General features: G+C 60.9%; 54 protein-coding genes (2 of these 54 only partly in view). 33 read left to right on the forward strand and 21 right to left on the reverse strand.

All coding sequences use genetic code 11. The features are described 5' to 3' along the window. From AB1462_RS07815 to AB1462_RS07830, 4 genes are all read right to left on the reverse strand, one after another. Positions 1-1,044, reverse strand: partial view of an MFS transporter gene (locus tag AB1462_RS07815; protein ID WP_315337691.1) — the 5' portion only. The gene continues 249 nt to the left of window position 1, outside the view; the window shows 1,044 of its 1,293 coding nt (coding positions 1-1,044); the start codon lies at positions 1,042-1,044; its stop codon lies beyond the left edge, outside the window. Positions 1,045-1,111: 67 nt separating this feature from the next. Then, complete coding sequence (locus AB1462_RS07820) at positions 1,112-2,143, reverse strand: Zn-dependent oxidoreductase (RefSeq protein WP_367246530.1); 1,032 nt, start codon at positions 2,141-2,143, stop codon at positions 1,112-1,114. Between the two features lie 66 nt (positions 2,144-2,209). Then, on the reverse strand, positions 2,210-3,421 hold the full coding sequence (gene manD / locus AB1462_RS07825; protein WP_315337689.1) for a D-mannonate dehydratase ManD: 1,212 nt from the start codon (positions 3,419-3,421) through the stop codon (positions 2,210-2,212). 4 nt (positions 3,422-3,425) lie between these two features. Beyond that, positions 3,426-4,427 (reverse strand): sugar kinase, encoded by a 1,002-nt coding sequence (locus AB1462_RS07830; protein WP_367246532.1) that lies wholly within the window; start codon positions 4,425-4,427, stop codon positions 3,426-3,428. A gap of 150 nt (positions 4,428-4,577) precedes the next feature. On the opposite strand from AB1462_RS07830, the gene kdgR reads away from it, so the two are divergent. Beyond that, positions 4,578-5,369, forward strand: coding sequence for a DNA-binding transcriptional regulator KdgR (gene kdgR, locus AB1462_RS07835; RefSeq protein WP_315337687.1), 792 nt, complete (start codon positions 4,578-4,580; stop codon positions 5,367-5,369). 54 nt (positions 5,370-5,423) lie between these two features. Here the strand turns inward: kdgR and AB1462_RS07840 are convergent, their stop codons facing one another. From AB1462_RS07840 to AB1462_RS07850, 3 genes are all read right to left on the reverse strand, one after another. After that, positions 5,424-6,959 (reverse strand): amidase, encoded by a 1,536-nt coding sequence (locus tag AB1462_RS07840; protein ID WP_367246534.1) that lies wholly within the window; start codon positions 6,957-6,959, stop codon positions 5,424-5,426. A 213-nt stretch (positions 6,960-7,172) separates the two neighbouring features. Beyond that, a complete protein-coding gene (locus AB1462_RS07845; RefSeq protein WP_090404594.1) occupies positions 7,173-7,805 on the reverse strand; it encodes an ANTAR domain-containing response regulator in 633 nt (210 codons plus the stop codon). Then, complete coding sequence (locus tag AB1462_RS07850; RefSeq protein ID WP_090404597.1) at positions 7,802-8,950, reverse strand: transporter substrate-binding domain-containing protein; 1,149 nt, start codon at positions 8,948-8,950, stop codon at positions 7,802-7,804. Before AB1462_RS07850 ends, AB1462_RS07845 begins: the two co-directional genes overlap by 4 nt. 653 nt (positions 8,951-9,603) lie before the next feature. On the opposite strand from AB1462_RS07850, the gene urtA reads away from it, so the two are divergent. The 16 genes from urtA to AB1462_RS07930 all read left to right on the forward strand — a co-directional run bounded on the left by urtA (position 9,604) and on the right by AB1462_RS07930 (position 24,410). After that, on the forward strand, positions 9,604-10,785 hold the full coding sequence (gene urtA, locus AB1462_RS07855) for an urea ABC transporter substrate-binding protein (protein WP_259194073.1): 1,182 nt from the start codon (positions 9,604-9,606) through the stop codon (positions 10,783-10,785). Between the two features lie 79 nt (positions 10,786-10,864). Continuing rightward, a complete protein-coding gene (gene urtB, locus AB1462_RS07860) occupies positions 10,865-11,767 on the forward strand; it encodes an urea ABC transporter permease subunit UrtB (RefSeq protein ID WP_090404603.1) in 903 nt (300 codons plus the stop codon). Between the two features lies 1 nt (position 11,768). Beyond that, entirely contained in the window at positions 11,769-12,917 is a 1,149-nt protein-coding gene (gene urtC / locus AB1462_RS07865; RefSeq protein WP_367246537.1) for an urea ABC transporter permease subunit UrtC, read from the forward strand. Beyond that, positions 12,914-13,651, forward strand: coding sequence for an urea ABC transporter ATP-binding protein UrtD (gene urtD, locus AB1462_RS07870; protein WP_090404609.1), 738 nt, complete (start codon positions 12,914-12,916; stop codon positions 13,649-13,651). The genes urtC and urtD overlap by 4 nt, the downstream gene beginning before the upstream one ends. A 2-nt stretch (positions 13,652-13,653) precedes the next feature. Beyond that, a complete protein-coding gene (gene urtE, locus AB1462_RS07875; protein ID WP_090404613.1) occupies positions 13,654-14,343 on the forward strand; it encodes an urea ABC transporter ATP-binding subunit UrtE in 690 nt (229 codons plus the stop codon). Between the two features lie 23 nt (positions 14,344-14,366). Further along, positions 14,367-14,807 carry an urease accessory protein UreE gene (gene ureE / locus AB1462_RS07880; protein WP_065947803.1) on the forward strand — a complete coding sequence of 147 codons (441 nt, stop codon included), beginning with the start codon at positions 14,367-14,369 and terminating at the stop codon, positions 14,805-14,807. Next, a complete protein-coding gene (locus AB1462_RS07885) occupies positions 14,804-15,559 on the forward strand; it encodes an urease accessory UreF family protein (RefSeq protein ID WP_323146692.1) in 756 nt (251 codons plus the stop codon). Before ureE ends, AB1462_RS07885 begins: the two co-directional genes overlap by 4 nt. A 45-nt stretch (positions 15,560-15,604) precedes the next feature. Next, on the forward strand, positions 15,605-16,300 hold the full coding sequence (locus AB1462_RS07890) for an urease subunit beta (RefSeq protein WP_065926078.1): 696 nt from the start codon (positions 15,605-15,607) through the stop codon (positions 16,298-16,300). Between the two features lie 3 nt (positions 16,301-16,303). Continuing rightward, entirely contained in the window at positions 16,304-18,016 is a 1,713-nt protein-coding gene (ureC, locus tag AB1462_RS07895; protein WP_367246540.1) for an urease subunit alpha, read from the forward strand. A gap of 26 nt (positions 18,017-18,042) precedes the next feature. Further along, entirely contained in the window at positions 18,043-18,696 is a 654-nt protein-coding gene (gene ureG, locus AB1462_RS07900; RefSeq protein WP_027603381.1) for an urease accessory protein UreG, read from the forward strand. Then, positions 18,693-19,571 carry an urease accessory protein UreD gene (locus AB1462_RS07905; RefSeq protein WP_367246542.1) on the forward strand — a complete coding sequence of 293 codons (879 nt, stop codon included), beginning with the start codon at positions 18,693-18,695 and terminating at the stop codon, positions 19,569-19,571. The genes ureG and AB1462_RS07905 overlap by 4 nt, the downstream gene beginning before the upstream one ends. 297 nt (positions 19,572-19,868) lie before the next feature. Next, positions 19,869-20,378, forward strand: coding sequence for a TRAP transporter small permease (locus AB1462_RS07910; protein WP_259194079.1), 510 nt, complete (start codon positions 19,869-19,871; stop codon positions 20,376-20,378). Continuing rightward, positions 20,378-21,661: a TRAP transporter large permease subunit gene (locus AB1462_RS07915; RefSeq protein ID WP_259194080.1), complete on the forward strand. Its 1,284-nt coding sequence runs from the start codon at positions 20,378-20,380 to the stop codon at positions 21,659-21,661. The genes AB1462_RS07910 and AB1462_RS07915 overlap by 1 nt, the downstream gene beginning before the upstream one ends. A 27-nt stretch (positions 21,662-21,688) precedes the next feature. After that, positions 21,689-22,687 carry a TRAP transporter substrate-binding protein gene (locus tag AB1462_RS07920; RefSeq protein ID WP_259194082.1) on the forward strand — a complete coding sequence of 333 codons (999 nt, stop codon included), beginning with the start codon at positions 21,689-21,691 and terminating at the stop codon, positions 22,685-22,687. A gap of 80 nt (positions 22,688-22,767) precedes the next feature. Next, positions 22,768-23,571 (forward strand): carbon-nitrogen hydrolase family protein, encoded by an 804-nt coding sequence (locus tag AB1462_RS07925; RefSeq protein ID WP_259194083.1) that lies wholly within the window; start codon positions 22,768-22,770, stop codon positions 23,569-23,571. Positions 23,572-23,609: 38 nt separating this feature from the next. Continuing rightward, positions 23,610-24,410: an HpcH/HpaI aldolase/citrate lyase family protein gene (locus AB1462_RS07930; protein WP_367246545.1), complete on the forward strand. Its 801-nt coding sequence runs from the start codon at positions 23,610-23,612 to the stop codon at positions 24,408-24,410. Positions 24,411-24,499: 89 nt separating this feature from the next. On the opposite strand, the gene AB1462_RS07935 is transcribed toward AB1462_RS07930, so the two are convergent. Next, a complete protein-coding gene (locus AB1462_RS07935) occupies positions 24,500-25,399 on the reverse strand; it encodes a LysR family transcriptional regulator (RefSeq protein ID WP_259194085.1) in 900 nt (299 codons plus the stop codon). A gap of 112 nt (positions 25,400-25,511) precedes the next feature. Between AB1462_RS07935 and AB1462_RS07940 the strand changes: the two genes are divergently transcribed. The 4 genes from AB1462_RS07940 to AB1462_RS07955 all read left to right on the forward strand — a co-directional run bounded on the left by AB1462_RS07940 (position 25,512) and on the right by AB1462_RS07955 (position 29,274). Then, positions 25,512-26,183, forward strand: coding sequence for an RraA family protein (locus AB1462_RS07940; RefSeq protein ID WP_259194086.1), 672 nt, complete (start codon positions 25,512-25,514; stop codon positions 26,181-26,183). 74 nt (positions 26,184-26,257) lie between these two features. After that, on the forward strand, positions 26,258-27,313 hold the full coding sequence (locus AB1462_RS07945; protein ID WP_367246546.1) for a TRAP transporter substrate-binding protein: 1,056 nt from the start codon (positions 26,258-26,260) through the stop codon (positions 27,311-27,313). 62 nt (positions 27,314-27,375) lie between these two features. After that, positions 27,376-27,993, forward strand: a complete 618-nt coding sequence (locus AB1462_RS07950; RefSeq protein ID WP_367246547.1) for a TRAP transporter small permease subunit — start codon at positions 27,376-27,378, stop codon at positions 27,991-27,993. After that, positions 27,994-29,274, forward strand: coding sequence for a TRAP transporter large permease (locus tag AB1462_RS07955; RefSeq protein ID WP_259194089.1), 1,281 nt, complete (start codon positions 27,994-27,996; stop codon positions 29,272-29,274). It begins immediately after the preceding gene. Between the two features lie 43 nt (positions 29,275-29,317). Here the strand turns inward: AB1462_RS07955 and glcC are convergent, their stop codons facing one another. Continuing rightward, positions 29,318-30,085 carry a transcriptional regulator GlcC gene (glcC, locus tag AB1462_RS07960; RefSeq protein ID WP_090404630.1) on the reverse strand — a complete coding sequence of 256 codons (768 nt, stop codon included), beginning with the start codon at positions 30,083-30,085 and terminating at the stop codon, positions 29,318-29,320. A 232-nt stretch (positions 30,086-30,317) separates the two neighbouring features. Between glcC and glcD the strand changes: the two genes are divergently transcribed. Genes glcD through AB1462_RS07980 form a run of 4 tightly spaced genes read left to right on the forward strand, consistent with a single transcriptional unit; the run spans position 30,318 to position 34,524 of the window. Beyond that, the gene (glcD, locus tag AB1462_RS07965; RefSeq protein ID WP_259194090.1) at positions 30,318-31,817 is read left to right on the forward strand and encodes a glycolate oxidase subunit GlcD; all 1,500 of its coding nucleotides are present in this window, start codon (positions 30,318-30,320) and stop codon (positions 31,815-31,817) included. Beyond that, positions 31,817-32,881: a glycolate oxidase subunit GlcE gene (glcE, locus tag AB1462_RS07970; RefSeq protein ID WP_090404636.1), complete on the forward strand. Its 1,065-nt coding sequence runs from the start codon at positions 31,817-31,819 to the stop codon at positions 32,879-32,881. The genes glcD and glcE overlap by 1 nt, the downstream gene beginning before the upstream one ends. Positions 32,882-32,884: 3 nt before the next feature. Then, a complete protein-coding gene (gene glcF, locus AB1462_RS07975; RefSeq protein WP_367246548.1) occupies positions 32,885-34,126 on the forward strand; it encodes a glycolate oxidase subunit GlcF in 1,242 nt (413 codons plus the stop codon). Beyond that, positions 34,123-34,524, forward strand: a complete 402-nt coding sequence (locus AB1462_RS07980) for a heme-binding protein (RefSeq protein WP_259194092.1) — start codon at positions 34,123-34,125, stop codon at positions 34,522-34,524. Before glcF ends, AB1462_RS07980 begins: the two co-directional genes overlap by 4 nt. 246 nt (positions 34,525-34,770) lie before the next feature. On the opposite strand, the gene AB1462_RS07985 is transcribed toward AB1462_RS07980, so the two are convergent. From AB1462_RS07985 to AB1462_RS08000, 4 genes are read right to left on the reverse strand one after another with little or no spacing between them, the layout of a single operon-like run. Next, complete coding sequence (locus AB1462_RS07985) at positions 34,771-37,143, reverse strand: hypothetical protein (protein WP_367246549.1); 2,373 nt, start codon at positions 37,141-37,143, stop codon at positions 34,771-34,773. A gap of 51 nt (positions 37,144-37,194) precedes the next feature. Further along, positions 37,195-37,944 (reverse strand): ABC transporter permease, encoded by a 750-nt coding sequence (locus AB1462_RS07990; RefSeq protein ID WP_090404650.1) that lies wholly within the window; start codon positions 37,942-37,944, stop codon positions 37,195-37,197. 13 nt (positions 37,945-37,957) lie between these two features. After that, positions 37,958-38,959: an ABC transporter substrate-binding protein gene (locus AB1462_RS07995; protein WP_259194095.1), complete on the reverse strand. Its 1,002-nt coding sequence runs from the start codon at positions 38,957-38,959 to the stop codon at positions 37,958-37,960. After that, positions 38,956-39,795 (reverse strand): ABC transporter ATP-binding protein, encoded by an 840-nt coding sequence (locus tag AB1462_RS08000; RefSeq protein WP_367246550.1) that lies wholly within the window; start codon positions 39,793-39,795, stop codon positions 38,956-38,958. The genes AB1462_RS07995 and AB1462_RS08000 overlap by 4 nt, the downstream gene beginning before the upstream one ends. 136 nt (positions 39,796-39,931) lie before the next feature. Between AB1462_RS08000 and AB1462_RS08005 the strand changes: the two genes are divergently transcribed. Further along, positions 39,932-40,675: a GntR family transcriptional regulator gene (locus AB1462_RS08005; RefSeq protein WP_259194097.1), complete on the forward strand. Its 744-nt coding sequence runs from the start codon at positions 39,932-39,934 to the stop codon at positions 40,673-40,675. Between the two features lie 26 nt (positions 40,676-40,701). On the opposite strand, the gene AB1462_RS08010 is transcribed toward AB1462_RS08005, so the two are convergent. From AB1462_RS08010 to AB1462_RS08020, 3 genes are all read right to left on the reverse strand, one after another. Next, a complete protein-coding gene (locus tag AB1462_RS08010) occupies positions 40,702-42,510 on the reverse strand; it encodes an ABC transporter ATP-binding protein (protein WP_090404662.1) in 1,809 nt (602 codons plus the stop codon). Positions 42,511-42,863: 353 nt separating this feature from the next. Further along, complete coding sequence (locus AB1462_RS08015; RefSeq protein WP_367246551.1) at positions 42,864-44,429, reverse strand: diguanylate cyclase; 1,566 nt, start codon at positions 44,427-44,429, stop codon at positions 42,864-42,866. Between the two features lie 164 nt (positions 44,430-44,593). After that, positions 44,594-45,529: a helix-turn-helix domain-containing protein gene (locus AB1462_RS08020; protein ID WP_090404668.1), complete on the reverse strand. Its 936-nt coding sequence runs from the start codon at positions 45,527-45,529 to the stop codon at positions 44,594-44,596. Between the two features lie 253 nt (positions 45,530-45,782). On the opposite strand from AB1462_RS08020, the gene AB1462_RS08025 reads away from it, so the two are divergent. The 7 genes from AB1462_RS08025 (at position 45,783) to AB1462_RS08055 (ending at position 53,763) form a co-directional block, all read left to right on the forward strand. Continuing rightward, positions 45,783-46,841, forward strand: a complete 1,059-nt coding sequence (locus AB1462_RS08025) for a phenylacetaldoxime dehydratase family protein (RefSeq protein ID WP_367246552.1) — start codon at positions 45,783-45,785, stop codon at positions 46,839-46,841. 90 nt (positions 46,842-46,931) lie between these two features. Beyond that, a complete protein-coding gene (locus AB1462_RS08030; protein ID WP_367246553.1) occupies positions 46,932-47,801 on the forward strand; it encodes a transporter in 870 nt (289 codons plus the stop codon). Positions 47,802-47,985: 184 nt separating this feature from the next. Then, positions 47,986-49,500, forward strand: a complete 1,515-nt coding sequence (locus AB1462_RS08035; RefSeq protein WP_367246554.1) for an amidase — start codon at positions 47,986-47,988, stop codon at positions 49,498-49,500. Between the two features lie 84 nt (positions 49,501-49,584). Then, entirely contained in the window at positions 49,585-50,169 is a 585-nt protein-coding gene (gene nthA, locus AB1462_RS08040) for a nitrile hydratase subunit alpha (protein ID WP_367246555.1), read from the forward strand. A 40-nt stretch (positions 50,170-50,209) separates the two neighbouring features. Beyond that, entirely contained in the window at positions 50,210-50,872 is a 663-nt protein-coding gene (nthB, locus tag AB1462_RS08045; RefSeq protein ID WP_090404682.1) for a nitrile hydratase subunit beta, read from the forward strand. Beyond that, entirely contained in the window at positions 50,869-52,107 is a 1,239-nt protein-coding gene (locus AB1462_RS08050) for a GTP-binding protein (RefSeq protein ID WP_090404684.1), read from the forward strand. The genes nthB and AB1462_RS08050 overlap by 4 nt, the downstream gene beginning before the upstream one ends. 15 nt (positions 52,108-52,122) lie before the next feature. After that, complete coding sequence (locus tag AB1462_RS08055) at positions 52,123-53,763, forward strand: AMP-binding protein (RefSeq protein WP_090404687.1); 1,641 nt, start codon at positions 52,123-52,125, stop codon at positions 53,761-53,763. 22 nt (positions 53,764-53,785) lie between these two features. Here the strand turns inward: AB1462_RS08055 and AB1462_RS08060 are convergent, their stop codons facing one another. From AB1462_RS08060 to AB1462_RS08080, 5 genes are all read right to left on the reverse strand, one after another. Beyond that, positions 53,786-54,856, reverse strand: coding sequence for a chemotaxis response regulator protein-glutamate methylesterase (locus AB1462_RS08060; RefSeq protein WP_090404690.1), 1,071 nt, complete (start codon positions 54,854-54,856; stop codon positions 53,786-53,788). Between the two features lie 32 nt (positions 54,857-54,888). Beyond that, positions 54,889-55,374 (reverse strand): chemotaxis protein CheD, encoded by a 486-nt coding sequence (locus AB1462_RS08065; RefSeq protein WP_090404693.1) that lies wholly within the window; start codon positions 55,372-55,374, stop codon positions 54,889-54,891. Beyond that, positions 55,367-56,170 carry a protein-glutamate O-methyltransferase CheR gene (locus tag AB1462_RS08070; RefSeq protein ID WP_259194099.1) on the reverse strand — a complete coding sequence of 268 codons (804 nt, stop codon included), beginning with the start codon at positions 56,168-56,170 and terminating at the stop codon, positions 55,367-55,369. Before AB1462_RS08070 ends, AB1462_RS08065 begins: the two co-directional genes overlap by 8 nt. A gap of 21 nt (positions 56,171-56,191) precedes the next feature. Beyond that, positions 56,192-56,716 carry a chemotaxis protein CheW gene (locus AB1462_RS08075; protein ID WP_090404698.1) on the reverse strand — a complete coding sequence of 175 codons (525 nt, stop codon included), beginning with the start codon at positions 56,714-56,716 and terminating at the stop codon, positions 56,192-56,194. A 130-nt stretch (positions 56,717-56,846) separates the two neighbouring features. After that, a protein-coding gene (locus tag AB1462_RS08080; RefSeq protein ID WP_090404701.1) for a chemotaxis protein CheW crosses the window boundary here: on the reverse strand, positions 56,847-57,069 show its 3' end. The gene runs 290 nt beyond the window's last position; 223 of the gene's 513 nt are visible here — the last part of the coding sequence; its start codon lies beyond the right edge, outside the window; it ends in the stop codon at positions 56,847-56,849.

The raw sequence follows: 57,069 nt of genomic DNA on the forward strand, positions 1-57,069 counted from the left end.
GGCAGGCACCGTGTCCTGAATGATCGCCCAGTAGATGGCACCGGTGAGATAAAGGAAGAACACGGCCAAGGCGACGAGGATGACCGCCGGATACAGGGTTTTGACCACTCCGGCACAGGCGATGCACGCGGCACAGAACAACAGGCACGTCACCAGCACCACCTTACGGGAGAACATCATCCGCCCGGTTTTCTTGAACACGAAGTCGGAAATGAAACCGCCCAGGGCCAGGCCGAGGAAGCCCAGGACCCAGGGGATGACCGTGGCAATGCTCATGTCCTTGACGTTGAGGCCGTGGGCCATGGTCAGGTAACTGGGGAACCAGGTCAGGAAGAAGAACAGCGTGTAGTTATAAGAAAAGAACGCCAGGGACGTGAACAGCACCGTGGGCTGCTTGAGGTAGTACCGTAGCGGGAACACCGGCTGCGCCGCCAGCTCGCTTTGGCCCTCGGCCCGCACAATATCCTCGGCGCCCTCGCCTTCAGGCCGTTCCTTGACGAATTTGTACCACACCGCCGCCCAGACCAGGCCGATCACCATGATGATAATGAACGACATCTTCCAGCCGTAGGTGACGGCAATGAAGCCCACCACCGGCCCGGAAATCGCCCCACCCAGCGGCGTGCCGGACATCGACGTGCCAATCGCCCGCGCCCTGCGCTTGGGGGTGTACCAGTTGTTGATCATCTTGCTCGTCGTGACACTCAGTGGCCCCTCCCCCATCCCGAACAGGATGCGGATCAGCACCAGCGAGGCGAAGCCGATCGTCAGTACCGTGAGACCGCTGAACAGCGACCACAGCACCATCGCCAGCAGCAGCGTGGTTTTCGCGCCGTAGCGGTCGGCAGCCCAACCGCCGACAAAGTTGAACACGGCATAACCGACAAAAAAACTACTGAAGATCATGCCCATCTCACCCGTCGAAAGACCGTAGTCTTTCTGGATGAACGGGGCCGCAACGGACAATGCCGAGCGATCCAGGTAGTTGATGACGCCTGCCAGGAACAGCATGATGATGATTAATGTGCGACCTTGACCAAACATTGGAACCTCCCGCTTCTTGTGTTTATTCGGTGAGGGTGCCCGCAGGGGCACGCGTATCTACGGACAGCTATTGATGCGCGCCGCACAGTTCCACGAGGACCTTGCGGGTTTGTTCGGGATGGTTTTCGATCATATCGATGGCCCCCGGCATGTCGTCGAAGCTGACGCGGTGGCTGATCAGTTCCCGCACCTGCAATTTGCCGCTGGCGATCAGCTCGATCACCTTTGGAAACTTGCGATTGTTCAGGCGCGATCCCACCAGCGTCAGTTCTTTCTTGATCATTTCCAGTTGCACCAGGTCGCTCGGCACGGTGTTGAAACCCAGCAGGCCGATACGCCCGGCAGGCGAGGCCAGGCGCACCATTTGCGGCATCAACGCCGGAATGCAGGCCGCATCGACGATCAGCGGCACGCCTTCGCCCTGGGTCAATTCACGCATCGTTGCTTCGACATCGACGTCCTTGCCATTGAGGGTGCGGCTGGCCCCGAGTGCCCTTGCCGCCTCCAGACGTGTATCGAGAACGTCGGTCACGGTGATATCGGTCATCCCCAGCGCACGCGCCATTTGCACCAGCGTCAGGCCAATCACGCCCGCGCCGTAGATCAACAGGCTGTCGCCCGGTTCGGGCTGCATGCGGTCCAGCACGTTAAGGGCGATGGTGTACGGTTCCACCAGCGCCGCATGGCTCAGGGACATCGAGTCCGGCAAGTGGTGGGCATTGTCTGCGGGGACACAGACTTGCTCGCTGAATCCACCGTCGCGGTGTACACCAATCACTTGCAGCCGCGTGCAGACGTTCGGTCGGTTGATTCGGCAGGGATAACAGGTGCCACAGCTGATGACCGGGTCAATGCACACGCGGTCGCCGACCTTAAGGTTCTCGACCCCCTCGCCCACTTCCCGTACCACGCCCGAGAACTCATGGCCGGTCACTCGCGGAAACCGCACAAACGCGTTTTGCCCGTGGATGATGTGCATGTCCGAGCCACAGATACCGGCGTAGGCGACGTCAACCTTGACTTCGCCAGGCGCTACTTGGGGCATCTCGACTTGCGCCAGGCCGTATTCAAAAGGGGCTCTTACTTGAAAAGCTTTCATCGGGTAACTCCTGACAGGGCGGATGGCACTCTGTGTTCTGTCGTTATCAATCAGTCGAAGCAGCGCTTACCAGTGCCAGAGCGTGCCGTCTTCCAGGCGATTGACCGGCAGGCTGGCGCGCTTGTAGGGGTATTTCGCCGCCAGGTGCTCGTCGATGTCCACGCCATGCCCCGGCGTCTCGCCGGGGGTGAAATGGCCATCTTCAAAGCGATAGGCGTGGGGAAACACTTCATCGATACGTTCGTCATGGGGCATGTGTTCCTGGATGCCGAAATTGGGCACCCAGGTGTCGAAATGCAGCGCCGCGCCCATGCACACAGGCGACAGGTCGGTGGCCCCATGGAAGCCGGTGCGTACCTGATAGAGCGCTGCAAAGTCGGCAATGCGGCGCACATGGGTGATGCCCCCGGCGTGCACCAGGGTGGCGCGGATGTAGTCGATCAACTGCTCCTGGATCAACTCGCGGCAGTCGTGAATGGAGTTGAACACTTCACCCACCGCCAACGGTGTCGTGGTGTGCTGGCGGATCAGGCGGAAGGCGGCCTGATTCTCGGCCGGGGTGCAGTCCTCCAGCCAGAACAGGTTGAAGGGTTCCACCGCTTTGCCAAGGCGCCCCGCTTCAATGGGCGTAAGGCGATGGTGCACGTCGTGCAGGATGTGCAAGTCATCGCCAAAACGCTCGCGAACGGCGGCAAACAGCTTGGGCACATGGTTCAGGTATTTGGCGGTGTCCCACACATGCTCGGCGGGCAGGTCACTGTCGGCCGGCTCATAACGCTCGCCGCTACGCTTGGCCACGCCATAGGTGGTGGCGATACCGGGAATCCCGCATTGCACGCGCACCGCCTTGTAACCCAGCTCGACATGCCGGGCGACTTCGTCCAGGCAACCTTCGATGTCCTTGCCCGTGGCATGCCCGTAGACCATCACGCGCTCGCGGCTTTTGCCACCGAGCAACTGGTACAACGGCATTTGTGCCGCCTTGGCCTTGATGTCCCACAGGGCGATGTCCACGGCCGCAATCGCGGTCATGGTCACCGGGCCACGGCGCCAGTAGGCGCCGCGATAGAGGTACTGCCAGATGTCCTCGATACGCTGGGCATCGCGACCGATCAAGGCGGGCAACACGTGCTCTTCAAGGTAGGCGACCACCGCCATTTCCCGACCGTTCAAGGTCGCATCGCCGATGCCGTAGATGCCGGAATCCGTGACGATCTTCAAGGTGATCAGGTTACGACCCGGGCAAGTCACAATGACGCGGGCTTCAATGATTTTCATAAAGTCAGGCCTCTACTGCAGAAGAATATGAAGGCATGTCCAGGCTGGGCATGGCCGCGCCAGGGATCAGCGCCCCGCGATGCTGGACGACCTGAGCCGCCAGGCGATGGCCCCAACGTGCTGCCAATGGTGGATCACCGCCTTGCAGGCGACACGACAGATACGCCGCGCTGAAGGAGTCGCCCGCCGCCGTGGTGTCGACGACGTGCTGCACCTGTTCGGCGGGCACGTCGAAACGACCGGTGGCGCACTGGATCAAGCAGGAGGCCACGCCCCGCTTAACCGCGACCTCACCTACGCCAAAACCTGCATAGGCGTGGAACAACGCCTCGGTATCGGCATACCCAAACAGCGCGGCGTCGTCCTCCCAGGTAATCAGCGCCAGGTCCGTGAGGCGCAACATGTCGCCATACGCCTGGCGCGCAGCTTGGACGTCGGGCCAAAGATGGGGACGGTAGTTGTTGTCGAAGACGATTCGCGCGCCGGCTTCGCGGGCCAGGCGCAAGGCGTGCATCAAGCGCGTTCGGCCGCTGGCGGTGAGAATCGCCAGGCTGATGCCACTCAGGTAGATGCAGTCGTAATCCGCAAGGGCCTGCAATGCGGCGCCTGCTTCAGGGCCATCGAACATGCGCCGCGCGGCCGCTTCGCCACGCCAATAGAGAAAGCGTCGTTCGCCTTGGGGGTCGGTCTGGATGAAGTACAAGCCCGGCAGGGCATCCTCGATTACGCGCACATATTGGTCGCCGAGGCCTTCGTCGCGCCACGACTGACGCATGGCGTCACTGAAGCTATCGGCGCCGATGGCGGTGATGTAGTCCGCGCAAATCCGCCCGGAGGGGGTCACTCGAGAGAGATACACCGCTGCATTGAGTGTGTCGCCGCCGAACGTCTGGCTGATCCCTGAAAAAGGGTCGCCACGCATCTCGATCATGCACTCGCCCACCAACGCCACTTTGAGCACTGGAGATGACGGGGTTCGCCCGTACTGCTCTGGTTCTACGTTCATCACTACGCGCCTTATTATTTTTAAAACGGCGTTTCATTTTAAATCATGAACCCGAGTTTAATCAGATTTCCTACATCGTCAAGAGAAATGAAACAGCGTTTTGATTCGCCAGCGTATATCCTTGGGTTTTCCGTTCCCGTTGGAGCCTTCATGGACAACAGCACCCTTCAGAACAATGAACTGGTCTCCGCCGTCGGTCGGACGATGGCCATCCTCGAAGCCCTGGCCTTGCATCCCGAGGAAAGTGGCGTGTCGGAAATCGCGCAGCAACTGGACATGTCCAAAAGCACGGTTTACCGGTTTCTACAGTCACTCAAGGCCCGTGGTTATGTGGTGCAAGATGCCGAGGACCGCTATCGGCTCAGCGTCCGGCTGTTTGAACTGGGTGCACAAGCCCTGCCCCACCTGGACATCGTCCGCGAGGCGGAACCGGGTATGCGACGCATCAACGAACTGACCGCCGAGACCGTGCATCTGGGCATTCTCGACGAAGGCAGCATCGTCTACGTGCACAAGATCGACTCCAAATACAACCTGCGCATGTACTCGCGCATTGGCCGACGTGCGCCGCTGTATTGCACCGGTATCGGCAAGGTATTGATGGCCTGGCTGGAGCAACCCGAGCTGATCGCTCATTTGCAGGAAGAAAGTTTCGAGCGCCGCACCGCCAACACCTTGACCAGCATCGAGGCCTATCTGCAAGAACTGGAAGTGGTACGCGCCCAGGGCTATGCCGAAGACCATGAAGAGTTCGAAGACAATATGCGCTGCCTGGCCGCACCGATCCGCGACCGTTTCGGCCACGTGATAGCAGGCATGAGCGTGTCCTTCCCCTGCTTTCGTTTTCGCGAAGAACTCAAGCAGGATTACGTTAACCGGCTGATGGAAGCCACCCAGCAGATTTCCAGGCAACTGGGCTGGCAGGCAAAATCGCTCGGGTAATCGAGCCCCAGTCGCCAGCGAACGTATTCGCCAGCGCCTGGGCAGGCAAACTATTTACAGCGCCGGAGGTTTAGGAAATGCGCCACGGGCGTGTTCGTAGGCCTGGGCAACGCGCAGTGCGAGGGCATCCTGGAAGCGCGGAGCAACGATCATCATGGCGACCGGCAAGCCGTCCGCAAGCCCCGCCGGGATCGACGTCGCGGGGTGCCCCGTGAGGTCAAACGGCGCGGTATTGGCGAGCATGTCCAGTGCACTGTGCACGTACTCCTCGACGGGCGCATCCGCGGCGGTCAACGGCGTGGCTACGAAAGGCATGGTGGGCATCACCAACACGTCAAAATCCTTGAATGCCTCGTCGTACTGGCGCGTCAGTTCCGGTATCAGCATCCGTGCCTTGGCGTAGTAGGCGCCATGCAGGTTTTTCAGGCTGTAGTGACCGGTCAACGCGACCGCTTGCACGCTGCTGGACAACGCATCGGCGTGTTCGCGGCGTTTTTCGCCGAAGTAACTCATGATGTCCGGATCGTAATAACCGTCGACGTTCATGCCGTAACCATTGCCCTGCAACATCTGGTACGCGGCGCCGTCAGTGGCAATCACGTTCCACAGATCCAGCGCCACGCCAGTGTGCCACGGAGCACTCGCTTCGCCGACGCTGGCGCCCAGGCTTTCAAGCTGGGCGACCGCCGCCTTGACCAGTGCATCCACCTGCGGCTCAGACATCCCAGGGATCGCAAACCCCTCTCGCAGCACGCCGATTCTCAAGCCGGCAACGCCCTGGTCCAGCGTCGCGAGGCAGTTGACCGCAGGCGGACTCTTCTGCCGGGAATCAAGCCCATCGGCCCCAGCAATGACGTCGAGCATCGCTGCCACATCGCGCACGTTATTGGCCATCGGGCCCACATGGTCGATGGTTCGCTCAATCGGAAACGCCCCGGTGTAAGGCACAAGGCCGTAAGTCGGTTTGTGCCCTACGATGCCGCTCCAGGCCGACGGCATGCGGATTGAACCGCCCTGATCGCCGCCGATGGCCATGTCGACTTGACCTAGCGCCACCAGCACCGCGCTGCCGCTGGACGAGCCGCCGCCATTGCGCGTCAGGTCCCAGGGGTTTTTAACCGGGCCGCTGGCGGAGGTAAAACTTGCCCCGGAGAAACACAAGTCTTCACACACCGACTTGCCCACCACCGTGGCCCCGGCCGCCAGCAAGCGCTTGACCACCGTGGCGTCTTCGGACGGGATATAACCGTCCAGGCTCAATGAGCCGTTAGCCATGGGCACGCCAGCCACCGACACGTTGTCCTTGATGACCACCGTCTTGCCCGCCAGCGGGCCTTGCGCCGCGCCGGCGATACGGGTTTTCACGTACCAGGCGCCGTGCAGGTTGTCGGCCTCGGCGGCTTTGTTGTATTCGCGTTCAGGCGCTTGTTGCGCGACGTTGGCCGCGTACAGCGCATCGATGGCTTCGTAGGAATTCAACGTTTCATCGGCCAGGTTGAGGAAGGCCTCCATCTGGCTATCTGTCAGGTGATAACCGTGGTCTTCGGCGGCAATCAGAAAGTCGGCTTTGCTGGGGCGTTTTACGGACATGGTGTTCTCCAAATGACGTTAAGAACCACCCGATATCGGGCGATCATTGACTCAAGCCGCCCGTGCCCACTGCACAGGTTACGGCTCGCTCCGGAGGACTCCATTGTCCACGCCGGTCGCCACGCGGTGATCCATACCTGCCAAGTGAGGCGTATGGCAAACGTCCACGCAGAAGAGGATCAAGCCCTCACAAGCTTGATGCTCAAAGGCTGTTCAGGAACAGGCTTGTCGGAATAACTCATGGGCCTTGACCAGCGCTTCGGCGATTTTTTCCACCGGTTCGCGCTTGGCCATGGCTTGATCTCGCAAGGCGTTGTAGGCATCGGTCTCCGACATGCCCTTGGTTTCGATAAGGATTATTTTCGCCTGCTGCACGGTGCGCATGACCGCCATGCGCCCTTCCAGGCGCTTGACGTGCCGTTCCCGTTCGCGGGCCTTGCGTGACTGACTCAGCGTGATCGCCAAAGCGGTCAGCAACCCGAACGACTTCACGGGCGAAGGAATGACAGAGCAAGCGTTCAACTGCACCAATGCCTCGACGATGATTGGGTTCTCATAGGCAATCACCGGAATGATCGGCGGCGTGCTCGCATGCAGCAGCCATGGCGTGTTGGTCGACAGGCTTTCCGGCGACACCGCCAACACGATCACGTCCGCCTCGGCGCTCAAGCGCTCCGGGATCGGCCATTGCACACGCACCTGACAACCGATGCGCTGCAACTGCTCGATCAGGTTGCGTCCATCCTCGTCATCCGGGTGCATCACCAATACGCTGACGTCGCGCAGGTCCTTGATGCCTGTCGCGCTGTCGTTGCGCAGGCGTTTCTTGGCGGCGCGCAAGGTCATGGACGTCTCCCCACCGAGCCGGACCACTCATTGAAATTGGGTGCAATGGCATATGGGTCAGGCTTGAGTGCCGTCTGGCTCTCGTAAAGGATGTCGAATTGGCCCTCGACGTTGGCCCGGCCAATCCGCGAAAACAGGTACGTGTGGTGATTGTTGGCATCGACCCGAATGCGTCCTTGTGGCGCTTCGAATTCCAGCCCGCGCATGGCCTGCAGCACATCCTCCACTTGCGTGCTGCCAGCTCGAACGATCGCCTTGGCCAGCAAGTGCACCTGAAAGTACGCCGCCTCCCAGCAACGGTCAGTGACCTGGTGTTGACCAAACAGCTCGCGGTATTGGGCGATGCATTGGCGGTTGGTCGGCGTGTCCACCGACTGAAAATACGTAGCCGCCGAAATATGCCCTGCGCCCAGGTGAACCCCCATTTGCTGAATGTCGGTTTCACTGGTCGTCAGGCTGGCAATCGGCATCACCGAGGGGTCAAAGCCCGCGTCGGCGTAAGCCTGGTACAAATGCCCCATGGTTTCGCCGACGACCGTCGAGAAAATAAACGAGGGCTTGAGCTCCCTGGCCTTGACCATCAGCTTGGCAAAATCTTCCGGACGCGCGTTTTTCAGCGGCAGGTAATACTCGCCCAGCTTGGTGCCGCCACGCTCGTACAACAGGTCGCTCATCAAGCGATTGGTTTCGTACGGGTAGACATATTCGGAACCGATCATCAACACGCGATTGCCAAAGTTGTCGAGCATGTAATTGCCCAGCGGCAAGGCATTGTGATTCGGTGTGGCGCCGGTGTAGATGATATTGCGCGAGTACTCGAAACCTTCGTAATACACCGGGTACAGCAACAGCGCGTCGTAGCGCTCGACAATCGGCAGTGCCGCCTTGCGTGCAGCCGAGGTGTAGCAACCAAAGAAAAACCGCAAGTGTTCTTCGCGGATCAGCGATTCGATGTGCATGGCGTACAGTGCGGGCGTTGAATCGGGGTTGCGGGTAATCAACTGCAGCGGGCGACCATCGACCCCGCCTGCCGCATTGATCTGCGCAATTGCGAACTGCGCGCCGCGCATCGTCGAGCCCTCGGCAGCCGCCGTGACACCGGTATCGGAAAACAGACCGCCTATGCGGATCGACTGGTCAACCATGCCTATAAACCTTGTTCAACGTGAGAAAAGACACCCGCTCGTGGAGGGATGGGGGTCTGGAGGCCTGCGCAAAAAATGATTGAGCGAGACGCCGTGTAACGCAACGGCTGCTCTCAGGCGGGTTGTGCCTGGGGCTGGCGCGACAACACTGTCAGGGCCAGTCATGCGAGGGGCCTTCCACACCTGCCGAGGATGGGCGTGTGACAAGGGACCCTGCGAGGGTGTTGCCTGTCGCTCATGCAGATAGTGGGCCACACGCAATGGGCAACTGCACGCGTGGCGCCGGCCGGTTTCAATCCTTGCCTTGGAGCCAACCCATGCCCCTCACACGCTCACGGTATTGGTGCATTTATCCTGCATTCGCGCCAAAGCAGCGCAGGCCAGCGACACACGGCAATAGATGCAGGCGTCACTCGCACGCCCCTTCAACTGCCCGGAAAACGCCCTAGTCGCAATTGGCACTGCCCTTGCTATAACTCTCCTGAGACATCGCGCCAGCTGTTTGCCCTACGCCCCCTTGGCAAGTAGGGAAGCACCTCGCGTACGACTGGATCGGACACAGCTGTCCCGCCAGATTCGGCACAAGAAGCCTGATTTCCCGACTATTGGTTTAGCCGGGATGTCGGGCTTTTTTTATTCCTGGAGAGAAGTGAATGCACAACGACAAACGCCGTTTGATCAAGCATGCCCTGTTGCTGGGCGCCTTCAGCCTGTTGCCGTTTTCCCTGGTCAGCCAGGTGCAGGCAGCAGAGACCGTGAAGGTCGGCATCATCCACTCGCTGACCGGCACCATGGCCATCAGTGAGGCCTCGGTGGTGGATGCGGAAAAACTCGCCATCGACGAAATCAACGCCAGCGGTGGCGTGCTCGGCAAGACCATCGATCCGATCGTCGAGGACGGTGCCAGCGATTGGCCGACCTTCGCCGAAAAGGCGCGCAAGCTGTTGGAAAACGATCACGTCGTCGCCACGTTCGGCGCCTTCACCTCGGCGTCGCGTAAAGCCGTGTTGCCGGTGTTCGAACGCAACAAGGCGTTGCTGTATTACCCGACGTTCTATGAAGGCCTGGAAAAATCCCCGGCCATCATCTACACCGGCGCCGAAGCCTCGCAGCAAACCCTGGCAGCCGTCAGCTGGTTGATGGCCAACAAAGGCAAGACCGTCTACCTGGTGGGCTCGGACTACATCTGGCCACGCACCACCAACAAGCTGGCGCGAGCGTCGGTGACCAAGCAGGGTGGGGCCATCGTGGGTGAGGATTACCTGCCCCTGGGCAATATCGAGTTCTCCTCGGTGATCAACAAAATCAAGGCCGCCAAGCCCGACATCGTGCTGTCGACCATCGTCGGTGGCTCAAACGTGGCGTTCTACAAACAGCTCAAGGCCGCCGGCATCGACAGCAGCAACCAGACGCTGATGGCGCTGGCCGTCACCGAGGAAGAAGTCACCGGCATCGGCGCCGAAAACCTCACCGGATTTCTCACCTGCATGAGCTACTTCCAGAGCCTGAAAAACCCGGTCAACGAGAAATTCGTCGCCGCCTTCAAGGCCCGCTATGGCGAGAAGCGCGTGGTCGGCGACCCGATGGCTGCTGCCTACACCGCCGTGTACCTGTGGAAGAAAGCCGTGGAAAAAGCCGGCAGTTTTGACGTCCCGGCCGTGATCGCCGCGTCCTCGGAGCTGACCCTCGACGCGCCGGAAGGCGAGGTCAAAGTCCACAAGGACAACCACCACCTGTGGAAGCGCGCGCGCATCGGCACCCTCAACGCCCAGGGCCAGGTTGACGTGATCTACGAGTCCGCGCCCATCGAACCCAACCCTTTCCCGAAACTGTGATGCAGGGTCGGGCGCGATCTGACTCGCGCCCTCTCCCGCCCACGCGGTCCGCCAACGTGCAGCGACAGGTAGCGACGCAATGACTTTCGATATTTTGGTGATGCAGGTCTTCAGCGGGTTCTCGCTGTTCTCGGTGTTGGTGCTGATGGCCCTGGGGCTGACCATCGTGTTTGGCCTGATGGGCGTAATCAACATGGCCCACGGCGAGTTGATGGCGATGGGGTCGTACATGACCTACGTCACGTCCGTGGTGTTTGCGCGCTACTTCCCCGACTACATGGGCTGGTATTTCGTGATCGGCATCGGCGTGGCCTTCGTCGTGACCTTCGCGTTTGGTTTCCTGCTCGAGCGCTGCTTTATTCGCTTCATGTACAACCGCCCGCTCGACACGCTCCTGGCGACCTGGGGCCTGTCGCTGGTGCTGCAGCAGGTGTTTCGCCAGGTCTTCGGCCCCAAGGAAGTCAGCGTGCCCACGGTGCAATGGCTGCAAGGCGCGTGGAAGATCAGCGAAGGCCTGGAACTGCCGCTCAATCGGATTTTCATCATCGGCCTGACACTGGTGATCGCCGGCGCCGTGTTTGTGTTTTTGTACCGCAGCCGCTGGGGTTTGCGCATTCGCGCGGTCACCCAGAACCGCGCCATGGCCGGGGCGGCCGGCATTAACACCGCCCGTGTCGATGCGGTCACGTTTGCCCTGGGCTGCGGGCTGGCCGGGATCGCCGGCAGCTCGTTCACCATGCTGGCCTCGACCGGCCCGGTGAGCGGCCAGCAGTACTTGGTCGATACCTTCATCGTCGTGGTGTTTGGCGGGGTGGAGAGTTTGCTGGGCACCTTCTTGTCGGCCTTCGCCATCGGCCAGACGCAGATTTCGCTGGAATACCTCACCACCGGTTCCATGGCCAAAGCCATCACGCTGCTGGTGGTGATCGTGCTGCTGTTCTTCCGCCCCAACGGCTTGTTCGCCGCGAAAGTGAGACGCTGAGATGAACGACATGACTGAGACGCCCCCCACTCGCTCCAACACCTCGACGCCGACCACCCGCCGGCTGCGCGCCGGGTTGCTGCCATTGCTCGAGCGCCACAGCCTGATCTGGCTGTCGCTGCTGTTGCTGGTGATATTGCCCCTGAGCCTGGGCGACTTTCGCCTGGGCCTGGCCGGCAAATACCTGAGCCTGGCATTCTGCGCCGTGGGCATGGTGATGATCTGGGGGTACGGCGGGATACTCAGCCTGGGTCAGGGCATCTTCTTTGGCCTTGGCAGCTACATGATGGCGATGTATCTGAAACTGGAAGCCACGGCCACCGACGAAGCCGCGAGCGCGCTCGCCGCCTTCTACGGCTCGGCGTTGCCGGACTTCATGATCTGGAACAGCGTCGACGCACTGCCCTGGTGGTGGAAGCCTTTCGAGTCAGCGACATTCACCTTTGCGGCGATCCTCATCCTCCCGGCATTGCTCGCATTTGTGTTCAGCTACGCGTACTTCAAGAAGCGCGTAGGCGGCGTGTACTTCTCGATCATCACCCTGTCGTTGGCAGCGATCATGTCAATCATGATCATCGGCCAGCAAGGCTACACCGGCGGGGTCAACGGCCTGACCGACTTTAAGACCGCCTTTGGCCTGAGCCTGCAAACGCCTCAGACGCCCTGGATTCTGTACCTGATCACCAGCCTGCTGCTGCTGGGCTGCGTGGCATTGTGCGGGTTCATCCTGCGCAGCCGGCTGGGCAAAGTGGTGGTGGCGATCCGTGACCGTGAGGACCGCGTACGGTTTTCCGGCTACAACACGGCGCTGTTCAAAGCGTTCATCTTTGCCGTGGCGGCGCTGATCTCGGCGCTCGGCGGGGTGATGTTCACCCTGCAGGTCGGCCTCGCGTCGCCGTCGCTGGTAGGCATCATCCCCTCGACCGAAATCGTCATTTACGCAGCCCTCGGCGGGCGTCTGTCGCTGGTCGGTGCGGTGTACGGCACGTTGTTGATTGGCGTGGCCAAAACCTACCTGTCGGAAAATTTCGTCAACTTCTGGCAGTACTTCATCGGTTTCCTGTTCATGGGCGTGGTGCTGTTCTTGCCGACCGGGCTGGCCGGCTTGCTGCAACGCCTTGGCCACAACAACCAGGAGGTGCAGTCATGAGCGGGATGTTGCTGAGTGTCGAAGACCTCACGGTGTCGTTCGACGGATTCAAGGCAGTCGACAGCCTTAATTTCTATGTCGAAGAAAACCAGGTGCACGTGGTGATCGGTCCTAACGGCGCGGGCAAGACCACCCTGCTTGACATGATCTGCGGCAAAACCCGCCCGAGCGCCGGCAGCATCCGTTTCAAGGACCTGCAACTGGCCAACATGATCGAGTACCAGATCACCCGCGCGGGCGTTGGGCGCAAGTTCCAGAACCCTTCGGTGTATGAAGACCTCACCGTGCGCGAGAACCTCGACATCTCATCGCCGGGCAAACGCGGCATTTTCAACTGCCTGTTCGCCCGTAAAGACCCGGCCCTGCAAGCAGAAATCGAGCAGACCGCCGAGATGATTTTCCTGCAGGACCAACTGGGGCGCAAAGCCGGGCTGTTGTCCCACGGGCAAAAGCAGTGGCTGGAGATCGGCATGCTGCTGATGCAGCGCCCGGAACTGTTACTGCTGGACGAGCCGGTGGCCGGCATGAGTGCAGGCGAGCGGGAAAAGACCGCCGGCCTGCTCAAGCGCATCGCCAAGGGCCGCGCCATGGTGATCATCGAGCACGACATGGAGTTCGTGAAGTCAGTGGCTGACAAAGTCACCGTCCTGCACCAGGGCAAGACCCTGGCCTACGGCTCGATGGATCAGGTGCAAAACGATCCTCGCGTCATCGACGTCTACCTGGGGCACTGAGCATGCTGAGCGTCAATAACCTGAACGTGTATTACGGCGACAGCCATGTGCTGCGCAACCTCGACCTGACCCTCGCACCGGCCGAATCCCTGGCGATCATGGGTCGCAACGGCATGGGCAAGACCACCCTGCTCAGAAGCCTGGTGGGCATGCTGCCGGCGCGTAGCGGCAGCATCACGCTGGCGGGCCGGGAACTCACCGCCAGCAAGAGCTATGAGCGGGTCGCCGCCGGGGTGGGCTTCGTGCCGCAGGGGCGGATGATTTTTCCGTACCTGACGGTGGAGGAAAACATCCTCACGGGCATGCAAGGCGCCCCCGCCGCGCCGATTCCCGACTACATCTACGAGTACTTTCCGGTGCTGTTCGAAATGCGTCGACGCAAGGGCGGCAACCTCTCCGGCGGCCAGCAACAACAGCTGGCGATTGCCCGCGCGCTGGTCTCCAACCCCAAAGTGTTGATCCTGGATGAGCCGACCGAGGGCATTCAGCCGTCGATCATCAAGGACATCGCCCGGGCCCTGAACCTGCTGAAAAAAGAACGGGGATTTTCGCTGATCGTCTCCGAACAGGTGCTGTCGTTTGCGATGGCGGTGGCCGACCGTTACCTGATCATCGAGAAAGGCGAGTTCGTGCACAGCGAGGTCCGCGAAACCGTCGACCGCGAGCGCATCCTGCGCTACCTGACCATCTGAAACCGGACCTGGGAGCACACACCATGTTGATCCTCGACCGTATTCTGGGCCAGGCCAGCGACCCTGCCCTCGCCGACCGTTTGCATGACCTCAGCCACGCAGGCCTGGTCGAAACCCTCAGCCTGTCGGCCAGCGACATTCAGCGTCATCGCCTGCGCCTGGCCAGTGATCGCGGCACCGACTGTGCGATTCGGCTGGAGCGCCATCAGCAGCTGCGTAACGGCTCGGTGCTGATGCTCGACGGTCAGCGCGCCATCGTCGTGCACATGCAGGACGTGCACTTTCTCGACCTGCAACCGCGGGACGCTGCCGCCGCGCTGGAGCTGGGGTATTTCGCCGGCAACATGCACTGGGCCGTGCGCTTTGCAGGCACTGCGTTACGGATCCCGCTGAATGGCCCGGAGGCCGACTACCTCGAGCGTCTGGCGCCGCTGCTCGCGGACGGCCGGGTGCTGCGCCTATGAACGCCGCACCGGCCGAGTTGCGCAGCAGCCTGTTGGCACTGCAACAGGCCGACAGTTTTTTCCCTGGTGGTGCGGTTGCCTGGTCATGGGGCCTGGAAACGCTGGTGGCCGATGCGCGCCTGGGGCAGAACGCCGCGATGACCGACCCCGTCCCTGTCAGGCGCCGTCAGCGCGGCCTGCAGAATGATCGCAGCGTTCAGGTGCGGGCCTTCGTCGAAGGTCAATTGCGCCATCGCTGGAACAGTTTTGACCGGGTGTTTTTATGCGCCGCCTGGCATGCAGCGGCTGACCTCGCCACCCTGATGGACCTGGACAGTCACATCGAGGCCCTGACCCTGGCCGAGGAACTGCGCCAAGGCTCACGTCGCGTCGGCCAATCGTTGCTGGGCGTGCATGTCGCGCTCGGTACCCCCGGCGCTGCCGCTTACCAGCAACACGTGCTCGCCCGGGCAACGCCGGGGCATTTGCCGGTGTTGCAAGGGCTGCTGTGGCAACAACTCGGCATGCAACTCGAGCACTGCCAACTCGCCGCCGCCCATGGGCTGTGCACCGGATTGGTCAGTGCCGCTGTGCGCCTGGGCGTAATGGGGCATGTGGATGCGCAGCGGGTGCTCACCGACATCCAGCCCTTGCTGCTGCAACTGCTGGCTCAGGCGCCACTCACCCTCGACGACGCCAGCGGCTTCACACCCATGGCCGAGATCGCCGTGATGCGGCACGAAACCCAGGACCTCCGTCTTTTCGCCAATTGAGGTGGCGGGCACGAAAACGCCTGCTGCCGACACAGGAGCTTGAACATGCTGCTGACGCCCACCGAACTTGAGCGGCTGACGCTATACACCGCCGCCGAACTTGCGCGCAAACGCCGCACCAAAGGGCTGCGCCTGAACTTTCCGGAAGCCTCGGCGCTGATTGCCGATGAAATCCTCGAAGGCGCCCGTGAGGGTCGCAGCGTGGCCGAGCTGATCGGTTTCGGCTCGACACTCCTCAACACTGACGACGTCATGCCCGGCGTGGCCGATCTGCTGCCGGTGCTGCAGGTGGAAGGTACGTTCCCCGATGGCACCAAACTGGTCACCGTGCATCAGCCGATTCGACCCGGGCAGTTGCCGTTGGCCGTCATGCCGACGCCTGGGGAAATCATCTCGCCCGAGGGCGATATACAACTCAACAGCGGTCGCCCCACGACCACCGTACGGGCCATCAATACCGGCGACCGGCCGGTGCAAATCGGCAGTCACTACCACTTTTTCGAAGTCAACAAGGCGCTGGATTTCCCCCGCACCGCCGCCTTCGGCATGCACCTGGACATTCCCGCGGGCACCGCCGTACGTTTTGAGCCGGGGGAGCTGCGCGAAGTGCAGCTGGTGCAATTCGGCGGCACGGGGGACATCTACGGTTTCAGCGGTTTGACCAATGGCAACCTGCACGATCCGGCCTGCAAAGCCATCGCGCTTGATCGAGCCCGCGCACAACAGTTCAAGGGGGCGTGACCCATGGCAACAATGACGCGCAAGGAATACGCCGCGATGTACGGCCCCACCACCGGCGACGCGGTGCGCCTGGGGGATACGTCGCTGCTGGCCGAGGTGGAATTCGACTACGCGGTGCCCGGCGATGAATGCCTGCACGGCGGCGGCAAGACCCTGCGCGACGGCATGGGCCTGATGCCGGGGCATGACAGCGCAGACGGCGCGCTGGACATGCTGATCTGCAACGCGCTGATCATCGACCCGGTGATCGGCATCGTCAAAGGCGACATCGGCATCAAGGACGGCAAGATCGTGGCCATCGGCAAGGCCGGCAATCCGCAGGTCATGGACGGTGTCCATCCGCAATTGATCTGCGGCGTCGCAACCACCGTGCGCGACGCAGAAGGCCTGATCGTCACGCCGGGCGGGATCGACGTGCACGTGCATTTCGACTCGGCGCAACTGTGCGATCACGCGCTGGCGGCGGGCCTGACGACGCTGATCGGCGGCTCGCTCGGGCCGATTACCGTGGGGATCGACTGCGGCGGCGAATGGAACGTCGGCAAGATGCTGCAGGCCTCTGAAGCCTGGCCAATCAATTTCGGCTTTCTCGGCAGGGGCAATTCCAGCAAGCCGGAATCGCTGCTCGGCCAACTGCGCGGTGGCTGCCTGGGATTGAAGATCCACGAGGACTGGGGCGCGATGCCCGCCGTGATCGATACCTGCCTCAAGGTCGCCGATGAATACGACTTCCAGGTGCAGTTGCACACCGACACCCTGAATGAATCGGGCTTTCTCGAAGACACCTTGGCCGCCATCGGCGACCGCACGATCCACATGTACCACACCGAAGGTGCAGGTGGTGGCCACGCCCCGGACATCATCAGCGTGGCGGGAAAAGCCAACTGCATCCCCTCCTCGACCAACCCGACCAATCCGTACACCGTCAACACCTTCGACGAACACCTGGACATGATCATGGTCTGCCATCACCTCAATCCGGACGTGCCGGAAGACGTGGCGTTCGCGGAGTCCAGAGTGCGTCCGCAAACCATCGCCGCCGAAGACATCCTGCACGACACCGGGGCGATTTCGATCCTCGGCTCCGACAGCCAGGGCATGGGGCGCATCAACGAGGTGATCTGCCGCACCTGGCAACTGGCCTCGAAGATGAAAGACCAACGCGGCCGTCTACCGGAAGAAAAAACCGGATTGGGCGACAACGAACGCATCAAGCGTTACATCGCCAAGTATACGATCAACGCTGCGCGGGTGTTCGGCATCGACAGTTACATCGGCTCGCTGGAGCCGGGCAAGATCGCCGACCTGGTGCTGTGGCGCCCGGCCTTTTTTGGCGTCAAGCCGGAGCTGGTGGTCAAGGGCGGGTTTATCGTGCACGGCGTGATGGGCGACTCGGCAGCCTCGCTGTACACCTGCGAGCCGCTGATCATGCGCCCGCAATGGGGGGCCTTTGGTGAGGCCAAACAGGCACTGTCGGTGAATTTCGTCAATCGCCTTGCGGTGGAGGCCGATACCGCTGAGAAACTGGGCCTGAAAAAAGCCCTGTTGCCGGCCTTCGGCACCCGCACGCTGCGCAAGTCCGACATGTTGCACAACGACGCCTGCCCGGACATTCGCGTCGACCCCCAGACCTTCGATGTGTACGCCGACGGTGAGCGCCTGACCTGCGAGCCGGTCAGCGAAGTGCCCCTGGCCCAGCGCTACATGCTGCGCTGATCACAGCCAATAAAAGGAACCTGCTAATGAGCACTGCATTCAACGCCGCACCGCAGCCGCAACCCCACCCCGGCGCCGCGCGCGTCGGGATCGGCGGCCCGGTCGGCTCGGGCAAGACTCGCCTGCTGGAGCAACTGATTCCGCGCTTCATCGCGCGCGGCACCGAGCTGGCCATCATCACCAACGACCTGGCGACCCGCGAGGACGCCGAACGCGTGCAGCGCAGCGGCCTGATCGACCCACAACGGGTGCTCGCGGTGGAAACCGGCGCCTGCCCGCACACGGCGATCCGCGAAGACCCGACGCTGAACCTGCAAATGGCCGACGAGCTGGAAGCGCGATTCGAGAACCTGGACCTGATCCTGATTGAGTCCGGCGGCGATAACCTGGCCTCGACCTTCTCGTTGGATCTGGTGGATTACTGGATCTTTGTCATTGATGTCGCCGGCGGCGATGACATCCCGCGCAAACGAGGGCCCGGCGTGTTGAGCTGTGATCTACTGGTGGTCAACAAATATGATCTGGCGCCCTATGTGGGCGTGGATCTGCCACGCATGCGTCGCGAGTCAGCCGAAGCCCGCAACGGCCGGCCCGTGCTGTTCACCAACTGCGCGACGGGTGACGGGGTCGACGCGGTCGTCGACGCCATCAGCCGCGCCGTGTTGTTTGACCGACCATGAACGCGCCGCAGGAACTGTTTCACCCGTTGATTGCACCGCCCAAGGCATCCTCGCAGGTGCAGGCCCGGATTGCCTTCAGCAAAGCGCCGTCCGGCGCCAGTTATATCAGCGAACAGCGCGTGGGCTATCCCTTTCATCTGGGCCGCACCCTGAAGCTGCCCGACGACCCGAAAGGCATGGCCGCCGTGTATGTGCAGTCTTGCTCGGGCGGGATTTTCGCAGGGCAGGATTTGCAGATGTACCTGCATGCCGGGCCGGACACTCAAGTCCATGTCAGCACTGGCGCGGCGACGGTAGCGCACAGCATGCTCGAACAATCGGCACGCCAGGTCGTCAGCCTCACCGCCGAACGCGGAGCATTACTGGAATACCTGCCAATGGCGACGATCCTGTTTCCCCAGGCAAAACTGCACAGCCAGGTGAGGGTGAATCTGCACCCGGGCGCCAGGGTGATGCTGTGCGACGCGTTTTGCCTGCACACCCCTCAAGACAGTGCCGGCCTCTTCGATGTCTACCGCGCCGACCTGGAAGTGCGCTGCCCGGCAGGCCGGTTACTCGCTGGTGATCGCCTGGCGCTGAACGGCCAAGACCTGCTGCGGCAATTACCGGGCGTCAGCCATGCCTTCCAGACCCTGGCGACATTTATGCTCGTGGGTCAGGGTTTGCCTGTCGAAGCGCTGAAAACCGCCTTGCGCAATGCCCTGCCCACTCACCCCAACTGCTACCTGGGTGTCAGCGCATTGCCCAACGATTGCGGGATTTCATTACGCATCATGACCCTTGATGCCGTGTCACTGCGCAGCAGCCTTCATAAAGCCTGGGCGTGTGTGCGTAAGCATCTGACCGGCGTGGCACCGCGTATGCGTCGCAAATGAGTGCGGCGTCCAACAGCGCATCACCGCCTTTACGCTGACGAATATCCAGATAAAACAGGACTAGCAATAGACGACATCATACGAGCGCATTTAAACAACTAATATTCGTCCTGAATATTCAATTACCCTTTAAGCAATCACTCATTTCCTGCGCGCTGATTACAATCCTTTATCTGTGCAATAAGAAGTTTTACTCAACTAAAAAGCATAATTTATTGACATAAATAGAGCAGAACTAAAGACTCACCTCCTGTCATACGACGACATATAACCAATAATAAAAAGGTGATCTTACTTATGCTGAAGGACCTTCTGAGGTTGTACTTCCTGGCCCTCAAAGTGCTGATCGTTGCGTGCCTGGTGGGCATCACCGGGCTGATATTCGCCAACGTCGTGTTGCGCTACGGCTTTAATTCCAGCCTGTTCTTCAGTGAAGAACTTGCCAGGCTGGCCTTCGTCTGGCTGGTCTTCGCCGGTTCTCAACTCATGCTGCACGAGAATGGGCATATCGGCGTCGATATACTTACCAGCCGCGCTTCGCCCAACGTCGCCAAGTACCTGTTGACCCTGACCTACTTGCTCATGCTGTTCGCCACCGGGCTGTTCCTTCAGGGCAGTTGGAAACAGACGTTGATCAACTTGCCTGTCGGGGCACCTTCCACAGGTATATCCATGGGCTTGTTCTATGGCGCCGGCTTGGTATTTTCGATTTTTAGTACCGTTCTGTTGTGCGCCCAATTGTTCAAGCACCTGGCCACACCGGCCGGCGCGTCGCTGTCCTCCAGCGCACAGGGGGTACTTAAATAATGGCCCTGGGCGTATTTGTCGGCGTGCTGATGGCCGCCATTCTTGTAGGTGTGCCGATTGCCTACGCATTGATTCTCTGCGGCGTCGCCCTGATGTGGCTGCTGGGACTGTTCGATGGCCAGATCATTGCGCAGAACATCATCAACTCAGCAGGCAGCTTCCCGTTGCTTGCCATTCCTTTGTTCATTATTGCCGGCGAGGTGATGAACAGTGGCGGCCTCTCCAAGCGCATCATCAACCTTGCAATTTCCCTGGTCGGGCACCTGCGAGGCGGCCTGGGTTACGTCACTATCTTTGCCGGCGTATTGCTTTCCAGCCTGTCCGGTTCGGCCCTGGCCGACGCTGCATCACTGACAGCGCTGCTGCTGCCGATGATGGTGATCGCAGGCTATAACCGTAATCGATCCGGTGGCCTGATCGCCTCGGTATCGGTGCTGGGCTCGATCATTCCACCGAGCATTGGCTTTGTCGTGCTGGGGGTCGCCTCAGGGTTATCGATCACCAAATTGTTCCTGGCGGGCATCGCCCCCGGCTTGATGATTGCCATGGCACTGGTCATCGCCTGGTGGTGGGTATCGCGCCGCGACAACGACGTAAAACTGAGCCCGAAGGCCTCCGGCAAAGCGCGCACAAAGGCTTTCGTCGACAGCCTATGGGCGCTCATGTTGCCGGTCATTATCGTCGCCGGCTTGCGCTTCGGCGTGGTGACGCCAACCGAAGCCGGGGCAGTGGCTAGTGTCTACGCGCTGCTGGTGTCAGTGCTGATCTACCGCGAACTCAGCATGAAGTCACTCGGCGAGCTCTTGCTGCGTGCAGGCAAGACCACAGCCGCCGTGATGTTCCTGGTGGCAGCGGCGTCGATCCCGGCCTGGATGATTACTCTCGCGGACATCCCGGGACAAATCATCGAGCTCATTCAGCCGGTCATGGACAACCCAAAATTGCTGATCGTGGTGCTGATGCTGCTGATTCTGGTGGTCTCCATGGTCATGGACCTGACGCCTACCGTCTTGCTGCTGGCACCGATCCTCGTTCCCGTGGTCACCGCCGCGAATATCGACCCGATCTACTTCGGCGTGCTGTTCATGATCAATTGCTCCATCGGCTTGATAACACCGCCCGTGGGCACGGTGCTCAACGTGGTGTGTGGCATCGGCAAGATGCGTTACGAGGCCTTGCTCAAAGGCACCTTCCCGTTTCTGATCGCCGAAATCATCGTGCTCTTCCTGCTGGTGATATTCCCTGAACTGGTCACCGTACCGGCGCAATGGTTCGCCCACTGAAACGTCAAACAATAAAAAGGAACAACCATGAAAAACCACCTGAGCGCGATGATTGCCCTGATGCTGGCCAGCAGCATGAGCTTCGCCGCCGATTACAACGCCCGCACCATCAAGTTCGCGGCAACCAGCCCAAAAGGCACACCCCCCGCTATCGGCATGGAACTGTTCGCGAAAAAAGTCGATGAGCGCAGCGGCGGCAAGATCAAGGTTCGCACCTTCCCCAATGGCGTGCTGGGCGGCGACGTCCAGGTGCTCTCATCGTTGCAGGGCGGGGTGGTGGAAATGATGACCTGGAACGCCGGCCTGATGCTCAATCACGTGACCGACTTCGGTATCCTCGATTTCCCGTTCATCTACACCGACACCGCCAAGGTCGACGCCATGCTCGATGGCGAAGTCGGCAAGATGCTGATCGACCAGTTGCCGGAGAAGAAACTGGTAGGCCTGGCATTCTGGGAGCTGGGCGTACGCAACCTGACCAATAACGTGCGGCCGGTGCAGAAGCTGGAAGACTTCGCCGGCCTGAAGATCCGCGCCCAACAATCGCCGTTGTTCCTGGATGTGTGGTCGGCGCTGGGGGCGAACCCGACGCCCCTGCCCTTCACCGAAGTTCACACCGCACTTGAAACCCACACCGTGGACGGCCAGGAAAACCCGGCGGCGTTGATTTTGGCCTCCAAGTTCAATGAAGTGCAGAAGTACCTGAGCCTGACTCGGCACAACTACAACCCGCAAATCGTGCTGATCGGCAAACCCTTCTGGGACACATTGACTCAGGACGAGAAAACACTGCTCACCGAAGTCGCTCTCGAAGTGCGGATTGAACAGCGCCAGATCTCACGCGCCGCCGACAGCAAGGCGATCGCCGAGCTGGAAAAATCCGGTATGACGGTCAACGAACTGCCAGCCGAAGAGACCGCGCGTATTCAGCAAAAAGTCCGCCCGGTGATTGAAAAATATGCGGCACAAATCAACCCTGAACTGGTGAAAAAAGTCTACCAGGCCGTGGATTTCCATCCCCAATAACAGCAATTGCCACGCGCTCGGCATGGCGCCGAGCGTCTTCTCTCATCCACGCCAACCTATAAAAACGAGGACGCACATCCATGAAAATTTCCGTCGCACAGATGCACCCGGTTGAGGGCAACCCGACGCAAACCATCGAAAAAGTCGCTGCACTGTCGCGCCAGGCCGCAGGCGAAGGGTCGCGCCTGATTGCCTTTGCCGAATGCCTGTTAACCGGCGGCTCGTTCGACAGCCGGGAAGACCTGGAAAAAGGCGCCATCCGCCTGGATGCACTCGAGCCTCTGTTGAAGGTGACCGCTGAAACCGGCATCCACCTGGTCGTTGGCTTCTACGAGAAACAGTCCGAGTCGATCTTCAACACGGCCGCACTGATCGGTCCAAAAGGCATCATCGGGCTGCATCGCAAACGCCACCTGCCGTTCATGATCGGCGACCGTTTCACGGACCGCCCTGAGGAATGGACACCGCCGGTATTCGCCACCGACATCGGCCGCATCGGCTTGGCAATCTGCTACGAGATCCGCTTCCCTGAAGTCATCCGGACCTTGGCGCTGGAGGGTGCCGATATCGTGATCCTGCCGGCAGCCTGGCCAGAGCAGGCGCGCCTGCTGCCGGATATTTTCAGTACCGTGCGCGCCGCTGAAAACATCGTCTACTTCGTCGCGCCGAACCGTAACGACATGGACGCAGGCATGCAGTTTATCGGCATGAGCCACATCATCGAACCCTCCGGCAAAACCCTGGTACGCGCCGGCGAGGAAGACGGCATTTTCAGCGCCGACATCGACCTGGCCAAGGCACGTGACAAGTCGTTGATCCGTGATCCCGGCGTGTTCGAGATTCACCCCTTTCGCGACCGACTGCCGGAAACCTACCGCCTCTGAAGCGCCCGTCACCGATAACCCTGGGTCAGGTAATTGCAATGCACACACACATCGCCTCACTGAAAAATCGAATGGCAGCTGGACCGACATTCGGGATGAATATCTACAGCACGTCTTGCATGGCCATTGAAGTCGCAGGCAACTGGGGGCTGGACTTCGTTTTTATCGATGCCGAACACACCGCGCTGGGTGTCGATAGCGACATGGAGAAATTGATCCTGGCGGCCCACCACGCGCGCATCCATAGCCTGGTTCGCGTACGTGGCACCCTTGAATGGGACATTCGCAAAGCGCTGGAAATGGGCGCCTCGGGGGTGATCGTGCCCCAGGTGCACAATGCCGCGCAGATGCGCGACATCATCCGCTGCAGCAAATTTCCACCGTTTGGACGGCGCGGCGGTGACAGCTCGGTTCGCTCAGCGAACTACGCAGGCCCCGGTTTTGACTGGAGCAATTACACCCAGGCGGAAAATGCCCGCAGCGTGATTGTGCCTATGGCCGAGAGCTTTGAGTTTTTCGATAACATTGATGACATTCTCGACGTCGAAGGCATTGATGCCGTGCATTTCGGCCCGGCCGATTATTCGTTGTCACGCCAGTTGCCGGTGGACTATCGATTGGGCAATCCAGAAGTGCAGGATCGCCTCGCGCTATTGATCGAAAAGTGTCATCAACGATCGATTCAGGTCATGGTGCCGTGCTTTCCGGCAGACGCAGAAACGTGCGAGCAGCTTTTGAAAATGGGCGGCGACATGTTGCTGATGGGTAGCGACCTTTCATGGCTGAACCGAGCCGGGCAACAGATCACCGAGATTCAAAAGTTGGTACTGGCGCGCTAAGCCCAACGGCAACGCTATAAACAACGCACAAAAAATAAAAGCCTAAGTAATTTTATTACTGAGGCTTTTATTACAGCACCTGCACGTCGTTAGTTCACCAAAAAGTTCTGACGTAACAGGGTTGCGCGGGTGAGCGCCACCAACTCATCAAGTTGCACATCAGGCCGCTCAGTCACATAAGACAAACAAAATCTTGCCGGTTCTATCGGCGGATTACAGGGTAGTATTTTCAGCAAATCTACCGCCAACATGTCGCGAATCAACGGTACCGGAAGAATACCAATCGCGTAACCGGCGGCGATCATCTTCGCAATAAACGCCAGTGAGTTACTGGAATGAAAAGCCTCGGACACATTACCTCCCTCTTTCAGCCACCGCTCGACCACAGAGTACAAAGTCGAAGGCGCGGAATGGGTCACGATGGGGTGAGCGCAAGCGTGTTCCGGCAGGAAGGTATCCCCTTCAATATCCAACTGCGCGGCGGCCACCCATTGGAAAGTCATCCATCCTAGAAAGATGTCGGTCACTTCATCCTTCGTGGTCGGATTGGTCAAAAGCGCCAGGTCCAGCTCGTGATCATTGAGCTTCTGATTCAGCGCCGCCCCCACATCGATAGTGATTTCAAGGGTGATTTCCGGGAAGTGCGCCTTGATTTCGGCAATCACCGCCGTCAGGCCAACCATCGCCGAGCACTCATCGGCACCGACGCGCAATCTGCGATTATGTTTTTGCTTGGCCGCGAACTGCTCCAACTTGACACTGTTGTTAAGCGCCAACTCCGCATGTTGCAGAGCGATCAGGCCATCGGCGGTAATAATCATACGTTGCTTGCTGCGATCAAATAGTTTCACGCTCAATAAAGACTCCATCTCCCGAATACGTGAAGAGATGGCAGGTTGGGTTAGATGAAGATGTCGAGACGCCGCGTGCACGCCTCCTAACCGGGCTGTCCAATAGAATGCCTCGATCTGCATCAGGGTAATTCGCATGATAAAAATTGTCCTGGGCTGGTCTCGTTGATTTTTATTATCGCGCCATAATCCTGCTTGTTAGGATGGGCTCAATGTATCAGACATTCATCAAAAACAAGTAAAACCACACATGTATATTATTGAAAAACTGCCGCAACAAGTCGCCAGCGAAGTCCTTGCGGTTCTTCTCGCCGCTGAACCCGCTACCCTCGGCCATTTCATCACTAAAGGTATTTTAAGTCCGCGAATAAAAGCCCACTTTCAGGATGTCCGGGCGGTGGGTACTGCCATTACGGTGAGAATGCCCGGGGCTGATGGTGGGATCCTGCACTACGCAATGGGCTGCGCCAGGCCTGGTGATTTCCTGGTCGTGGACCGCTGTGGCGAACAGGTGACCGCGGCCATGGGCGGTGCGATGGCTTACGCCGCCAGGCAGGCTGGAATCGCCGGGATCATCATTGATGGTTTTGTCACTGACCTGGGCGAGTTGCGCGAGTATGCGCTGCCCATCTGGTCGCGGGGCGCCAGTGCCATCACCACTCGGGTCAAGGGTGAAGAAGGCGAGTTTTGTACCCCGGTCCACTGCGGCGGTGTGGTGGTTCGTCCCGGTGATGCGGTGGTCGCCGATGAAAACGGGATTGTCGTCATTCCACCCGAGCAGGTACTCACCCTGGCGCGACGCGCAATCGAATTTCAGGAGCATGAAAAAATCACCTTGGCACGCTTGGCAAACGGCGAGAAATTCCCGGATGTCGTAGGTTCCAGAGCCCTCATTGACGCGGCCATTCTGGGTCGTGCCTGAACAACAAAAATAGCCGTTCTCAGAGCTTGTACGTTTCTGCCATGTAGCCCCCTCAAAAACAACAAAGGACTACCATGAAACCGCATCAACTTGGACGCTGGATCATTACCACGCTCAGTGGCCTGCTCGCCTCCATCGCCTTGGCGGAGACAGTGCAACCCACCCAGCTCAATGTGGTGGGTGGTGGTAGCCACAACTACACCTTCCGCGCAGTGGAAGTGCCGTTCTGGAACACCACGCTGCCCGACAGTTCTGGTGGGATGCTGACCGCTCGGGTCAGAGGCCTTTCGGAAAGCGGCCTGAAAGGCCCCGAGATGGTGCGTTTGATACGCTCTGGCGCGGTGGAAATCGGCATGGGCGTTTTCGCGTTCGTCGCCGGCGACGACCCGTTCTTCGAAGGCATCGACCTGCCCGGCATGGCGGCGAATATCGACACGGCCCATCGTGTCTCGAACGCGTTCAAACCGGTGTTGGCGCAACGCATGGCCGAGCACCATGGCATAAAGCTGTTGGCGACCGTTCCCTATACCGCGCAGGTATTCTTCTGCCGCACGCCGGTCACCTCGATAGCCGACCTCAAGGGCCGCAAGATTCGCGTACGCGGACGCAACATGTCCGACCTGGTCAAGGCGCTCGGCGGCTCGCCCATGACCCTGCCGTTCGCCGAAGTCGTAACCGCGATGCAGACGGGCGTGATTGATTGCGCGGTGAGTGGCATTGGTTCCGGCAATGCCGCTCGCTGGTACGAGGTGGCCAATCACCTGTACAACCTGCCGATTGATTGGTCGATCGGGTTTTATGCGATCGGCCTCGAGCGTTGGCAAGCGCTGCCTGAGCCGTTTCAACGCCTTCTGGAAGACCAATCGCGCATCCTGGAAGCACGCGCGTGGGAAGAAACCGCCAAAGAGAATCGCTCAGCCCTCGCCTGCAACATCGGTGCCCCTGACTGCCAGATTCATCACCCGGCGAACATGCAAGTCCACACGCCGACACCCGTCGAGCGACAAGCCTTGAACGATGCTGTGCTCAATATCGCCAACCACTGGGGCAAACGTTGCGGTGCGCAGTGCGTCGAGCGTTGGAACGCCACCGCCGGCGCAGCTTTAGGCGTGACTCTGCAAACACCCTGAGCGCCTGCGCCGAACCAACCGTACTGCATTCTGAACTCACCCCGCTCGCGGAGAACACTTCCATGAAACCGGCTGAATCTTCTGGTATCAGGCTTGTAAACACGGTCGCACGGCTCAGTTCCTGGGTCGGCGGTATTGCACTGATGGGCATCGCATTGATGATCGGCATCGACCTGATCCTGCGTAAGACCATCGGTGTGTCCATGGGTGGCGCCGACGAGATCGCCGGTTATGTCCTGGCCATTGTCAGTGCCTGGGCATTTCCCGTCGCCTTGTTAAAACGCTCACACATCCGGGTGGACATTCTCTACTCGCGCCTGTCGCCCCAGCCCCGGATCGCCCTGGACTTGCTGGCCTTGGCCTGCATGGTCGTATTCGTCTTTACCTTGCTGTTCCACACCGGCCGCGTGCTGTGGGATTCCATCGAATACCACTCGATCTCCACGACACCACTGCAGGTCCCGCAGTGGTTGCCGCAGTCCTTCTGGTTTGCAGGCTATGGTTTTTTTGCCGTGACCCTTGTGGTGTTGACCTGCACCAGCCTGAACCGTTTGCGCCAGCGACGGTGGGCATCGATCAGCACACTGATTGGGATCAACTCCGTCGAAGAGGAGATTCAAGAAGAGACCTATCCCACCGTACCGGACCTCACGACTTCGCCATCGACTGGAGAGCGCTAGATGCTGGCCTTTACTCTTTTCATCCTACTGGCCCTGCTGGGCTTGAGCGTGGCCGCGGCCGTCAGCGTCGGGTTACTGGGCATTTCGTTGTCGGCGTTGTTTTCGACACTGCCCCTGAGCAACGCCATGGGCGAAATCGCCTGGAGCACCAGCGCCGAGTTCCTGCTGGTGGCCATTCCGCTGTACATACTCATGGGTGAGCTTCTGGTGTGTTCGGGCGTGGCCGGGCGCATGTATGGCGCCGTCTCAAAGTGGCTGTCATGGCTGCCAGGCGGTTTGATGAACGCGAACATCGGTGCCTCGGCGCTGTTCTCGGCGACCAGCGGCTCCAGTGTGGCGACCGCCGCCACCATCTCGACCCTTGCCCTGCCGGAGCAGGAACGCAAGGGCTACCCGGCCCCGCTGTTCCTCGGCTCCATTGCCGCTGGCGGTACGCTGGGAATTTTGATTCCACCGTCGATCAATATGATTCTGTTCGCCCTGATCGCCAATCTGTCCGTACCCAAGCTCTACCTGGCGGCGACCATTCCAGGGATTCTGCTCAGCTTTATGTTCGTCACCATGATCGTCCTGGCATGCTTGATCCGCCCAGCGCTGGGTGGCAAAAAAGAGCATTCAACCTGGGCAGAGCGACGGTCCAGCCTGCCGGACCTGTTACCGCCGCTGGCGATCTTCAGCCTGGTAGTCGGCGCGATTTACAGCGGCTTCGCGACGGCGAGTGAGTCGGCAGCGCTGGGCGTAATAGCCGCATTCTCCCTTGGACTGTGGCGCCGCGCGTTTACGTGGCAGAGCCTGGGCCAGGCGTTTGAATCAACCCTGCGCACCACCGGGATGATCCTGTTCATCACCTTGTCGGCGTTCTTCCTCAATTTTGTGCTGTCGTCCATCGGGTTGACCTCCACCCTGGTGAGTTTCGTCACCGACCTCAACATGTCGCCGATGGGCACGCTACTGGCGATCATTGTGTTCTACATCGTGCTGGGCTGTTTCATGGACACGCTGGCCATGCTGATCACCACCGCGCCGCTGGTGGTCCCGGTCATTGTGGCACTGGGCTTTGACCCGCTGTGGTTTGGCGTGATCCTCATCATCCTGTGCGAAATGGGGCAGATAACCCCACCCTTCGGGATGAACCTGTTCGTGGTGCAGAGCATCCGCAACAAAGGCAATTTCCTCGATGTGGTGTATGGGGCCTTGCCTTTCTGCGCCGTATTGCTGCTGTTGATCATCCTCCTGATCCTGTTTCCACAGCTTGCGCTTTGGCTTCCGCAGTTTGCTTGAGTGCCGCAGCCACTTCCCCCTCGCGGGACTGAGAGGTGTGGCATCACACCCACCCCTCCAGTCGCAACGTGGACCGAACCAGCCGTTGCTCTTCGCTTTCAATTTCCCTGAGGTTTTCGCAGATGCTCTGGATGTGCGCGATAGCCGCCTTGCGCGCCTGCTCTGGCAGGCGCCCGGTCACGGCGTTATACAGCCGGGCGTGTTGGCGGTCGATCTGGCGCTTCTGCGGTTCACGGTGATAGAGGTTGTTGACCGAGGCGAAGACGGTGTTGAGCAGCAAGTCCGTCAGCGAGCGCAAGGTCTGCACCAGCACCGGGTTGTGCGAAGCCTCGCAGATCGCCAGGTGGAACGCATGATCGAGCCGCGCATGTTCGGACGCCTCCAATGAATGACCATTGGCACCGAGCAATGCCTCATAAGCGCGAGTGATCAGGACAAAATCGGCGTCGGTGCCACGCAGGGCCGCCAGGCGGGCGGATTCGCCCTCGAGCAGGCTGCGCACCTCGAATAAATCGTAGAGCGTTCGCGGCTGCGAGCTGAACAGGTGCAGCAGCGGTGACGCCAAGCCCGGCCCCGACAGGTCGGCGACGAATGAACCCTTGCCTTGCTCGGTGTTGATAATCCCGCGAGCGCGCAACACCTTGAGTCCCTCGCGAAGGGCGGTACGCGAAACGCCGAGTTTTTCCGTCAAGCGCCGCTCCGAAGGCAACAGTTGCCCGGTCTTGAGCACGCCGTCGACGATCAGCCGCTCGATGCGCTCACAGACCACGTCGGCGACTTGCAGGCTACGGCCCGTTCCTGTGTTGTCCATGCAACCTCCAACTGGTATGACCAGCTTCCGTGCCCGACTCACTACCGTTAAAACACGAGACTAATTCACTGTTTTTGCAGTTCTTTTTTAAACAAATAACAAAACCACGATCAAACAACTGGTTCGACCAGCCCAACAACCCGTAGACAGTAAAACGCCCCAGGCGAATGATGCAAGCCAGCTGCATCGGAACAGACCTCGAATAAAAACAACTGAGGGTCGCCTACCGACTATGAACATTCTCTACGATGAACGCGTCGACGGCGTCCTGCCTGACGTCGATAAAGATGCGCTGCTGCACGCCCTGCAGGCTCGGTTGCCTGATCTGGAAATCCTGCACCAGCGCGAAGCGCTCAAGCCGTACGAATGCGACGGCCTCTCGGCTTATCGCACCACGCCCATGCTGGTGGTGCTGCCGCGCCACATCGATCAGGTCCAGGGCGTGCTTCGGCTCTGCCATGAGTGGAAGGTGCCAGTCGTCGCTCGTGGCGCGGGCACGGGTTTGTCCGGTGGCGCGCTGCCGTTGGAAAAAGGCGTGCTGCTGGTGATGGCGCGCTTCAACAATATTCTGCACATTGACCCCGCCGCCCGCACCGCCCGGGTTCAACCGGGGGTACGCAACCTGGCGATTTCCCAGGCGGCGGCGCCGTTTGGCTTGTATTACGCGCCGGATCCTTCCTCGCAGATCGCCTGTTCCATCGGCGGTAACGTGGCGGAAAACGCCGGTGGCGTGCATTGCCTGAAGTACGGTTTGACCGTGCACAACCTGCTCAAGGTCGACGTGCTAAGCGTCGACGGCGAACACCTGAGCCTGGGGTCCCAGGCCCTCGACTCTCCGGGCTTCGATCTGCTCGCGTTGTTTACCGGCTCCGAAGGCATGCTCGGGGTGATCACCGAGGTCACGGTCAAGCTGCTGCCCAAACCGCAAACGGCCAAAGTGCTGCTGGCAGCCTTCGATTGCGTCGAAAAGGCCGGCCGTGCGGTGGGTGACATCATTGCCGCCGGCATCATCCCGGGCGGCCTGGAGATGATGGACAACCTGGCCATTCGCGCCGCCGAGGACTTCATTCACGCCGGCTACCCGGTGGACGCCGAAGCGATTCTCTTGTGTGAACTCGATGGCGTGGAAGCCGACGTCCACGCTGACTGCGACCGTGTGCGTCAAGTGCTGGAACAAGCCGGCGCCACCGAAGTGCGCCAGGCTCGCGACGAGGCCGAACGCGTGCGTTTCTGGGCCGGGCGCAAGAATGCATTTCCGGCGGTGGGCCGCCTCTCCCCGGATTATTACTGCATGGACGGCACGATCCCGCGCCGCGAACTGCCTGGCGTGCTGCACGCTATCGCGGCGTTATCGACCGAGTACGAGCTGCGCGTGGCCAATGTCTTTCACGCCGGCGACGGCAACATGCACCCGCTGATCCTGTTCGATGCCAATCAACCGGGCGAACTCGACCGCGCCGAAGCCCTGGGCGGCAAGATCCTCGAATTGTGCGTGAAGGTCGGCGGCAGCATCACCGGAGAACATGGTGTGGGCCGCGAGAAGATCAATCAGATGTGCGCGCAGTTCAATAGTGACGAGCTGAGCGTTTTTCACGCCGTCAAAGCCGCATTTGACCCAGGCGGATTGCTCAACCCAGGCAAGAACATCCCGACGTTGCACCGCTGCGCCGAGTTTGGCGCCATGCATGTTCATCTGGGTCAGATGCCCTTCCCCGAGCTGGAGCGATTCTGATGCACAGCGAACACGCTATCGACGCCAGCGCAGCGCTGCTGGAGCAGGTCAACCAGGCGCTGGCCAACGCCACGCCGCTGCGGATCCAGGGTGCCAACAGCAAGGCGTTCCTTGGACGCGCAGTCACCGGTGAAGTCCTCGACACCCGCGCCCACCGAGGCATCGTCAGCTACGACCCGACTGAACTGGTGATCACCGCCCGTTGCGGCACGCCATTGGCGGAGTTGGCAGAAGTGCTGGACGCCTCGCAACAGATGCTGCCGTGCGAACCGCCCGCCTTCGGTGAACACGCCACCGTCGGCGGCATGATTGCCTGCGGACTCTCGGGGCCACGGCGTCCCTGGTCGGGGTCGGTCCGCGATTTCATCCTCGGAACACGGTTGATCACCGGCCAGGGCAAGCATTTGCGCTTCGGCGGCGAGGTCATGAAGAACGTCGCCGGCTACGATCTGTCGCGCTTGATGGCCGGCAGTTACGGCGCGCTTGGGGTGGTGACCGAAGTGTCCCTAAAGGTCCTGCCCAAACCACGGCAAACCTTGAGTATCAGCCTGGCGATGGACGCCGACCGTGCCTTGCTGCGCCTGGCGGAATGGGGGCAGCAACCACTGCCGATCAGCGCTGCGTGTCACGATGGCCAGCGCCTGCACCTGCGACTCGAAGGGGGCGAAGGCTCGGTGGCGGCGGCCCATGACCGCTTGGGCGGCGAGTGGCTGGACGCTGCCTACTGGCAAGACCTGAACGAACATCGGTTGAGTTTCTTCGCTGAAGATCAGCCTCTTTGGCGCCTGTCCCTGCCGCATAACACGCCCCGACTGTCGCTGCCAGGTACGCAATTGATCGACTGGGGGGGCGCCCAGCGCTGGCTCAAATCCGATGCCGACGCGAGCGTCATTCGCTCGGTGGTCGAAAAAGCCGGCGGGCATGCGACCTGCTACCACCCGGGCCTGATCGACAGTCCCTTCCAACCGCTGCCCGACACGTTGATGCGCTACCACCGGAATCTAAAGCAGCAACTCGATCCACGGGGCATCTTCAACCCCGGTCGCCTGTACGCGGAGCTTTGAACCATGCAGACCACCTTGAGCGAAGACGCCCGCCGACTGCCTCGCGCCGAAGAAGCCGAACGCATCCTGCGCAGTTGCGTGCACTGCGGTTTTTGCAATGCCACCTGCCCGACCTATCAACTGCTGGGCGATGAGTTGGATGGCCCGAGGGGGCGCATCTACCTGATCAAGCTGGTGCTCGAAGGCAATGAAGTCACGCGCAAGACCCAGGAACACCTGGACCGTTGCCTGTCTTGCCGTAACTGCGAAAGCACCTGCCCCTCCGGCGTCGACTATCACACCTTGCTCGACATCGGCCGGGCGGTGGTCGACGCGGCAGTGCAGCGCCCCCTCGGCCAGCGTTTGCTGCGCGAGGGGTTGCGTAGCGTCGTCCCCAATCCCGCGCTGTTCAACGTGCTGATCGGCAGCGGCCAGCTATTTCGGGCGTTGTTGCCCAATACCTTGCAGGCCAAGTTGCCGCGCCGCGTCTACCCGGTCAAACCGCGCCCGACCATGCGCCACGCCCGTCAGGTCTTGATGCTTGAGGGCTGTGTGCAGCCGAGCCTGTCACCCAATACCAATGCAGCCACAGCGCGGGTGCTGGATCGACTGGGGATCAGCGTCATACCGACCCGCGAGGCAGGCTGCTGCGGTGCGGTGGATTATCACCTCGACGCTCAGGCGGCCGGCCTTGAGCGTGCCCGCCGCAACATTGATGCATGGTGGCCGAGCATTGAAAGCGGTGCCGAGGCCATTGTGCAAACCGCCAGCGGCTGCGGGGCCTTTATCAAGGATTATGGCCACCTGCTCAGCACCGACCCGGCGTATGCCGACAAGGCGAAAAGGGTCAGTGCCCTGGCCAGGGACCTGGTTGAAGTGCTGCGCGGCGAACCGCTGGATAAGCTCGGCGTACACGGCGATCAGCGCCTGGCATTCCACTGCCCGTGCACGTTGCAGCACGCGCAAAAACTCGGCGGTGCCGTTGAAGCCATGCTGACGAGCCTGGGATTCAACCTGACCACTGTTCCCGACAGCCACCTGTGCTGCGGCTCGGCGGGCACGTATTCGCTGACCCAGCCCGAATTGTCGCGACAACTGCGCGATAACAAACTCACTGCGTTGGAAAGCGCACACCCCGACGTCATCGTCACCGCCAATATTGGCTGCCAGTCCCACCTCGACGGAGCGGGACGCACCCCTGTCAGGCACTGGATCGAACTGGTCGAGGCCGCACTGCCCTCACCCAGTACTGGAGAATCCCCATGAAAACCAAAGCCGTACTGAGCCAGACCGAAGTCAGCCAAATCCTCGCGGCTGCACGCACCGAAGCGCACAGCAATCAATGGGCCGTGACCATCGTGATTGTCGATGACGGCGGCCATCCCCTGGCCCTTGAACGCCTTGACGGCTGCGCCCCGGTCAGTGCCTACATCGCCATCGAAAAGGCCCGCACCGCGGCGCTGGGGCGGCGTGAGTCCAAAGGGTATGAGGAGATGGTCAATGGCGGGCGCTACGCGTTTTTGTCAGCGCCCTTGCTGACCTCCCTCGAAGGCGGCGTGCCGATCATCGTCGACGGCCAGGTAATCGGTGCCGTCGGTGTGTCCGGGGTCAAGTCCGGCCAGGATGCACAGGTGGCCAAAGCCGGGGCGCAATGCCTGAATTGAATCGGGCGTTATCGGCACGCTCCCACACTGCTGCCTGATGCCGTTCAGTTAAGGGAGAACACTGTACCTGTGGCGAGCGGGCTTGCCCCGCGTTGGGGTGCGTAGCAGCCCCTGATGAAGACGAATGCGGTGTATCAGGCACGCCTCTGCGCCTGGTTTTGGGGCTGCTTCGCACCCCAACGCGGGGCAAGCCCGCTCGCCACAGGTTTCTTTGCGCGCTCTCGAACAGGTTGGACCACGGAGGCCTTAAGCAAGCGTCAGGAACAGCGCCGAGGTCCAGACCCGGGACTGGTCGCGTTGGCGTGCGCAGATGAACAACGGATGCTCGCGACCCGGTTGCAGAGTGAGTGGTGCCAGCTCGATCTTGCCCTGCAACTCGCGAGGCAGCGGTTCGGCGGTGGTCCTTTCCAGGGAGACTTTCAGCTCAGCTCCTGGCAACTCTTCGATCACCTGGGACTGCGCCAGCAGTTCCTCGCCGGACAGTTCCATCAGCACCGTCGGCGCATGCACGTAGGGCTGCGGTTCGGACGGATCGCCGACCTTGATGTAGTTGTCGATGCGGCTGCGGACCTGCAACGTCGCGCCGGCCAATTGCGACAGGTCGATTTCGATACTGTCGGTGTCACCGTTGGTGTCGGTGCGAAAGGCCAGGGTCGTGGCGTCCTTGCGCCATACGGTTTGCTCCGGGTGATCGAGGCCCAAGGCGCGAAAGCCGTTGATGACCGCTCCCGTCACGCGAACCTCGCCGGTCCAGTAGGCGCCGCGATAGCGGTCCTTGATGCGCGCCCCCCCGAGGCGCAGCCGGATGCGTTGGGCGGAAAAACCCAGCTCCTGGTGCAGATTGCGCGACCAGATCAGCTTATCGCCATCGAACAGGTCCACCTGCTCCCAGCCCGCCTCGCCCAGCAATCGATAGTCCAGCGTCGCATTAGAATCGGCGGTGAAGACCTCACCCATGAAGTGCTGGCCTTGGCGCAGGCTGGCAAATGCACGCTCGCCCGTCGTGGCAAAGGTGCGACGCGCGCGAAGAGCCTTGCCCACACTCGCTCGGTCGAAAGCGTCGGCAACCACACCGGTCAACCCACCGCGAGAGCCAAACACGGCCGTGGCCGGTACACCGCCGCCGCAACGGCCCTGATGCTCATCGCTGTTCGCCGCGGCGCCGACCCGATAGCCACGCTGAAGGGCTTCGGCGTAGACCCAATGGAACTGGCCCCAGGCCGAGCCGACTTCGATCAAGCGTTCCAGCTCCGGGTGGTGCCAGTCGAGGTTGCACCGGCGCCCGCCAACATGGGGCATCATCAGGTGGCCTTCCGGGTCTTTCGCATAGGCGGCGTACAACTCGTCCACCGGCCAGGCGCCCGGTTTGATGGTGCCCGCTGTGAACTCGTTCCACTCAAAAGAGCGCACCAACCGCCCTTGGTTATCGAACGGAAACTCGGGCTTGCGATCATGCAGGAACACCACGTTGCGGTCGCCGCCCGCGCAGGAGTTGCCGCACCACTCGGTGCCGGGGTAGCAGACGAAGCGGCCGGGCTCGTTGAGTTCGTGAATCAGCTTCACCGCCTGATCCCAGCGTTGCTCGGTGATATTGAAGTCGTTGGCGGTGTAGCCGAGCACATCGAGGCCGGCGACATCGCGGCCGTAGCTCAGGTTGTAGAGCGTGTCGTTGGTGCCCACGGTGTCATCGGAGTGCACATGCAGGTCGGCGTACAGCGGGCGCAATGCGCTGCCGGCCGGGTCGACCGTGACAAAAACCTGGGCGCCACGCACGCCAGGCGCGTGCACCTCGGCGGACAAACGCCACTCGCCCACCGCCCCGAGGTCAAACCCCTTGAGCCGCACCGTCGCCCACCCTTCACTCGCCAGGGTAAACGCTTGTTGGCGCGCACCGCCTTCAGGGTCAACCAGGGTCAGCACACCGTTGAGCGGCAGGTTGCGGCACGTGTTGCCCCAGGCATCGTCCACCCGCAGCAGCACGTCGAACGCCTCACCGGCGCTGACCAGGCGCGGCACAATCAACTGCACACTCTGCGCCGGTCCCGGCACGATGTTCAGCAACGGATCGCCTGGCACCTCGGCAAATTTCGAGCTGCCCAGGGGGTCGATAAACAGCCGGAAACGGAAGTCTTTCTCGACGAAACTCTGCACCCGCGTACCCGCGCCGCCCTGGCGACGGTCGCCCAGGCGGATGGTGATTGTGTCGCCGGGATTCAGGTAGCCATCGATGATGTCGATAATGATCGCTTTCTGGAACGGCCGTTCGTGGCCCTTCTGGTCGAAGCGCACTTTCAAGTGCTGCACGGTGGCCTGGCTCTGCCCGGGGACCAGCTCGCCCGCCTGATACTCGGCGCTGACGTAGTTGGGACCGGCCGGATTCGAGGTCTGGAACAGCGCCCAATCGGAGTAGAACTTGAACGCCAGTTTCAACCAGGCGCCATCCGCCAGACCGCTGCCGCCGACCTCGTAGACCAGAGTGATTTCATCCCATTGCCCGGCAATCAGCGTGTCTCGGTCACAGTCGATGCTACCGAGGAACGGGCGTTTCTTGTTGCGTTCGTAGAGGCCTTGGGGGGCGATGTAATGCCCGGCTTCGCGGGGATCGAAAACGTTACTCACATGACACCTCGTGCAGTGGTCCACTGAAGGTTTGAAGGCAACAGGCGGTGCTTATTGCACGCGCCATTTCTGGTAGTGGCGCTCGATGCGCCGGAACACAAAACTCTCCATCAGCCAGGCAATCAGGCCGATCAGCACGATGCCCAGCAGCACCTGGCTGCTGTTGCCGATCTGCCCGCCGGTAGAGACCATCCAGCCGATGCCCTGGGAGGCGCCGATCATTTCTGCGGCGACCAGTGCCCGCCAGCCCTGGCTGAACCCGATGCGCAAGGCCGCCGTCACGAAGGGCAATGAGGCTGGCAGGTAAACGTGGGCCAGCAATTGCCAGGGATTGGCGCCCAAGGTGCGTGCCGCACGGACTTCGCCGCCGCGAATGCCCTGCACACCCTCCTGGATGGTCACCGCCATGGGGAACATCGCGGCAATGAAAATCACCAGCACAATCGAGACATAACCCAGGCCGAAAATGATCATGATCAGCGGCGCCCAGGCAATCGGTGGGATCGCCATGAACAGGCTGTTGAGCGGCGAGATGAAATCGCGAAAGCGAGAAGACAAGCCACCGGCGGTGCCCAGCACAATCGCGACAACCACCGCCGCGCAGAAACCGCCGACCTCCTCCAGGACGCTCGCCCTGAGGTGCTGCCACAGCGAACTGTCGCTGAGCCAACGCACGGCTTCGCGCGCCACATCCCAGGGCTGCGGCAGGATGTAGGTGGGAAAGCGGCTGGCCAGGGCCATCCAGATCAACAGCAGGAATGGCAGCGAAGCCCATCCCCAATTCGGTTTTGGCAAGGACATGACAGGCTCAGACTCAGCGCGAGGCTTTTTCCAGGTAGGCGGTATCCACGATCTGCTCGGTCTTGAGCGTGGTGTCGATAAAGCCCAGGTCGTGGGAATAATTCATCAGGCGCTGGATGAATTGGATGTCCGCAGGCTGCAAGTCCGCCGACCAGCCCAACCGCGTGCGCGCCTGGGCGACGATGGCCTCCGGGGCAATGGTCTTGCCGTCGGGCCCTTGTACCGCTTCAAGCTTAAACGCCTCGGCGATGATGCGATTCGACTCGTCGGGATGCTCGTTGAGGAACGCGATGGCCTTGCGGTGCGCACGCAGCAACTTGACCACGTCGTCCGGGCGTTCCTGCAAGGTTTTGGGCAGCGCGATCACCACGTACCACGGGTAGTTCGGCAGCGCCTGGTTGACGTCAAGCAGAATCCGGCTCGACCCGCGCAGCAACGATTGGCTGACAAAGGGTTCCCAGGAAAACGCCGCGTCGACGATGCCGCGCTCCAACGCCGCGTTCATGTTGCCGGGTGGCATGTCGATGATGTCCAGGTCCTTGTCCGGGTTGAGCCCGGCGTTTTCTTTCAGCACATAGCCGCGCAACAGCACGTCCATGCCACTGCCCTTCTTGACCCCGGCGAGTTTTTTGCCCTTGAGCTGCTCCAGGCGGTTGATCGGACTCTTGGCATCGACAATCACCGCCGCCTGACCGTAATTGACCTTGGCCAGAATCCGGCTTTGCAAGCCGCGGGAGAACCATTGGTACACCGGCGGCGTGCCGACATAGGCCACGTCCAGCTCATTGGCGGCCAGCGCCTGCTGGATCACCGGGCCATCGCCCAAAGCCTTGAGGTCGACATTCAGGCCTTCCTCGCGGTAGTAACCCTGTTTGTCGGCGATCAGCGCCGGGGCGTTGGCCATGGCGAACACATACCCCACGCGCAGGGGTTTCTCTTCGGTGGCCACGGCACCTGTGCTGCTTGCCAAGGCGGCAACAGACAAGGAAAGAGCAAGCAGCGAACGTTTGATCATGCGGTTAACTCGGGTTGACGGGTGGGGTTAGCGATGGCTTCGGCCGCGCCCATGACGTGGGAAATGCGCTCCATCAGCTCATTGCGGTAATCGAGAAACGCCGGCAGGCGCCGGGTTTTCAGGTTGGAGCGCGGGCGCGGCAAAGCAATATCCAGTTCGCTATGGATACCGCCGGGGGCGATGTTGAGCACGATGACCCGGTCGGCCAGGAACACCGCTTCGTCGATGTCGTGGGTGATGAACAGCACGGTCTGACCCAGCTCGGCCCAGATCCGCAGCGTCTCTTCATTCATGCTGTTGCGGCTGATGGCATCCAGCGCGGCGAAGGGTTCGTCCATCAGTAATACGCTGGGCTCCAACGCCAAGGTCCTGGCCAGGGAGACGCGCTGCTGCATGCCACCCGACAGTTGATGGGGCAAGCGTTGCGCCGCGCTCTCCAGACCGACCAGACGCAAGTACTGCAACGCCTGCGCACGCTGCTGACCCTCGCTGAGCTGCGCCGTCATCCGCAGGCCGAAACGCACGTTCTCCAGCGCGCTCAACCAGGGAAACAGCTGCGGCGCCTGAAACACATACCCCAACTCCGAGCGCTCCGGCCGCACCGCGCTCTGGTTGATGCTGATCTGGCCGCTCTGGGGTTGCTGAAAGCCCGACAACAGATTCAGCAGCGTGGTTTTTCCGCAGCCGGACGGCCCGAGGATCGCGACGAATTCGCCCGGCTTGGCGTTCAGGCTGAAAGCGTTGAACACCGGATGCCCGTTGGGGTAGCTGAAACTGATGTGATCGACCGTCAGGGCGTCGGCTTGCGGCAGTGCGTAAGGCAAGGAGTCGGGCATGGCAAGTATCGTCAGGTCGTTTACAATGGGAATACCTGACATAATACGTATTAATACAAGTTGTCCCAATAACCTATTTTTATAACCTTAGAAGTGAAGGCGCACCGCCCCACTCCAAGGCCCCTGGAAACCGACCGTGCCCACGTCCATTCTTCGCGACAGCACCACCTCGCTCTATGAACAGATCGCCCATCGTTTGCTGGAAGAGATACAGCGCGGCGATTTCGAACCCACCGGCAAACTGCCGTCAGAAGCCGAACTGGGTGAGCGCTTTGGCGTGAGTCGCGTCACCGTGCGCCTGGCAGTGGGCAAGCTCAGCGACGACGGCGTGGTGGAGCGCAAGCAAGGCAAAGGCACGTTCGTCGCCGCGAAACAGGTGCGGCATGGCCTGGATGCGTTGCGCAGTTTCCATGAAGCGTTGTTATTGCAAGGGCTCAAACCGAGCATGCAGGTGATCAGCCACACGCTGCAGCCCGTTCCGGAAGCCTTGAGGGGATTGTTTGAAGCAGCCCACGATTGCCTGCTGCTGGAGCGCCTGCATTTCGTGGATGACGAACCCATCGCCCTGGGCCGCAGCCATCTACCGGCCGAATTGGCCAGCGTGGTCTGGACAGACGTCGAGCATCAACCGATCTACTCGATCCTGGAATCGATCACCGGCCTGGCCGTCACCCGTGCCGACCTGGCCATTCGTGCGCAAACGGCCGATACCAGCCTGGCCAGCACCCTGCACGTCAAACGCGGCACCGCGCTGCTGGTGATGGAACGCACCTCTTACTTTGCCGACGGTCGCTGCTGCGACCGCACCACCTTCTTTATCCGCCCGGAACGCTATGCGTTTGTGCTCAGCGGCGTGTTCAAATCCGGCCCCGCCAAATAGAGAGAAGGTACGCGGTGCTGGGTTTCCTAGCGATAGCCCCGCGCCTGAACGTCGAACAGCTCGGCATAACGTCCCCCCGCAGCCATCAGTTGGGTATGGCTGCCCTCCTCCAGCATCTGCCCGCGTTCCAACACAATAATGTGATCCGCACTGCGCACACTGGAAAAACGGTGGGAAATCAGCAGGGTCATGCGGCCCCTGGCATGCTCACGGAAGTGCTCGAACACTGCCGCTTCAGCCCCGGCATCCAGCGCGGCAGTGGGTTCATCGAGGATCAGCAGATCGGCATCCTGACGCATATACGCCCGCGACAAGGCCACTTTCTGCCACTGCCCACCGGACAGTTCCTGACCTGCGAACCAGCGTCCCAACTGGGTTGAATAGGTATGGCTCAAGCGCTCGATAAATTCAGCCGCCACACCTTGAGTGGCAGCGCTGCGCCAGCGTGCCTGGTCGTCCAGGGCGTCGACATCACCGACTCCCAGGTTTTCGCCGACGGTCATCTGGTAGCGGATGTAGTCCTGGAAAATAACGCCGATGCGCTGGCGCAGGGTGTGTTCGTCCCACTCTTGCAGGTCGCTGCCATCCAGCAGGATGCGGCCCTCATCCGGGGTATACAGGCGGGTCAGCAGTTTGATCAGGCTGGTCTTGCCGGAGCCGTTTTCACCCACCAGTGCCAGGCTTTTCCCCGGTGCCAGGTGCAGGCTGATATTGCGCAGCGCGGCAGATTCAGCGCCTGGGTAGGTGAACCCGACCTGCTCGCAGCGCAGGCCATCGCCAGGGCGCGCCCCCTGGGTGAGCCGGCCGTGCGGCGTGATCACGGGGGTTTCAAGGTATTCATACAGGTCAGAGAGGAACAAGCTGTCGTCGTACAGCCCGGCAATTGCGCTGAGGCTGGCGGTGATTGCAGCTTGCCCCTGCTTGAACAGCACGATGTACATGGTCATCTGGCCGAGGCTCGTCTGGCCACGCACGGTGTCGAGTACCACCCAGGCGTAGGCCAGGTAAAACGCTGCGGTGCCCAGCAGGCCCAATGCAAAGCCCCAGGCGTCGCGGCGCAGCGTCAATTCGCGGTCCTCCGTATACAAGCGCTGAGCGTTGTCGCGATAGCGCTGGAGGAACAGCGGTGCCAGGCCAAACAGCTTGACCTCCTTGGCATGGGACTCGTGGGAGAGCAAGGATTCCAGGTAGTTCTGCTGGCGCGTCTCCGGTGCGCGCCGGTGGAACAGGCGGAACGCGTTGCCGGAAAAATGCGTCTCGGCGAAGAACACCGGCAACGCACCGACCACCAGAATCAACAGGGCCCACGGCGAGAAGTGCACCAACAGGACAGCAAAGCTGACCAGCGAAATGAGGTTCTGCACCAATCCCAGTCCTTTCGTCACCAGGCTCAGCGGGCGCGTCGAAGCACCCTGGCGCACGCGCACCAGCTTGTCGTAGAACTCAGCGTCTTCAAATTGCAGCAGCGAAAGGGTCTGGGCTTTCTCCAGGACCATCAGGTTGACCTTCACGCCCAACTTCACCCGCAACAGCGACTGCTGCATCGACAGCGCTCGTTGCGCAGCCGCCAACAACGCCAGCACGCCGGCCTCGGCCAACACGTAGCGCATCACTGGCCACACGGGTGCCTGGCTGCCGGCCGCATGAACCTGCATGGCGTGGACCACGGCATCCACAATGCGCTGACCAATCCAGGCGGCCAGGGCGGGCAGAAGCCCGGCGACAATCGTCGCCAGCAACAGCCCCATGAACAGTGGCCGTGAGGTTTCCCACACCAGTCCCAGTGCCCTGCGCGCCTGGATGGAAAACGCGCTCAATCGATTGAACAGCACCATGAATGGCACGGGCTCCTTGAGGTGGGTATGACGGCCAAGTCTCTCACATCTCCAGGTACTCCATGGCGCCCCTAAGCGCCATAGGTATCTAAACAACTTTGGCGTGGCCCTGAACCTGTGGCGAGGGAGCTTGCTCCCGTGACGGCTCGGGAGCCGACGACTCTCTAACTGATGCACCGCCCGCGTTGGGCTGCGAAGCAGCCCCAAAACCAGCCTCTACAGAGTGTCTGATACACCGCGCTCTTCTTTACTGGGGCTGCTACGCAGCCCAACGCGGGACAAGCCCGCTCGCCACAACAGCCCTATCTGCCGGGCGTTCAGCGTTGAGCCAAAGTTGTGTAGATACCTATGCCCTAAGCGCTGACAACCCGGTTGCGCCCATTCTGTTTGGCGCTATAGCTGGCTAGGTCGGCACGGCGCAGCAACTCTTCGGTGCTGAGGCCTGCCGCCCAAGTGGCGACACCGAAACTGGCGGTAACGCGGCCGGCGATGGCGATCTCGTGATTGGCCAAGGACTGGCACAATGCGTTGGCCAATTGTTCGGCGTTTTCCTGTGAGGTGAACGGACACAGGATGGCCAGCTCTTCACCGCCGACCCGGCAAAACACATCGCTGGCACGCAAGCGTTGGCGGATCACGGTGCAGGTTTGCTTGAGTACCGTATCACCCACCTCGTGGCCGAATCGGTCGTTGATGGATTTGAAGTGATCGAGGTCAAGCATGATCAATGAGAAACCGGCGGCGTAACGCTTGCCGGTGTCCACCAACTGCTCCAGCGAACTCATAAAGTGACGACGGTTATAGATACCGGTCAACTCGTCGGTGATGGCCTGCGTTCGCAGTTTTTCTTCGCGATCCTTGAGCTCGGTGATGTCACTGAACGAGCCATACCAAACGCATGTCTCGTCCGCCTGGTGCTCGGCGTAGGCCTCTCCGCGCAACCAGCGCAGCCCTTTGACGGGCAGCAACACGCGAAAATCGCAGGTCCAGCCGCCGCCGGTTTCCACCGACGTGTCCGTGACCGCCCTGATCAATGGCAAGTCATCGGGGTGCAAGCGCTGGAACAGCGGGCTGCCCTTGAATTCGACACCGACGACCGCTTCAGGCTTGAGCTCGAACACATGTTCAAGGCTAGGGCTGCAAAACGAAAAGTAACCCTCACCCTTTGCGCTCATGTGGTACTGGTACAGCACGTTGGGGATGCGCTGGGTCAACAGCGCCAACAGGGCTTTGCTTTGCTGGATCCGCTCAAGTAACTCGAGACGCTCACTGACGTCGATGATCACGCTGACGTGTTCGACCTCGCCACTGCTCGCGTCGCTGAATCGGGCGTGGCGCAGCTCACCGGTGAACTGGCTACCGTCCTTGCGCTGATAACGCCACTCCACGGCTTTGCTGGAGCCCATGTCATCAAGGGCGAGCTGGCCGATCAGTTGTTTGTCGGTGAGGGTTTGAAACGCCGGGTCGGCGCAGGCGCGACGTTTATTGATGTATTCCTGAACATGGAGCACTTCGACGTTATTTCGCCCCTGCATCTCTGCGCGGCTGAAGCCGAACAAGGCCTGGGCACCGTCGCTGAACAGCTTTATCCGACCCTGGGGGTCAGTGGTGACGACCGCCACCTGGGTCGCGACATTGATCAGGTTGGTGATGCGGGCGTTCAAGAAACTGATCTGCTCGTTCTGTGCAATCAATTCGTCGAACTGCGCTTGCGACTGTTTCTGGAAGTAGCACGTGGAGGCACAGAGCACGCCCAGAAAAAGCGTTTGAGCAATCAGGATCAGTTCCACATAACCGTTGGCCGGGGTCTGGTCGGGAAGCCAGACCAGCATCAGCGTGGCACTCAGACTCAGCACCAGGCAGAACGACAACCCAAGCAAAAAACCACTGCTTTTGAGAGGTTTGATCGGGGGATTCATACGCACCTGTAAAATGACCTGGAGGCTGTTAGCGCAAGGCCTTGCTGGCGCTTCGGGAGCAAGTATCTCTGAGGCCACAGACGGATAGCCAGCAACTTAACCGTTTCAGCTCATCTATTTTATCGAGTAGGACGCCAATGAAACCCGCCGTTTTGCGGGCCCCGTCAGTTGCGCGGCAAGAGCGTATGAGGCGCAACACCAAACGCCTTGCGAAAAGCGTGGCTGAAGTGGGAGAAATCGGAAAACCCGAAGTCCAGTGCGGCTTGGGAAACGCTGCGCACCTGGCCGCACTCGATGGCCGCCCGGCTGGCGTTCAACCGTTCTTTCCAGATCTCTGCGACCGGGCTTTTCTGGTGACGGGCGAATGCACGGGTCACTGTTCGGGTGGAGACGTGGTGGGCTTGGGCGATCAGTTCGATCGACAGTTCTCGTTCGCTCAAGTGGTGCTGGATGTAGGTCATTATCCGCGCGTAAAGATCCAGCTCCTGGTGAGTCGTCTGCAGGTCCTGGAGTTCCAGGCTGATCACGAGCAGGTCGATTATCGTGTTGGAGTAACGACTGCAAATGCCTTCGTCTTGCAGAAGCATCGGCGTGTTCGCCATCTGGCGCAGCATCTCGCGCAACGGGACCACACCTGGGCGGCGGTCATCCAGCACCATTGCGGTGCAATCCGCCACACGCGGCAGGCGTTGAGTCAACAACTGCCGAGGGATGCGCATCAAGTGGTTTTCGCTTCCCCCCAGGCTGAACCGGAACGGCCGGGTTGCGTCATAAAGGAACAAATTACCGGCCCCCAGTGTGGCCTTGCGCCCCTCTTGTTCAAGTTCGCCATACCCATTGAGCGTGAAGCCCAGCCACAGGTCTTCTGCGGGGCCACTGCGTAAATGCCGCTCGGAACGGACCCAATGGTGCAGTGGGGATGACAGCCTGGAGACATCCAGCGCGCCCATGGCGGTGACCTGCAGCGTTCCGTTGAAATCGCTCTGGGTCGAGGGTTTGCTGTCGGCCACAAGACAATGGCGACACACCACTTCTTTCCAGTAATCGAAGCGACGCGGTTGCGAAACGGCAAGGGTGGAATAGTGATTGTTCTGAGCCATGGCACTCACCTTGATGCAACGACTTGAAGCAGCGACACGCTGCCAGTCGAGCTTGGCAAGCAAAATTCAGACCACGCCCAATCAAGCCCATCGCCCCCTTCAGCGCTCCTGAGTCCTGGCGTCCGGCGCCTGTCTTTTCCAACCAAACGGTTGTCCTTGCGAACAAAGCGAGGCGGTTCGCACCTGCCTGACTATGACCTCACAGCCTGTCCAGCCTGCTTAGCCTGAACCTGAAAAAAACAAGGAGCCTCCCATGGAATCTGCGATCGACAAACACCTTAGATGCCCACGGACGTTGTCCCGCCGTGTGCCCGAAGACTACCAGCCGCCCTTCCCTATGTGGGTCGGCCGCGCCGACGAACAATTGAAGCAGGTGGCGATGGCCTACCTGGGCGTGCAGTTTCGCGGTGAGGCGCAGCGTCAGCGTGCCCTTAAGGCCATGCGCGACATCGTCAGCAGCTTCAGCCTGCCCGACGGCCCGCAGACCCATGATCTGACCCATCACACGGACAACAGTGGCTACGACAACCTGATGATCGTCGGCTACTGGAAGGACGCGGCGGCCTATTGCCGCTGGTTGCGATCAGCCCCCGTCAATGACTGGTGGGCGTCACCGGACCGCCTGCAAGACGGCCTGGGTTATTTCCGCGAAATCACCGCGCCGCGCGCCGAGCAATTCGAAACCCTGTATGCGTTCCAGGAGCAGTTGCCGGGTGTCGGCGCGATCATGGACAAGACCAGCGGCGAGATCGAAGAGCACGGTTACTGGGGCTCGATGCGCGATCGTTTCCCGACGTCCCAGACGGACTGGATGAGCCCCACCGGCGAACTGAAGGTGGTGCTGGGAGACCCGGCCAAAGGTGGCCGCGTCGTCGTCATGGGCCATGACAACATCGCGCTGATTCGCTCCGGCCAGGATTGGGCTGACGCCGAGGCTGACGAGCGCTCACTGTACCTCGACGAAATCCTGCCGACGTTGCAGGACGGGATGGATTTTCTGCGCGACAACGGTGCGCCCCTGGGCTGCTACAGCAATCGATTCGTACGCAACATCGACCTCGACGGCAACTTCCTCGACATGAGCTACAACATCGGCCACTGGCGTTCGGTCGAGAAACTGGAACGCTGGGCGGAATCCCATCCCACCCACCTGCGCATCTTCGTCACCTTCTTCCGTGTGGCGGCCGGCCTGGTGAAGTTGCGGCTGTACCACGAAGTGTCGGTCTCGGACGCCAAGAGCCAGCTGTTTGAGTACATCAACTGCCATCCGCAGACCGGCATGTTGCGTGATGCAGGTGTCGCGCAAAGCTGACACTGCGCACCGCCCCATTCGTCCCGATTATTTTTTGGCCCTCATCTCTAGCGCATGAGGTCGGGGCCACTTTTTGACAGGAATTTGATCATGAAGTTAAGTCGAGTCGTGCTCGTGCTGGGAATGCTGCCGTTTGTCAAAAGCCAAGCCATTGAGGTGGCACCGGGAGACTTCGAACCCCTGCCGGCGGGTGCCAATGCCCTGCTGTTTTACTACCAGCACGCTGAGCGCTCGCAGCTGTATCAGAACGGGCATAGAACCTCCGACAACGCCAAGCTCAGCTCGGACGTGGGCATCCTCCGTTACATCCACGCCATCGGCCTCTCGGACACTCTTGTCTGGGAACCGCAGGTACTGCTGCCGTTCGGCTACATGAACGCCTCGGGTGATGCGGGGGCGCTGGGCGACACCCACGGTGTGGGCGACCCCATCCTCACCGCCCCGCTTAAATGGACATTACCGACGGCAAACAAAGACGTTTTCGCCCTGGCTCCGTATCTGTACATCCCAGTCGGCAGCTACGACAAAAATGACCCCCTGAACCTGGGTGAGAACCGCTGGCGCGCGACGTTACAAGCGGCCTACATCCACCACTTCTCAGCCCAATGGGCATTGGACACCGTTGCGGATGTGTCCTGGGTGTCGACCAACAACGACTACGGCAGGACCAGTGCGAAGCTTGAAGAAAACACCCGCTACGAATATCAGGCCGCCGTGCGCTACAACTGGACGCCAAGCACCACGTTCGCGGTCGGCGCCGGCTATGTAACGGGCGCTGCGACGCGCGTCGACGGCGTTGACCAGCACGACGGCCTTTCCACCTCCTACGGGCGCTTTACGCTCACTCACTTCATCGATCCGACGCTGCAGCTACAGGCGCAGCTGGGTCGGGACATCCAGGTTGAGCAAGGTTTCAAGGAAGGGGCACGCCTGAACCTGCGGGTATTGAAAGTATTCTGAGCGCGCCACCGGGCTGCGCTGTCCTGTTCAGCCAAACGAGTGTCCTGCTCAACCAAGCCGCAGTGGCAAAAGGGGCCTAATTTGTTCTGCATTGCTACCCGGAATGATCCGATCCCGAAGGTGCTGGAAGTGCCGGAACACCCTTACGCCTTGCTGCCGATCATCGATGAAATTAAGGAAAGTCATGGCCATTATTCGCCCCACGCTTGATCAACTGCAGGACCTCGCCAGCCAGTTGCACATGCAGCTGACGCCTGAGCAGGCAGCGCAATACCTGGACCTGATGCAACCGAGTTTCGACGCCTACGACCTGGTCGACGAGCTGCCTGATTTCGTTCCGCCCATACGCTACAAGCGCAGTTCGGGCTATCGGCCCTCGGCCAAGGAAAACCCGCTGAACGCCTGGTACTACAGGGCTGAAGTGAACGGTGCCCGCGCGGGCCTGCTGGCCGGCAAAACCGTCGCACTGAAAGACAACATCTCCCTGGCAGGCGTGCCGATGATGAACGGCGCCGCGCCATTGGTAGGTTTCGTACCGTCATTCGATGCCACCGTCGTCACGCGTCTGCTGGATGCCGGGGTGACGATCCTGGGCAAGGCCACCTGCGAGCATTACTGCTTGTCAGGCGGCAGTCACACCTCTGATCCAGCCCCCGTACACAACCCCCATCGTCATGGTTATGCCGCCGGTGGGTCTTCCTCGGGCAGTGCGGCGCTGGTCGCCGCCGGTGAGGTGGACATGGCCGTGGGCGGCGATCAGGGCGGGTCGATCCGGATCCCGTCGTCGTTCTGCGGCACCTACGGTATGAAGCCGACCCACGGCCTGGTGCCCTACTCCGGGGTCATGGCGATTGAAGCCACGATCGACCATGTCGGCCCCATTACCGCCAACGTGCGCGACAACGCATTGATGCTGCAGGCCATGGCCGGCGCGGATGGGCTTGACCCGCGCCAAGCGGCGCCGCAGGTCGATGACTATCACAGCTACCTGGCGAAAGGCGTGCGCGGGCTCAGGATCGGCGTGCTGCAAGAGGGGTTTGCGCTTGCCAACCAAGATCCTCGCGTGGCCGAGAAAGTGCGTGACGCCATCGCCCGTCTCGAGGCGTTGGGCGCGCACGTCGAGCCGGTGTCCGTTCCCGAGCACAACCTGGCGGGGTCGTTGTGGCACCCCATCGGCTGCGAAGGCTTGACCGCGCAGATGATGCATGGCAACGGCGCGGGCTTTAACTGGAAAGGCCTTTACGATGTCGGCCTGCTGGACAAACAGGCCGGCTGGCGCGAACAGGCCGACCAATTATCCGCGTCGCTCAAGCTGTGCATGTTCGTCGGCCAATACGGAATTACCCACTACAACGGACGTTATTACGCCAAGGCGCAAAACCTCGCGCGCTTTGCCCGGCAGGGCTATGACAAGGCGCTGCACGCCTTCGACCTGCTGGTGATGCCGACCACGCCGATCATCGCCCAGCCACACCCACCGGCCGATTGCTCGATCACTGAGTACGTGGCGCGCGCGCTGGAAATGATCGGCAACACCGCACCACAAGACATCACCGGGCATCCCGCCATGTCGATTCCATGCGGGCGGGTAGACGGCCTGCCCGTCGGGCTGATGCTGGTCGCCAAACACTATGCCGAAGGCACTATTTACCAGGCCGCGGCGGCGTTTGAAGCCTCGGTGGACTGGCGCACGCTCTGAGCCTTTTACAGGCGTCGCCAGCACCCGACGAACAATAAGAAATTCAATGACTTTACAACCGCGTTGACTGATAGGAGTGACCCCATGAGTACATCTACTTCAACGCCCGGCGAAAGAGCCTGGGCATTGTTTCAAGTCCTCAAGAGCAAGGAACTCATCCCGCAGGGCTATGTCGAGCAGCTCACGCAATTGATGGAGCACGGCTGGAGCCCGGAGAACGGCGCCCGTGTGGTTGCCAAGGCATGGGTCGATCCGCAGTTCCGGGCGCTGTTGCTCAAGGACGGCACCGCTGCGTGCGCACAGTTCGGCTATACCGGCCCGCAAGGCGAATATATCGTCGCCCTGGAGGATACGCCGACGGTGAAGAACGTCATTGTCTGCAGCCTGTGCTCGTGCACCAACTGGCCGGTCCTCGGCCTGCCACCGGAGTGGTACAAGGGTTTTGAGTTCCGCGCACGCTTGGTCCGGGAGGGACGCACGGTCCTGCGCGAGCTGGGGACGGAGTTGCCCCGCGACATGGTCGTCAAGGTCTGGGATACCAGCGCCGAAACCCGCTACCTGGTCGTGCCGGTCAGGCCTGAAGGCTCAGAACACATGACTGAAGAGCAGCTGCAAACGCTGGTGACCAAAGACGTGTTGATAGGCGTCGCCCTGCCCCGCGTTGGCTGAAAACAACACCTCATCATCGTTCACTCCCGGAGTTTTGATTATGGATGGCTTTCACGATCTCGGCGGTTTCCAAGGCTTTGGAAAAGTCCCCCACACCATCAATAGCCTGAGCTACAAACAGGTGTTCAAGCAGGACTGGGAGCATCTGGCCTACAGCTTGATGTTTATCGGTGCCGACCACTTGAAAAAATTCAGCGTGGACGAAGTGCGTCACGCCGTCGAACGCCTGGATGTTCGCCAACATGTCGGCACCCAGTACTACGAACGCTACGTCATCGCGACCGCCACCCTGCTGGTCGAAACCGGCGTGATCACCCAGGCGGAGCTGGACCAGGCCCTGGGCGCTCACTTCAAACTGGCGAACCCCGCGCATGCCGAAGGTCGCGCAGCGATCACCGGCCGGCCGCCCTTCGAGGTGGGTGACCGGGTTGTGGTGCGGGACGAGTATGTGGCCGGGCACATCCGCATGCCGGCCTACGTGCGCGGCAAGGAAGGCGTGGTCCTGCACCGCACCTCGGAAAAATGGCCGTTCCCGGATGCGATTGGCCATGGCGATGTGAGCGCCGCCCATCAACCCACCTACCACGTCGAGTTTCGCGTGAAAGACCTGTGGGGGGATGCGGCCGATGACGGTTTCGTGGTGGTCGACCTGTTCGAAAGCTACCTGGACAAGGCCGCCGGCCCGCGCGCGGTGAACCCGTGATGGACGGCGCCCAGGCAAGCCGACTGCCGGTGACGGTCCTTTCGGGCTTCCTCGGCGCCGGCAAAACCACCCTGCTCAACCATATCCTGCGCAATCGCGAAGGCCTGCGCGTGGCCGTCATCGTCAATGACATGAGCGAAGTCAACATCGATGCCGCAGAGGTGCAGCGCGATGTAGCGTTGCACCGTGGCCGCGATGAGTTGATCGAGATGAGCAACGGGTGTATCTGCTGCACGCTGCGCGCCGATTTGCTCGAGCAGATCAGTGCGCTGGCACGCCAGCAGCGTTTCGATTACCTGCTGATTGAATCCACGGGGATCTCCGAGCCGATGCCGGTCGCGGAGACGTTCGCCTTCCTTGATGCCGAGGGTTTCAGCCTCAGCGAACTGGCGCGGCTGGATACCTTGGTGACGGTGGTCGATGGCAGTCGTTTTCAGGAACTGCTCGAATCGCCGGACACCGTTGACCGCGACGACACAACGCAGGACGCGCCCAAGCGCCATTTGGCCGATCTGCTGATCGAACAGGTGGAGTACGCCAACGTCATTCTCGTCAACAAGCTGGACCTGATCGATGCGGCGCAGTACCAGGTCGTGCAAGCGATCCTCACGGGCCTCAACCCGACTGCGCGGATCATGCCGATGGCCCACGGTAACGTCGCGTTAGCCAGCCTCCTTGACACCCATCTGTTTGATTTACCCAGCCTTGCGGCGTCGCCGGGCTGGATGCAGAAAATGGACGCGGCAGACGCGCCGGCCTCCGAGTCGGACACCTATGGCGTGACGTCCTGGGTGTACCGTGAGCGCGCCCCTTTCCACCCGCAACGTTTGCTCGACTTTCTCGAGCGGCCCTGGCGCAACGGGCGCTTGCTGCGCAGCAAAGGTTACTTCTGGCTTGCCAGCCGCCACCTGGAAACCGGCCTGCTGGTGCAAAGCGGCCAGCGGTTCCAGTGGGACTATGTCGGGCGCTGGTGGAACTTCATCGAGCCGTCGCAATGGCCCCGGGATGAATATCGGCTGCAGAGCCTCATGGCCAAATGGGACAGCGTGGTCGGCGACTGCCGGCAGGAGTTGGTGTTTATCGGCCAGGGACTCGACACCGAAGCGTTACAGCGTGAACTCGACCACTGCCTGCTGAGTGCACAGGAAATCGCCGCCGGCCCAGTGGCCTGGCGGGCTCTGCCGGGGGCGACAGCCTTGGACAACGGGGCCCTCTCAGTACAAACCCAACAATAAGAACCAGGTGTCGTTATGCGTGATTATCAATCTATGGCCACATCCTTCAATTACCAGCAGAGCGCCGAGCAGGCGTTGTATGGAAACCTCGCAGCCCTGAACGCCTGCGTCGAATGCTGTGACCGACACGCCCACGACGACGCCGTGGCGTTGTATTGCGAAGCGCAGGATGGCAGCGCCGCCCAATACACATTCAGCCAATTGCAGGCCCACGCTGCACGCTTCGGCAATTTTTTGCGCGAACAGGGTGTAAAACCGGGTGATCGGGTTGCCGGCCTGATGCCACGCACGGTTGAACTGCTGATTGCCATCTTGGGCACCTGGCGGGTGGGCGCGGTCTATCAACCGCTCTTCACCGCGTTTGGCCCCAAGGCGGTCGAGCAACGCTTGGGCTGCTCCAACGCGCGCTGGATCGTGACGGATGCGCAAAACCGTCCCAAGCTGGATGAGATTGCCAACTGCCCGAACGTCGTCGTCACCGGCGGCTGCCCGCAGAACCCGAGCGACTACGCGTTCTGGAGCACCCTCGATTGCCAGAGTGCCGAGTGCGAGCCGGTGCTGCTGGACGCCAGCGCGCCGTTCCTGCTGATGTGCACATCGGGCACCACGGGGCCGGCCAAACCGCTGGAAGTGCCGTTGCGCGCCATGCTGGCCTTCAAGGGTTATATGCGCGATTCGATTGGCCTGCGTGAGGACGACCGTTTCTGGAACCTGGCCGATCCCGGCTGGGCCTATGGCCTGTATTACGCGGTGACCGGCCCGCTGGCGTGTGGTCATGCCACGCTGTTCTACAACGGCCCGTTCACGGTGGAGAGTACTTGCCGAGTCATTGCCAAGTACGCAATCAGCAACCTGGCCGGCTCACCGACGGCTTATCGCTTGCTGATTGCCGAGGGCGCGGCGTTCGCCGGCGCCGTGCGCGGCTGCCTGCGTGCCGTCAGCAGTGCCGGCGAGCCGCTCAACCCACACGTCATCCGTTGGTTTGCCGAGCAACTCGGCGTGACCATTCACGATCATTACGGCCAGACGGAAATCGGCATGGTGCTGTGCAATCACCACGGTTTGCGTCACCCGGTCCGGGAGGGCTCGGCGGGTTATGCGGTGCCCGGCTACCGCATCGTCGTGCTGGACGAGGCGCATCGGGAATTGCCGGCGGGCCAGCCGGGCGTCCTGGCCGTGGATCGCGAGCGCTCGCCCCTGTGCTGGTTCGAAGGCTACTTGGGTATGCCCACTCGAGCCTTTGTAGGCCGCTATTACCTCAGCGGCGACAGTGTGGAGCTGAATGACGACGGCAGTATCAGCTTCGTCGGCCGTAACGACGATGTGATCACCACGTCCGGCTACCGCGTCGGGCCGTTCGACGTCGAGAGCGCGCTGATCGAACACCCGGCGGTGATCGAAGCGGCGGTGATCGGCAAGCCCGATCCACAGCGCACTGAGCTGATCAAAGCCTTTGTCGTACTGGGCAGCCAGTACCAGCCGAGTGCCGAGCTGGCCGAAGTACTGCGCCTGCATGTGCGGCAACGCCTGGCTGCGCATGCGTATCCCCGGGAAGTGGAGTTCGTCGACCAACTGCCCAAGACCCCCAGTGGCAAGTTGCAGCGCTTCATTCTGCGCAACCAGGAAATTGCCCGGCAGCAGGCGCTCGAGACATGACTCTACGCCGGACCCGGAACCGTCAGCGGCGCTGCTGCATGGATTGCAGAATCGCTGCCGAGATGTGTTCAAGGGGCAACTCGCGCTCCACCGCACCGAGCTTGAATGCCTCCTTGGGCATGCCGTACACCACGCAAGTCTCCTCGTCCTGGCCCAGGGTCCGGGCACCGTTGTCGTGCATTTCCTTCAGGCCCCGGGCGCCATCGTCGCCCATCCCCGTCATGATGATCCCCAGCGCGTTGCTGCCGGCGCTGCGGGCCACCGAGCGAAACAGCACATCAACCGAAGGTCGATGCCGGCTGACCGGAGGCCCGTCGACAATTTCCACCTGGTATTGGGCGCCGCTGCGCTTGAGCACCATGTGCCGGCCGCCGGGGGCGATCAGCGCGCAACCGGGGATAACCCGGTCACCGTTCTTCGCCTCCCTGACCTCGATCTCGCACAGTCGATTGAGGCGCTCGGCGAATGCAGCGGTGAAGTGTTCGGGCATGTGCTGCACGATCACAATTCCCGGACAGACCCTGGGCAAGGCGGTCAACACCAACTCCAGGGCTTGGGTGCCGCCCGTGGACGTACCGATGGCGACAATGTTCTCGGTGGTGCGCGCCATTGCCTGAGTGCCCGCCGGCAATATGACGTCGGCCGTCAGCCTTGCGGGAGCGCGCTCGCTGGATGGCACCATGCGCTTCATGTTGGCACGGGCGGCGGCCTTGACGGCCCCCGCCAATTCATCGGCACTGTCGGTCAGAAACTGGCGCAGGTTGAGTTGTGGTTTGGTCACAATGCTGACCGCGCCGGCCGCCAGTGCCTGCATGGTCGTGGCCGCGCCCTTCTCGGTCAACGTGGAGCAGATGACCACGGGCGTGGGGCGTTCGGCCATCAACTTCTTGAGGAACGTAATGCCATCCATCCGTGGCATCTCGACGTCCAACACAATCACATCCGGCCATTGCTTGTTCATTTTGTCCATGGCAAACACCGGGTCTGCCGCCGCGCCGATAACCTCAATAGCGGGGTCTTGCCCCAGGGTCGCCGTCAGTACCTGACGTACCACGGCGGAATCATCAATGATCAGCACTTTAATAAGGCTCATGTCGCACGCTCTCCATGAGGGCTGCTGGGGGTTCACTTCAAGGCCAGGTAGTTGAGTTCAATTTCGCCGTTGGCCAGATCGAACACAATCGTTCGATAACCCACGCCTTCCACATGGAAGTGTTGACACCGCAACTGATGCAGATCGAGCAGGCGCATGGCCTGCTCGACGTTGCGCTGGCCGACGTAATCATTGTCCGAGCGCACAAGCCCCGGAAACATGTTCCCGCCGCCAAATACGCTGATCCTGAACTCCGTAGGCAGTGCCTTGATCGACTGTATTCGACCGAGCAGCAATTCAAGCGCCTCATTGCCGTAGCGGCCATCCAGGACACCCGGTTTGGCCACGCCGCGCTGCGGCACCAGGTAGTGACACATGCCCCCCAACAAGCGCCGGGGATGCCAGAACACCAATGCAACACACGACCCCAGCACCGTACGTAGCCGAATCGCACCCGAGCCGAAAAACCACTCGCCAGGGTTCAGGAACACCTCAGTGGACGTTCGGGTTTCAGGCATGTGGCCTCCGGTAGATGGAAGGCGTGACCAGTCGCAGCTGATCGGTGATGCCGTTGAGACTCTCCGAATGGCTGACCAGAAAGTACCCGCCCGGCTTCAGGTGGCTGATCAGTCGCTTGACCACTTGGACTTTGGTGTCGTTGTCAAAATAGATCATCACGTTGCGCAGGAAGATCACATCAAACATCCCCAGTTTCGGCAGCGGATTATTCAGGTTGATCGACTGGAAATCGATCTTGGCCGCCAGCGCCGGGTCGACCATGAAGCAACCGTGGTTGGCGCCGACGCCCTTGAGGCAATACTTGTTCAGCAGCGCCTCGGGGATGCCGCGCGTGCCTTCGATGGGATAGCGCCCAAGGCGGGCCTTGTCCAACACCCGGCTGCTGATGTCCGACGCGACAATCTCCCAGGGCCGGCCGCCGAGATTGTCAGCCAGGACCATCGCCAGGGTGTACGGCTCTTCGCCGGTCGAACAAGCGCCGCTCCATATGCGCAACGGCCCGCTGCCGCGCAGTTCGGGCAACGCAACATCGCGCAGGAAATCAAAATGCTTGGGCTCGCGAAAAAAGTAGGTTTCGTTGGTCGTCAGCATGTCCACCGCCACCTGCAACTCCACGCTGTCCTTCATCAGGACCTTGTAGTAAGCGCCGTAGGTATTGAGCTTGAACACTTGCAGTCGCTTGGCCAGCCGCGTGCTCACCAACTGTTTTTTGGCATCGGACAGGCTGATGCCCGCGATTTGATAAATCAGGTCACGAAACTGCACGAACTCGGCGTCAGAGAGGATCACGTTCATAAGGACATTCCCACAGCACACTCAGGCGATCGAAGGTAGCGAAGACTCAAGGTTGGCCAGCGCATCGACCTGCTCCAGGGACAACACGCGACCGATGTCCAGCAACAGCACAAAACCGCTCTCCAGTTTGCCGATGCCCAGTAAAAAGTCGGCCCTTACATCGGTGCCGAAATTCAACGAGGGCTCGATGTCCTGATCGGCAATTTCCAGTACCTCGCTGACCGCATCGACAATGATGCCCACCGGTTTGCGCTGGGCATTGGCCTGTACCTCGATGATCACAAAGCAGGTCCTTGGGGTCTGCACCGTACGTTCGCCGCGAAAGCGCACCCCCAGGTCGAGCACGGGCACCGCCGCGCCGCGCAGATTAATCACCCCGCGTATGCTGGGCGGCAGCAAGGGCACGCTGGTGATCGGTCCGTACTCAATGATTTCCCGGACGTTGAGCGTGCCCACGGCGAACATCTCCTCCCCCAGCACAAAGGTGAGGTACTGGCTTGGGCTCGAGACCGTCGCATTGCCTGGATTGTCGGTGGGTAGGGCCATGATTCACCTCGGGTCAAATACGTTTTCGTCTTCATCAGGGGCGCTTCGCACCCCAACGCGGGACAAGCCCGCTCGCCACAAAAGCCCTATCTGCCGGGGGTTCAGCGTTGAGCCAGTGTTGTGTAGATACCTATACAGACATCAGGCCGGCCATCTCATCGACACACAACACATGCTCGATCTGCAGGAGCGTGACGAACTCGCCTCGCACCTTGGTCATCCCCCGGATGAAGTCGGTGCGAATATGGTTGCCGAACGCCGGTGGGGGCTTGATATCGATGTCGAGTATCTCGATCACTTCGCTGACCGAGTCCACCACCACCCCCAGGACCTGGGATTCGCCCTCCTTCGCG

This window comes from Pseudomonas sp. SB113 (assembly GCF_040754745.1).
GTDB lineage: Bacteria > Pseudomonadota > Gammaproteobacteria > Pseudomonadales > Pseudomonadaceae > Aquipseudomonas > Aquipseudomonas grimontii.

Excerpts from the sequence above, each read along its gene's own strand:
- AB1462_RS07905 (WP_367246542.1), top strand. The coding sequence starts at position 18,693 with ATGAACGCGCCGCAGGAACTGTTTCACCCGTTGATTGCACCGCCCAAG.
- AB1462_RS07955 (WP_259194089.1), top strand. The coding sequence starts at position 27,994 with ATGCTGGCCTTTACTCTTTTCATCCTACTGGCCCTGCTGGGCTTGAGC.
- AB1462_RS08025 (WP_367246552.1), top strand. The coding sequence starts at position 45,783 with ATGGAATCTGCGATCGACAAACACCTTAGATGCCCACGGACGTTGTCC.
- glcF (WP_367246548.1), top strand. The coding sequence starts at position 32,885 with ATGCAGACCACCTTGAGCGAAGACGCCCGCCGACTGCCTCGCGCCGAA.
- AB1462_RS07920 (WP_259194082.1), top strand. The coding sequence starts at position 21,689 with ATGAAAAACCACCTGAGCGCGATGATTGCCCTGATGCTGGCCAGCAGC.
- AB1462_RS07890 (WP_065926078.1), top strand. The coding sequence starts at position 15,605 with ATGCTGCTGACGCCCACCGAACTTGAGCGGCTGACGCTATACACCGCC.
- AB1462_RS07935 (WP_259194085.1), bottom strand. The coding sequence starts at position 25,399 with ATGCGAATTACCCTGATGCAGATCGAGGCATTCTATTGGACAGCCCGG.
- AB1462_RS07980 (WP_259194092.1), top strand. The coding sequence starts at position 34,123 with ATGAAAACCAAAGCCGTACTGAGCCAGACCGAAGTCAGCCAAATCCTC.
- AB1462_RS07840 (WP_367246534.1), bottom strand. The coding sequence starts at position 6,959 with ATGTCCGTAAAACGCCCCAGCAAAGCCGACTTTCTGATTGCCGCCGAA.
- nthB (WP_090404682.1), top strand. The coding sequence starts at position 50,210 with ATGGATGGCTTTCACGATCTCGGCGGTTTCCAAGGCTTTGGAAAAGTC.
- ureE (WP_065947803.1), top strand. The coding sequence starts at position 14,367 with ATGTTGATCCTCGACCGTATTCTGGGCCAGGCCAGCGACCCTGCCCTC.
- AB1462_RS08030 (WP_367246553.1), top strand. The coding sequence starts at position 46,932 with ATGAAGTTAAGTCGAGTCGTGCTCGTGCTGGGAATGCTGCCGTTTGTC.
- kdgR (WP_315337687.1), top strand. The coding sequence starts at position 4,578 with ATGGACAACAGCACCCTTCAGAACAATGAACTGGTCTCCGCCGTCGGT.
- AB1462_RS08010 (WP_090404662.1), bottom strand. The coding sequence starts at position 42,510 with ATGGTGCTGTTCAATCGATTGAGCGCGTTTTCCATCCAGGCGCGCAGG.
- AB1462_RS07830 (WP_367246532.1), bottom strand. The coding sequence starts at position 4,427 with ATGAACGTAGAACCAGAGCAGTACGGGCGAACCCCGTCATCTCCAGTG.
- AB1462_RS07820 (WP_367246530.1), bottom strand. The coding sequence starts at position 2,143 with ATGAAAGCTTTTCAAGTAAGAGCCCCTTTTGAATACGGCCTGGCGCAA.
- AB1462_RS07845 (WP_090404594.1), bottom strand. The coding sequence starts at position 7,805 with ATGACCTTGCGCGCCGCCAAGAAACGCCTGCGCAACGACAGCGCGACA.
- AB1462_RS07940 (WP_259194086.1), top strand. The coding sequence starts at position 25,512 with ATGTATATTATTGAAAAACTGCCGCAACAAGTCGCCAGCGAAGTCCTT.
- AB1462_RS07850 (WP_090404597.1), bottom strand. The coding sequence starts at position 8,950 with ATGGTTGACCAGTCGATCCGCATAGGCGGTCTGTTTTCCGATACCGGT.
- AB1462_RS08035 (WP_367246554.1), top strand. The coding sequence starts at position 47,986 with ATGGCCATTATTCGCCCCACGCTTGATCAACTGCAGGACCTCGCCAGC.
- urtA (WP_259194073.1), top strand. The coding sequence starts at position 9,604 with ATGCACAACGACAAACGCCGTTTGATCAAGCATGCCCTGTTGCTGGGC.
- AB1462_RS08055 (WP_090404687.1), top strand. The coding sequence starts at position 52,123 with ATGCGTGATTATCAATCTATGGCCACATCCTTCAATTACCAGCAGAGC.
- AB1462_RS08065 (WP_090404693.1), bottom strand. The coding sequence starts at position 55,374 with ATGCCTGAAACCCGAACGTCCACTGAGGTGTTCCTGAACCCTGGCGAG.
- glcC (WP_090404630.1), bottom strand. The coding sequence starts at position 30,085 with ATGGACAACACAGGAACGGGCCGTAGCCTGCAAGTCGCCGACGTGGTC.
- AB1462_RS07950 (WP_367246547.1), top strand. The coding sequence starts at position 27,376 with ATGAAACCGGCTGAATCTTCTGGTATCAGGCTTGTAAACACGGTCGCA.
- AB1462_RS07925 (WP_259194083.1), top strand. The coding sequence starts at position 22,768 with ATGAAAATTTCCGTCGCACAGATGCACCCGGTTGAGGGCAACCCGACG.
- glcD (WP_259194090.1), top strand. The coding sequence starts at position 30,318 with ATGAACATTCTCTACGATGAACGCGTCGACGGCGTCCTGCCTGACGTC.
- AB1462_RS08020 (WP_090404668.1), bottom strand. The coding sequence starts at position 45,529 with ATGGCTCAGAACAATCACTATTCCACCCTTGCCGTTTCGCAACCGCGT.
- glcE (WP_090404636.1), top strand. The coding sequence starts at position 31,817 with ATGCACAGCGAACACGCTATCGACGCCAGCGCAGCGCTGCTGGAGCAG.
- AB1462_RS07930 (WP_367246545.1), top strand. The coding sequence starts at position 23,610 with ATGCACACACACATCGCCTCACTGAAAAATCGAATGGCAGCTGGACCG.
- AB1462_RS07995 (WP_259194095.1), bottom strand. The coding sequence starts at position 38,959 with ATGATCAAACGTTCGCTGCTTGCTCTTTCCTTGTCTGTTGCCGCCTTG.
- manD (WP_315337689.1), bottom strand. The coding sequence starts at position 3,421 with ATGAAAATCATTGAAGCCCGCGTCATTGTGACTTGCCCGGGTCGTAAC.
- AB1462_RS07990 (WP_090404650.1), bottom strand. The coding sequence starts at position 37,944 with ATGTCCTTGCCAAAACCGAATTGGGGATGGGCTTCGCTGCCATTCCTG.
- AB1462_RS07885 (WP_323146692.1), top strand. The coding sequence starts at position 14,804 with ATGAACGCCGCACCGGCCGAGTTGCGCAGCAGCCTGTTGGCACTGCAA.
- nthA (WP_367246555.1), top strand. The coding sequence starts at position 49,585 with ATGAGTACATCTACTTCAACGCCCGGCGAAAGAGCCTGGGCATTGTTT.
- urtE (WP_090404613.1), top strand. The coding sequence starts at position 13,654 with ATGCTGAGCGTCAATAACCTGAACGTGTATTACGGCGACAGCCATGTG.
- urtC (WP_367246537.1), top strand. The coding sequence starts at position 11,769 with ATGAACGACATGACTGAGACGCCCCCCACTCGCTCCAACACCTCGACG.
- AB1462_RS07915 (WP_259194080.1), top strand. The coding sequence starts at position 20,378 with ATGGCCCTGGGCGTATTTGTCGGCGTGCTGATGGCCGCCATTCTTGTA.
- ureC (WP_367246540.1), top strand. The coding sequence starts at position 16,304 with ATGGCAACAATGACGCGCAAGGAATACGCCGCGATGTACGGCCCCACC.
- AB1462_RS08000 (WP_367246550.1), bottom strand. The coding sequence starts at position 39,795 with ATGCCCGACTCCTTGCCTTACGCACTGCCGCAAGCCGACGCCCTGACG.
- ureG (WP_027603381.1), top strand. The coding sequence starts at position 18,043 with ATGAGCACTGCATTCAACGCCGCACCGCAGCCGCAACCCCACCCCGGC.
- AB1462_RS07910 (WP_259194079.1), top strand. The coding sequence starts at position 19,869 with ATGCTGAAGGACCTTCTGAGGTTGTACTTCCTGGCCCTCAAAGTGCTG.
- urtD (WP_090404609.1), top strand. The coding sequence starts at position 12,914 with ATGAGCGGGATGTTGCTGAGTGTCGAAGACCTCACGGTGTCGTTCGAC.
- AB1462_RS07945 (WP_367246546.1), top strand. The coding sequence starts at position 26,258 with ATGAAACCGCATCAACTTGGACGCTGGATCATTACCACGCTCAGTGGC.
- AB1462_RS08070 (WP_259194099.1), bottom strand. The coding sequence starts at position 56,170 with ATGAACGTGATCCTCTCTGACGCCGAGTTCGTGCAGTTTCGTGACCTG.
- AB1462_RS08015 (WP_367246551.1), bottom strand. The coding sequence starts at position 44,429 with ATGAATCCCCCGATCAAACCTCTCAAAAGCAGTGGTTTTTTGCTTGGG.
- AB1462_RS08060 (WP_090404690.1), bottom strand. The coding sequence starts at position 54,856 with ATGAGCCTTATTAAAGTGCTGATCATTGATGATTCCGCCGTGGTACGT.
- urtB (WP_090404603.1), top strand. The coding sequence starts at position 10,865 with ATGACTTTCGATATTTTGGTGATGCAGGTCTTCAGCGGGTTCTCGCTG.
- AB1462_RS08075 (WP_090404698.1), bottom strand. The coding sequence starts at position 56,716 with ATGGCCCTACCCACCGACAATCCAGGCAATGCGACGGTCTCGAGCCCA.